The sequence below is a fragment of the Streptomyces flaveus genome, assembly GCF_014647675.1.
GTDB lineage: Bacteria > Actinomycetota > Actinomycetes > Streptomycetales > Streptomycetaceae > Streptomyces > Streptomyces flaveus.
Genome location: NZ_BMPQ01000003.1, coordinates 167,370 through 209,097, shown reverse-complemented (window position 1 = coordinate 209,097; position 41,728 = coordinate 167,370). Strand labels below are relative to the sequence as shown.

At 69.5% G+C, this 41,728-nt stretch carries 37 protein-coding genes (1 of these 37 running past the window's edge); 17 read left to right on the top strand and 20 right to left on the bottom strand.

The window, feature by feature from the left end:
• Positions 1-46: 46 nt before the first annotated feature.
• The 3 genes from IEZ21_RS07685 to IEZ21_RS07675 form a co-directional block, all read right to left on the bottom strand.
• Positions 47-955, bottom strand: coding sequence for a sugar ABC transporter permease (locus IEZ21_RS07685; protein WP_189321395.1), 909 nt, complete (start codon positions 953-955; stop codon positions 47-49).
• A gap of 25 nt (positions 956-980) precedes the next feature.
• Entirely contained in the window at positions 981-1,985 is a 1,005-nt protein-coding gene (locus IEZ21_RS07680; protein WP_189321118.1) for a carbohydrate ABC transporter permease, read from the bottom strand.
• A 97-nt stretch (positions 1,986-2,082) separates the two neighbouring features.
• The gene (locus IEZ21_RS07675; protein WP_189321117.1) at positions 2,083-3,357 is read right to left on the bottom strand and encodes an extracellular solute-binding protein; all 1,275 of its coding nucleotides are present in this window, start codon (positions 3,355-3,357) and stop codon (positions 2,083-2,085) included.
• Positions 3,358-3,736: 379 nt separating this feature from the next.
• Between IEZ21_RS07675 and IEZ21_RS07670 the strand changes: the two genes are divergently transcribed.
• Both IEZ21_RS07670 and IEZ21_RS07665 read left to right on the top strand, forming a co-directional pair.
• The gene (locus IEZ21_RS07670) at positions 3,737-4,771 is read left to right on the top strand and encodes a LacI family DNA-binding transcriptional regulator (RefSeq protein WP_281399397.1); all 1,035 of its coding nucleotides are present in this window, start codon (positions 3,737-3,739) and stop codon (positions 4,769-4,771) included.
• Between the two features lie 108 nt (positions 4,772-4,879).
• Complete coding sequence (locus tag IEZ21_RS07665; RefSeq protein ID WP_189321115.1) at positions 4,880-5,758, top strand: phosphatase PAP2 family protein; 879 nt, start codon at positions 4,880-4,882, stop codon at positions 5,756-5,758.
• Positions 5,759-5,943: 185 nt separating this feature from the next.
• On the opposite strand, the gene IEZ21_RS07660 is transcribed toward IEZ21_RS07665, so the two are convergent.
• Entirely contained in the window at positions 5,944-7,452 is a 1,509-nt protein-coding gene (locus IEZ21_RS07660) for an MFS transporter (RefSeq protein ID WP_189321114.1), read from the bottom strand.
• A 253-nt stretch (positions 7,453-7,705) separates the two neighbouring features.
• A complete protein-coding gene (locus IEZ21_RS07655) occupies positions 7,706-8,920 on the bottom strand; it encodes an oxygenase MpaB family protein (RefSeq protein WP_189321113.1) in 1,215 nt (404 codons plus the stop codon).
• Between the two features lie 345 nt (positions 8,921-9,265).
• Between IEZ21_RS07655 and IEZ21_RS07650 the strand changes: the two genes are divergently transcribed.
• Complete coding sequence (locus tag IEZ21_RS07650; protein WP_189321112.1) at positions 9,266-9,871, top strand: TetR/AcrR family transcriptional regulator; 606 nt, start codon at positions 9,266-9,268, stop codon at positions 9,869-9,871.
• 74 nt (positions 9,872-9,945) lie between these two features.
• On the opposite strand, the gene IEZ21_RS07645 is transcribed toward IEZ21_RS07650, so the two are convergent.
• On the bottom strand, positions 9,946-12,942 hold the full coding sequence (locus tag IEZ21_RS07645) for a bifunctional [glutamine synthetase] adenylyltransferase/[glutamine synthetase]-adenylyl-L-tyrosine phosphorylase (protein ID WP_189321111.1): 2,997 nt from the start codon (positions 12,940-12,942) through the stop codon (positions 9,946-9,948).
• A 144-nt stretch (positions 12,943-13,086) separates the two neighbouring features.
• Here IEZ21_RS07645 and IEZ21_RS07640 point away from each other — a divergent pair, with 144 nt between their 5' ends.
• Positions 13,087-13,599 (top strand): pyridoxamine 5'-phosphate oxidase family protein, encoded by a 513-nt coding sequence (locus IEZ21_RS07640; RefSeq protein ID WP_189321110.1) that lies wholly within the window; start codon positions 13,087-13,089, stop codon positions 13,597-13,599.
• Between the two features lie 32 nt (positions 13,600-13,631).
• On the top strand, positions 13,632-14,081 hold the full coding sequence (locus IEZ21_RS07635) for a VOC family protein (RefSeq protein ID WP_189321394.1): 450 nt from the start codon (positions 13,632-13,634) through the stop codon (positions 14,079-14,081).
• Positions 14,082-14,245: 164 nt separating this feature from the next.
• Here IEZ21_RS07635 and IEZ21_RS07630 read toward each other — a convergent pair whose 3' ends face one another.
• Together IEZ21_RS07630 and glnA2 are read right to left on the bottom strand one after the other, a co-directional pair.
• A complete protein-coding gene (locus IEZ21_RS07630; protein WP_189321109.1) occupies positions 14,246-14,650 on the bottom strand; it encodes a YunG family protein in 405 nt (134 codons plus the stop codon).
• Positions 14,651-14,775: 125 nt separating this feature from the next.
• Complete coding sequence (gene glnA2, locus IEZ21_RS07625) at positions 14,776-16,137, bottom strand: gamma-glutamylpolyamine synthetase GlnA2 (protein ID WP_033325549.1); 1,362 nt, start codon at positions 16,135-16,137, stop codon at positions 14,776-14,778.
• 318 nt (positions 16,138-16,455) lie between these two features.
• On the opposite strand from glnA2, the gene IEZ21_RS07620 reads away from it, so the two are divergent.
• The 3 genes from IEZ21_RS07620 (at position 16,456) to IEZ21_RS07610 (ending at position 19,610) form a co-directional block, all read left to right on the top strand.
• Positions 16,456-17,121 (top strand): thioredoxin-like domain-containing protein, encoded by a 666-nt coding sequence (locus tag IEZ21_RS07620; protein WP_189321108.1) that lies wholly within the window; start codon positions 16,456-16,458, stop codon positions 17,119-17,121.
• Between the two features lie 45 nt (positions 17,122-17,166).
• Entirely contained in the window at positions 17,167-17,790 is a 624-nt protein-coding gene (locus IEZ21_RS07615) for a DUF305 domain-containing protein (RefSeq protein WP_189321393.1), read from the top strand.
• 65 nt (positions 17,791-17,855) lie between these two features.
• Positions 17,856-19,610 (top strand): NAD+ synthase, encoded by a 1,755-nt coding sequence (locus IEZ21_RS07610; protein ID WP_189321107.1) that lies wholly within the window; start codon positions 17,856-17,858, stop codon positions 19,608-19,610.
• A 59-nt stretch (positions 19,611-19,669) separates the two neighbouring features.
• On the opposite strand, the gene IEZ21_RS07605 is transcribed toward IEZ21_RS07610, so the two are convergent.
• The 4 genes from IEZ21_RS07605 to IEZ21_RS07590 all read right to left on the bottom strand — a co-directional run bounded on the left by IEZ21_RS07605 (position 19,670) and on the right by IEZ21_RS07590 (position 24,508).
• Positions 19,670-20,893 (bottom strand): MFS transporter, encoded by a 1,224-nt coding sequence (locus IEZ21_RS07605; RefSeq protein WP_189321106.1) that lies wholly within the window; start codon positions 20,891-20,893, stop codon positions 19,670-19,672.
• A gap of 89 nt (positions 20,894-20,982) precedes the next feature.
• The gene (locus tag IEZ21_RS07600) at positions 20,983-22,020 is read right to left on the bottom strand and encodes an endonuclease/exonuclease/phosphatase family protein (protein WP_189321105.1); all 1,038 of its coding nucleotides are present in this window, start codon (positions 22,018-22,020) and stop codon (positions 20,983-20,985) included.
• 233 nt (positions 22,021-22,253) lie between these two features.
• Positions 22,254-22,874: a TetR/AcrR family transcriptional regulator gene (locus IEZ21_RS07595; protein ID WP_189321104.1), complete on the bottom strand. Its 621-nt coding sequence runs from the start codon at positions 22,872-22,874 to the stop codon at positions 22,254-22,256.
• A gap of 41 nt (positions 22,875-22,915) precedes the next feature.
• Complete coding sequence (locus tag IEZ21_RS07590) at positions 22,916-24,508, bottom strand: MFS transporter (RefSeq protein WP_189321103.1); 1,593 nt, start codon at positions 24,506-24,508, stop codon at positions 22,916-22,918.
• Between the two features lie 199 nt (positions 24,509-24,707).
• Here IEZ21_RS07590 and panB point away from each other — a divergent pair, with 199 nt between their 5' ends.
• Entirely contained in the window at positions 24,708-25,571 is an 864-nt protein-coding gene (panB, locus tag IEZ21_RS07585; RefSeq protein WP_189321102.1) for a 3-methyl-2-oxobutanoate hydroxymethyltransferase, read from the top strand.
• A gap of 519 nt (positions 25,572-26,090) precedes the next feature.
• On the opposite strand, the gene IEZ21_RS07580 is transcribed toward panB, so the two are convergent.
• A complete protein-coding gene (locus tag IEZ21_RS07580) occupies positions 26,091-26,570 on the bottom strand; it encodes a DUF6194 family protein (protein ID WP_189321392.1) in 480 nt (159 codons plus the stop codon).
• 47 nt (positions 26,571-26,617) lie between these two features.
• Between IEZ21_RS07580 and IEZ21_RS07575 the strand changes: the two genes are divergently transcribed.
• From IEZ21_RS07575 to IEZ21_RS07555, 5 genes are all read left to right on the top strand, one after another.
• A complete protein-coding gene (locus IEZ21_RS07575; RefSeq protein WP_189321101.1) occupies positions 26,618-27,367 on the top strand; it encodes a MerR family transcriptional regulator in 750 nt (249 codons plus the stop codon).
• An 82-nt stretch (positions 27,368-27,449) separates the two neighbouring features.
• On the top strand, positions 27,450-28,583 hold the full coding sequence (locus IEZ21_RS07570; protein WP_189321100.1) for an IS630 family transposase: 1,134 nt from the start codon (positions 27,450-27,452) through the stop codon (positions 28,581-28,583).
• 239 nt (positions 28,584-28,822) lie between these two features.
• Positions 28,823-29,896, top strand: coding sequence for a sialidase family protein (locus tag IEZ21_RS07565; protein ID WP_189321099.1), 1,074 nt, complete (start codon positions 28,823-28,825; stop codon positions 29,894-29,896).
• 37 nt (positions 29,897-29,933) lie between these two features.
• A complete protein-coding gene (gene npdG / locus IEZ21_RS07560) occupies positions 29,934-30,650 on the top strand; it encodes an NADPH-dependent F420 reductase (RefSeq protein ID WP_189321098.1) in 717 nt (238 codons plus the stop codon).
• Positions 30,651-30,708: 58 nt separating this feature from the next.
• A complete protein-coding gene (locus IEZ21_RS07555; RefSeq protein WP_189321097.1) occupies positions 30,709-30,891 on the top strand; it encodes a hypothetical protein in 183 nt (60 codons plus the stop codon).
• 17 nt (positions 30,892-30,908) lie between these two features.
• On the opposite strand, the gene IEZ21_RS07550 is transcribed toward IEZ21_RS07555, so the two are convergent.
• Entirely contained in the window at positions 30,909-31,709 is an 801-nt protein-coding gene (locus IEZ21_RS07550) for a site-2 protease family protein (protein ID WP_189321096.1), read from the bottom strand.
• Positions 31,710-31,871: 162 nt separating this feature from the next.
• Between IEZ21_RS07550 and IEZ21_RS07545 the strand changes: the two genes are divergently transcribed.
• Entirely contained in the window at positions 31,872-35,180 is a 3,309-nt protein-coding gene (locus tag IEZ21_RS07545) for an AfsR/SARP family transcriptional regulator (RefSeq protein WP_189321095.1), read from the top strand.
• Positions 35,181-35,212: 32 nt separating this feature from the next.
• Here IEZ21_RS07545 and IEZ21_RS07540 read toward each other — a convergent pair whose 3' ends face one another.
• The 3 genes from IEZ21_RS07540 to IEZ21_RS07530 all read right to left on the bottom strand — a co-directional run bounded on the left by IEZ21_RS07540 (position 35,213) and on the right by IEZ21_RS07530 (position 37,527).
• On the bottom strand, positions 35,213-36,043 hold the full coding sequence (locus tag IEZ21_RS07540) for an ABC transporter permease (RefSeq protein ID WP_189321094.1): 831 nt from the start codon (positions 36,041-36,043) through the stop codon (positions 35,213-35,215).
• Positions 36,040-37,068: an ATP-binding cassette domain-containing protein gene (locus tag IEZ21_RS07535; protein WP_189321093.1), complete on the bottom strand. Its 1,029-nt coding sequence runs from the start codon at positions 37,066-37,068 to the stop codon at positions 36,040-36,042. The genes IEZ21_RS07540 and IEZ21_RS07535 overlap by 4 nt, the downstream gene beginning before the upstream one ends.
• A gap of 228 nt (positions 37,069-37,296) precedes the next feature.
• A complete protein-coding gene (locus IEZ21_RS07530) occupies positions 37,297-37,527 on the bottom strand; it encodes a hypothetical protein (RefSeq protein WP_189321092.1) in 231 nt (76 codons plus the stop codon).
• Positions 37,528-37,588: 61 nt separating this feature from the next.
• Between IEZ21_RS07530 and map the strand changes: the two genes are divergently transcribed.
• Together map and IEZ21_RS07520 are read left to right on the top strand one after the other, a co-directional pair.
• On the top strand, positions 37,589-38,446 hold the full coding sequence (map, locus tag IEZ21_RS07525) for a type I methionyl aminopeptidase (protein ID WP_189321091.1): 858 nt from the start codon (positions 37,589-37,591) through the stop codon (positions 38,444-38,446).
• Positions 38,447-38,655: 209 nt separating this feature from the next.
• On the top strand, positions 38,656-39,315 hold the full coding sequence (locus tag IEZ21_RS07520; protein ID WP_189321090.1) for a biliverdin-producing heme oxygenase: 660 nt from the start codon (positions 38,656-38,658) through the stop codon (positions 39,313-39,315).
• 131 nt (positions 39,316-39,446) lie between these two features.
• Here the strand turns inward: IEZ21_RS07520 and IEZ21_RS07515 are convergent, their stop codons facing one another.
• The 3 genes in view from IEZ21_RS07515 to IEZ21_RS07505 are tightly spaced (at most 37 nt apart) and all read right to left on the bottom strand, a layout consistent with a single transcriptional unit that may run on beyond the window.
• Positions 39,447-40,091 carry a PhzF family phenazine biosynthesis protein gene (locus IEZ21_RS07515; protein ID WP_189321089.1) on the bottom strand — a complete coding sequence of 215 codons (645 nt, stop codon included), beginning with the start codon at positions 40,089-40,091 and terminating at the stop codon, positions 39,447-39,449.
• A 37-nt stretch (positions 40,092-40,128) separates the two neighbouring features.
• On the bottom strand, positions 40,129-41,622 hold the full coding sequence (locus IEZ21_RS07510) for an HtaA domain-containing protein (RefSeq protein ID WP_189321088.1): 1,494 nt from the start codon (positions 41,620-41,622) through the stop codon (positions 40,129-40,131).
• 14 nt (positions 41,623-41,636) lie between these two features.
• Positions 41,637-41,728 carry the end of an HtaA domain-containing protein gene (locus IEZ21_RS07505; RefSeq protein WP_189321087.1) on the bottom strand. It continues 1,339 nt past the right edge of the window, so only the last 92 of its 1,431 coding nucleotides appear in the window; its start codon lies off the right edge, out of view; its stop codon occupies positions 41,637-41,639.

The following is a 41,728-nucleotide window of genomic DNA, read 5'->3' as shown; positions in this document are numbered from 1 at the left end:
CCCCCACCCGCGCGGTGTGCGCGCGGGAGCCGTACGGCAGGGACGGTCAGCCCTTCGTGCCGCCCGCGGTGAGGCCCGTCACCAGGTTCTTCTGCACAAGGTAGAAGAACGCGGAGACCGGCACGGCGATCAGCACGGCCGTCGCGGCCATGTAGTGCCGCTGTGCGTCATGCTCGCTGATGAAGCTCTGCAGACCGACGGCGAAGGTGTACTTCGTGTCGGACAGCATGAACGTCGAGGCGAAGGCGACCTCTCCGAACGCGGTGATGAAGCTGTAGAACGCGGCGACCGCCAGGCCCGGTTTGGCCAGCGGCAGGATCAGCCGCGCGAACGTGCCGAAGGGGTTCAGCCCGTCGACGCGTCCCGCCTCGTCGATCTCGAACGGGATCGTGTCGAAGTAGCCCTTGAGCAGCCAGGCGCAGTACGGCACGGCCGTCGAGCAGTAGACGAGGACCAGGCCAAGGTAACTGTCGATCAGCTGGAGTTCCGACAGAATCTGGTACATGGGCACGATCAGTACGGCGATCGGGAACATCTGGGTGACCAGCAGCACCCACATGAACTTCCTGTAGCCCGGGAAGCGCATCCGCGAGACCGCGTAACCGGTCGTCGCGGCGACCAGCACGCCGATGAGTGTCGTACCGAGTGAGACGACGAGCGTGCTCGTCAGCCAGTCGAAGAACTTAGTCTCCTGGAGCACGAAGAGGTAGTTGTCGAAGGTCATCTTCCCGAAGATGCGCCCGGGGTGAAGGTAGTCGTCCTTGTCCGGGCCGAGGGACAGGAAGAACAGCCAGGCGATCGGGAAGAGCGCGATCAGGCTCGCGACGATCAGGATGCCGTGCGCGGCGAGGGAGGCGCCGGGGCCACGCTCGCCGCGGCGGCGGGCCTTGCGCGGCCGAACCGCGTCCGGGGTCTGATCCGCAGCGGAGGTGGTCGGAAGGGTCGAGGTGCTCATCGAGGTGCTCATGGGGACTCCTGCCTCAGATCGCGAGCTGCGGATCGTTGCGGTTCAGCCAGCGGCGGTAGCCGGAGGTGAAGACGATCAGGATGGAGAGGAGCAGGATGCCGTACGCCGCCGACTGCGCGTAGTCGCGCGGTTGCTGGCCGAAGCCCAGGTGGTACGCCCAGGTCACGAGGATGTCGACGTCCGGGGCGGTGTTGCCGAACAGCAGGAAGATGATGGCGAACTGGTTGAAGGTCCAGATGACGCCGAGGAGTACGACGGTGGAGCTGACGGACCGCAGGCCCGGCAGGGTGACGTACCGGAACCGCTGCCAGGCGCTCGCGCCGTCCATCTCGGCGGCCTCGTACAACGACGAGTCGATCGACTGCAGTCCGCCGAGCAGCGAGACCATCATGAACGGCACCCCGCACCAGGTGTTGACCATGATCGCGGCGAACCGCTGCCAGAAGGTGTCCTCCAGCCACAGCGGCGTCGGTAGGTGGAGCGCGTCGAGGGCCGAGTTGATGACGCCGCTGTCGGCGAGCATGAAGCGCCAGCCGAAGACGGTGACGAAGGTGGGCACGGCCCACGGCAGGACCAGGATGAGCCGGTAGAGCGTCCGTCCGCGCATCTTCTGGTTGAGGAGCAGCGCGAGGCCGAGGCCGATGGAGTAGTGCAGGGCGACGCAGGCGGCCGTCCAGACGATCGTCCAGACGAAGTGCGACCAGAAGCGGTCGTACGCGGTCTCGCCCCACAGGAGGTCGGCGTAGTTGTCGAGGCCGATGAACTTGTACGTCGCCTCGATCTCGTTGACGCCGATCGTGCGGGCCGTGTTGTCGCTGGTGGCGTCGGTGAGCGACAGGTAGAGGCCGTACCCCAGGGGGTAGAGCACGAGGACGCCGAGCACGATGACCACGGGCGTGATCATGGCGTACGCGTACCAGTACTTCTGGAAGCTGTGCCTGAGGCGCCTCAGTGGCCCGGGGCGCGGCGCTCGCTCACCGCGGCGCTTGCCGGTCGCGCGGTCGATGGCGACTGTCATGGTTTCGACACCTTTGGGAGATCAGGGGCAGGGCACGCAGGCCGGTGGCCGCCGGGTCCCTCCCCCGAGATCAGGAGGACCCGACGGCCACGCGGAGTCACTTGCTGAAGTCCGGGACCAGCTTCTCGATCGCGGTCTGAGCGCTGCTCAGGCCCTCGTCGAGGGACTTCTTGCCGCCGGCGACCTCGTTGAGCTCGGTGTCGAGCGGAGTCCACAGCGAGCTGTACTCGGGCAGCGCCGGGCGCGGCTGGGCGGCGGGGAGCACGGCCTGGTAGCCGGCGATGCCCGGGTCGGCCTTGACCTCGGCGGTGTAGGCGTCGTCGCGGGTCGGCAGCGTGGAGTTCTTGAGGGCGATCGTCTCCTGGGACTTCGCGGAGGTCATGAACTTCAGGAACTTCAGCGAGGCCTCCTGGTGCGCCTTGTCCGAGCCGGCGTACACGGAGAGGTTGTGGCCGCCGGTCGGGGCGCCCGCCTTGCCGGTGGAGCCGGCCGGGACGGTGGCGATGCCGAGGTTGGCCTTGTCCTTGAAGGCCGAGCCCTTGTAGAAGTTCGTGATCTCCCAGGGGCCCTGGACGATCGAGGCGACCTTGCCGCTGACGAACGCCTCCTGGATATGGGCGTACGCGTCGGCGGTGGTGTCGGCCTTGTGCAGGCCCTTGCCGTCGAAGAGGCTCTCCCAGGTCTCGTAGCCCTTGACCGCGGCGGGCGACTTCACGGTGATCTTCTTGGCGTCGGCGTCGACCGTGTCGGCGCCCTCGCCGTAGAGGAAGGACTGCGCGTAGTAGGCCTGGGTGGAGCCCCAGTAGCCGTCGACGCCGGTCTTGTCCTTGATGGTGGCGGCGGCCTTCTTCAGGTCGTCCCAGGTGGCGGGCGGCTTGCTGATGCCGGCCTGCTTGAAGAGGTCCTTGTTGTAGACCAGCGCGAGCGTGTCGGTGACCAGGGGGACGCCGTACGTCTTGCCGTCGTACTTGGCCTGCTCGATCAGGCTGGACTGGAACTTGTCCTGGTCCGCGAGGGCCTCGGTGCCGTCCAGCGGCAGGAAGAAGCCCTTCTTGGCGAAGGCGGGGGTCCAGCCGACCTCGGAGCGCAGGACGTCCGGGGCGCCCTTGGCTCCGGCGGCGGTGTCGAACTTGTTCTGCGCCTGGTCGAAGGGCACGTTGACGTAGTCGACCTTGATGTCAGGGTTGGCCTTCTCGAACTCCTTGACCAGGGCCTGGTACGTGGGTGCCTCATTGGTGGCGTTGGAGGTGTCCCACCAGGTGATGGTGACAGGGCCGTCCGACTCGTCGCTGCCGCTGTCACTGCCGCCGCAGGCCGTCGCCGTGAGGGCGAGGGACGCCGCCAGCGCGGTGGCCGCTATGCCACGCCGCATGAGTTCTCCTTGAGGGTGAAAGCCCGTTGGCCGGAGAGCGGCCCCGTCCGCCGCTCGCTGCCGGCCTGCGGACTGCGTCGCTGCCGCCGCCGGGCGACGCTGAACGTAACAGCGCTGCAAGAGTTGCGAAAGTCCTTGCAGCAAAAAACCGCAAGAGATCTTCGAAGTTATCCGGGCGTGACCCTGGAGCGACCGTCGTGAGACGCTTACTCACGGGCGTAGAGCAGCCAGGACTGCTTATGCAAGACTCTGCAAGCTCTTGCCACCACTTCCATGAGGGAGCGCGATGACCCAGCAGCCCGGACCGGGCCGGCCGGCAGGCCGCCCACCACGCCGGATCGGTGAGCAGGGCGACACCCGGCCGGTACAGTCCACCCCTGTGACCACACGGCTTGCCGACATCGCAGCCCAGGCGGGGGTGAGCGAAGCGACCGTCAGCCGCGTCCTGAACGGGAAGCCGGGCGTCGCCGCCACCACCCGCCAGTCCGTACTGGCCGCACTGGACGTCCTCGGCTACGAACGCCCGGTACGGCTGCGGCAGCGCAGCGAGGGACTGGTCGGCCTGATCACGCCGGAGCTGGAGAACCCGATATTCCCGGCGCTCGCCCAGGTCATCGGCCAGGCCCTGACCCGGCAGGGCTACACCCCGGTGCTCGCGACCCAGACTCCGGGCGGCTCCACCGAGGACGAGCTGACGGAGATGCTCGTCGACCGGAGCGTCGCCGGGATCATCTTCGTCTCGGGCCTGCACGCCGACACCTCCGCGGACATGCAGCGCTACGAGAAGCTGCGCGGCCAGGGCGTCCCCTTCGTGCTCGTCGACGGCTTCTCGCCGAAGGTCCAAGCCCCGTTCATCTCGCCGGACGACCGCGCGGCGATGACCCTCGCCGTCACCCACCTCGTCTCGCTGGGTCACACGAACATCGGGCTCGCCCTGGGCCCGAAGCGGTTCGTGCCCGTACAGCGGAAGATCGAGGGCTTCGTGCGTACGATGCAGGACCTGCTGGGCCTGAGTGCGGACGACGTCGAGCAGCGCCTGGTGCAGCACTCGCTCTACACCCTGGAGGGCGGCCAGGCCGCGGCCACCGCACTGATCGACCGCGGGTGCACGGCCGTCGTCTGCGCGAGCGACATGATGGCGCTCGGTGCGATCCGTGCGGCGCGCCAGCGTGGCCTGGAGGTTCCGCGGGACGTCTCGGTGGTCGGCTTCGACGACTCCCCGCTCGTTGCGTTCACCGACCCGCCGCTCACGACGATCCGCAAGCCGGTGCCTGCCATGGGGCAGGCGGCCGTGCGGACGCTGCTGGAGGAGATCGGCGGAACACCCGCTCCCCACAGTGAGTTCGTGTTCATGCCGGAGCTGGTTGTACGGGGTTCGACCGCTTCGTCCCCTGGGGATCGCAATCGTCCTTAGGCAGTAGAAAACGCCGCTTCCACAGGTCCCTCAGGCGTAGAACGTGCGACCAGGACCCGACCGGCGGATGATCGGTGGGAGACGGATTCTCTGGCAGACTCTTCCCCTATGGGTGAGACGACGGTGACGGCTACGGAAGGCCTTCAGCAGGCCGGTCCGGCGCCCGTCGCGGACGAGGTCGAGGGCCGCGCGGGCCAGGATTTCCTGCGCCGGTTGCGTAGGCCTCGTCGCCCTCGCCTCTGGTTCGAGATCCTTCTGATCGCGGTGAGTTACTGGACGTACTCGCTCGTCCGCAACGCCGTTCCGGAGCAGAAGGCTCAGGCGCTGCGGAACGCCGACTGGATCTGGAAGGCGGAGCACCACCTCGGGATCGCCGTCGAGGAGAGCGTCAACCACGCCGTGAATTCGGTGACTTGGCTGATCGTCGGCATGAACTACTACTACGCGACACTGCATTTCATCGTCACGCTCGGTGTCCTGGTGTGGCTTTTCCGTAGCCATCCCGGCCGTTACGCGGCGACCCGCATGGTGCTGTTCGCGACCACGGGTGTCGCCCTCGTCGGCTACTACCTGTATCCGCTCGCGCCGCCCCGCCTGATGAACGGCAACGACTTCATCGACACGGTCGTCGTCCACCAGACCTGGGGCTCCATGGCCTCCGGCGACCTGAAGAACATGTCGAACCAGTACGCGGCGATGCCCTCCATGCACATCGGCTGGTCCGTCTGGTGCGGCCTGACGATCTTCGCCCTCGCCTCCGTCCCCTGGGTACGGGTCCTCGGCCTCCTGTACCCCACGGCCACGCTGGTGGTCATCGTCGCCACGGCCAACCACTTCTGGCTGGACGCGGTGGGCGGCCTGCTCTGCCTGGCGTTCGGCTTCGCGGTGGCGTGGGTCTGGTACGGGTCGTTGCCGTACGCGCTGCCGCGACTGGTACCGGCGCCGCCCCGCAGGCAGGAGCGTCGGCTCCTGCCGACCAGAGCCTGAGGGGCAGAAGCCGGGGGTTGTGCGGCCTGGACAGTGGGCAGGACGGCAGCTTCGAACAGTGCTCCGCCATCGCCGCCGGTGCTGGCGGCGATGGCGGAGCGTGGCACCCGGGGTGCGTGGCATGAGAGTTCTCCGTGGAGGTCGAGTGCCGTCGAGGACTCGTTGAGGGAACTCCCTGCTGCGGATCACATGTGGACGACGGGCGCCGCATCGGGGTCCTCGGCGGGGACACCGCGTCGGTAGAAGAGCACGCTGGCGACCAGGCCGACGGCGAAGAAGACGGCCGACCACCAGTAGGCGGTGGAGTAGGCCTCCAGGCCGGCCTGGGCCTGGACGGCGGGGTCCCTGGGGTCCTTGCCCACGAGGTAGTCGGCGGCGGCGCTGGTGGCGAGGGTGTTGAGCAGGGCCGTGCCGATCGAGCCGCCGACCTGCTGCATGGCGTTGACGGTGGCGGAGGCGACACCGGAGTGCTCGGCGTCCACGCCGGCGACGGCCAGGCTCATGGCCGGGGCGATCACCAGGCCGAGGCCGAGTCCCGCCACCAGGATCGGCGGCAGGACGCCGGTGGTGTAGCTGCTGTTCAGGTCGAGGCCGGTCAGCCAGACCATGCCGGCGGCGGCCAGGCCCATGCCGAGCGGTACGACCGGCTTGGGGCCGAGGCGGGGGGTCAGCACGCTGGTGGCGAGGGTGGCGCCGATCATGAGCGTGGCGGTCATGGGCAGGAAGGCGAGCCCGGTCTCGACGGGGGTGTAGCCCAGGCTCTGCTGCAGGTAGTAGGTGAGGAAGAGGAAGACACCGAACATGCCGGCGCCGCTGATCAGTACGGAGAGGAAGGAGGCGCCGCGGTTGCGGTCGAGCAGGACCTTCAGGGGGAGCAGGGGGTGGGTGGAGCGGGTCTGCCACCAGGTGAACGCGGCGAGCAGGACGGCTCCGGCGACCAGCCAGCCCCAGGTCTGCGGGGAGCTCCAGTCGTGGCTCTCGGCGTTGGAGAAGCCGTAGACCAGACCGAACAGGCCGCCGCCGACGAGGAGGGCGCCGGGGATGTCGAGCGTTGCGCTCTTGTCGCGGGTGGTGCGCTGGAGCAGGAGCAGGCCGCCGATAAAGGCTACGACGGCGAAGACGAGGTTGACGTAGAGGGTCCAGCGCCAGTCGGCGTACTCGGTGAGCAGGCCGCCCAGGAGCAGGCCGATGGCGCCGCCGGCGCCGGCGATGGCGCCGTAGACGCCGAAGGCCCTGGCGCGTTCCTTGGCGTCGGTGAAGGTCGTGGTCAGCAGGGCCAGCGCGGCCGGGGCGAGCAGCGCGCCGAACACGCCCTGCCCGGCCCGCGCGACGATGAGCATCTCGAAGCTGGTGGCGGCGCCACCGAGGGCGGAGGCGCCGGCGAAGCCGACCAGCCCGACCAGGAAGGTCTTCTTGCGGCCGAACAGATCGCCTATACGACCGCCGAGCAGGAGCAGGCTGCCGAAGGCGAGGGCGTAGGCGGTGACGACCCACTGCCGGTCGCCGTCGGAGAAGCCCAGGTCCTTCTGCGCGGAGGGCAGGGCGATGTTCACGATCGTCGCGTCCAGGACGACCATGAGCTGGGCCACGCCGATGACGGCGAGGATCCACCAGCGATGGGGTGGCGGTGTGCCGGCGGACGGGAGGGTGGACACGGTGGCCGTGCCGGCCGTGTCCGCGGGGGTTTGGGACATGACGAGAACTCCAGAAGAAGTGGGACAAAGAGAGGGAACGTTCGGTGGTGCGGGGTCGGACGGCTGCGTCGTTGGAGCTCGTCAGGTGATGCGGTAGGCGACCGGGGCGCCGACCGTCACTGCTCGGCGAGGTCGAGGTGAGGCGGCGCGGAGGAAGCGGGACTTCCCTTCCCGGAGGCGGCCATCGTCGGTCGCGTGTCGCAGGAAGGACATCGCGGAAGGTCGCGGAAGGACGTCGCGTCAGGAAGGAGAGTCAGGCCGCCCAGGCGCCCGGGCGAACGGCTCCCGCGGTACGACGGCAAGAGGCGTCACAGGAATGTGCGGCTGTTCGCAGTTCCGGCCCTGATTCCTCCAGAGCCCGGCGGCGGGCTTCGGGGGCCGAGGCCGAGGAGTAGGTCTGCCAGTAGCGGGCCTGGCGATTGAGCTGGCCGATCAGCGGCATGAGATCGGTGGCGGCGGGGACATGGGGGATGCCCAGGCGGTCTCCCCACTCCTCGCCGAAGGCCCGCCGCAGCACGCTGTCGATGAGGTGGCGCAGCTGCTCCTCGGACAGCACGGCGCCCGGCGCGCCGGCCATCGCGCGGGCCTGTGCGTCGACCATGGCGGCGGTCAGTGCCGTCGAGTTCTCGTCGGGGGTGTCCGTCGTGGCGTCCAGCAGGTCCTGCAGTCGGCGGGCGCCGGCGTGGTCGACCACGTCCTTGTAAAGGCGTTCGTCGAGCCCCAGGAGATGAGCGACGTACGACCAGTACTGGTAGAGGCTGCGCTCCTCCTCGTCGGTGATGTCGATGCCGACGGCTGTGAGGGCCTGGAAGGCGATGAGGGTGAAGCCGAGCCAGGTGCGGGCCATGTCGAGCTGGCCGATCGGCAGGCCCCAGCTGCCCCTGTCCCAGTCCGTGAGGGTCGTGGCCCGCATACGGGCATGGGCCAGCCGGAGCTCGACCGTGGCCAGGTACCCCGGTCGTCCGCGCAGCAGCCCTCCCGGCCGTATGGTCTGGCGCGCCCACACCCCCATCTCCGCGAGCCGGAGCGCGGCAGCCATGTCCGCCGGCCTGTCTGTTGCGGCCAGCAGTCGTGCGGTGGCCGGGGAGGCGTAGCTGTGTGCGAGCGCGCCGGTGATCGAGCAGAGCCCGAACCACATGGGGGGCACGGACAGGCTCACGGCATCGCCCTTGTGGAGCAGCAGCGGGTCCACCCAGGTGGGGGTGGTCTCCAGGTGCTTCAGCAGCGCGCCGATGGCCGCGGAGGGCTGTCGGCCAAGGCTGGGCAGGCCGCGCCTGAGGCCCGCGTCGAGGGCACGCCGGGCCCGCGGGCCGTAGAAGTCCAGTTCGGCGATGACGGCATCGGCGAGCGGGTCCCCGGCGGTGAGCAGGGTCACCACATGGTCGGCCCTGGTGCCGTACCGACGGCGCGCCGCATCCAGGTCGACCACGCGCTCAGGGGCCTTGCGGGGCGTGTGCTTCGCATCCATGGGGTTCTCACTTTCGAGCAGGTACGGCGGTCCGGCCGCCGGGTGAGGGGGGAGACGTGCTCGGGTGTCGATCCGCGCGGATCAGTTCTGGGAAACGGCTGCTCAAGTCGCTTCCCTGCATCACAGGGTCGATTTCTGACACCTGTCAGGTTAGCCTGATTCTGACAGGTGTCAAGTAAGCTGTTCATGGGTTCACGAGAGGGCCGCGGAGCGCCTGTCGGGACGCAGGCAACGCAGGTCACGCGGACATGAGCAAAAAGTCAGCAACCAGTCTTGGAGGCAACGGTGGGAGCAAGAGCCGAATCCACTCGACGGCCGGGGCGCCCCGGTGCGGGCACCCCCGCGGTGCCCGAGGAGGAAAGCATCCTGCAGCGAGGCCTTGAGGCCTTCGCGGAGCTGGGCTACGAGCGTGCTTCCGCACGCGAGCTGGCCCGCCGCCTGGGTGTCAGCCACAACTTCATCAACGACCGCTACGGGTCCAAGGCGGCCTTCTGGCGCGCGGCGATGGACTCCGCTCTGGAGGCGCCACTGGCGCGTCTGGCACAGGTGGATCCCTCGCTCGACGACGCCGAGCAACTGCGGCAGCTCATCACCGGCTTCTACCGGACCGCCGCGGACACATCGCGGATCGAGCGGATCATGCTCGATGAACTGTCCCGGGACACCGAGCGGCTGGACTACCTGTACGAGCGCTACATCGCCCCCACCCTGCAGCTCATGATGCCGAGCATCGAGCGGCTCGTCGCCTCCGGACGCATGGCGCCCATCCCGATGGACATGCTGTTCTTCGTCGTCATCCCTCCCGTCTCGGGAATCCTGGAGGGGCCTTTGACGCGGCGGCTGGGCAGGCCCATGCCCGCCTCGCCGGAACAGCTCACGGCCACCGCGGAATCACTGGCGGCGATCGTGGTCAACGGGCTGCTCGCGACAGGCGCGGCGGGGAGCCCCTGAAGCTGGACTCGGGCCCGTTGGCTACCGCCGGGGGTGCCCAGAGGCGCCCCCGGACGGGCTGATTCTCAGCCCGTCTACCCCCCGTAGAACAGCTCCTCCACCACACCCCGAGCCCGCCGCGTCGTACGCCGGTACGCGTCCAGCATGTCGCCCACATGCCCCGGACCGAACCCCAGATACCGCCCCACCGCCGCCAGCTCACGCCCGTCCGACGGGAACGTGTCCCCGGCCCGCCCCCGCACCAGCATCACCGCGTTCCGCACCCGAGTGGCCAGCACCCACGCCTCGTCCAGTGTCGAAGCGTCCTCGGCGGAGATCAGTCCGGCGGCGCACGCGGCGGCCAGGGCCTCGCGCGTACGGGTCGTACGCAGGCCCGGCTCCGCCCAGCCGTGCTGGAGCTGGAGGAGCTGCACCGTCCACTCCACGTCGGACAGCCCGCCGCGCCCCAGCTTGGTGTGGAGGGTGGGATCGGCGGCGCGGGGCAGGCGCTCGGACTCCATCCGGGCCTTCAGCCGCCGGATCTCGCGTACGGCGTCGTCGCCGAGCCCCTCCGGGGGATACCGCAGGGGGTCGATCAGTTCGATGAACCGCTGCCCCAAGTCCGCGTCCCCGGCGACGGGTTCGGCCCGCAGCAGGGCCTGGGACTCCCACCCCAGGGACCACCTCCGGTAGTACGCCTCGTACGAGTTCAGGGTCCGCACCAGCGGCCCCGACTTCCCCTCCGGCCGCAGATCGGCGTCGATCAGCAGCGGCGGGTCGGAGCTCGGGATCTGCAGCAGCCGCCGCATCTCCGACACCACGGCATGGGCGGCCCGCGAGGCCTCCTGCTCGGCCACGCCCTCGCGCGGTTCGTGCACGAACAACACGTCCGCGTCAGAGCCGTAACCCAGCTCGTGTCCGCCGAACCGGCCCATCCCTATCACCGCGAACCGGGTCGGCAGCGTGTCCCCCCAGCCCTGTCGCACGACGGCACGCAGCGTCCCGGCGAGGGTCGCGGCCGTCAGGTCGGACACCGCACCGCCGACCAGATCGACGAGCGCGCCCTGATCGGCCGCGGCGGGCGACTCCTCCGTGCCGTACGAGCGGACGATGTCGGCGGCGGCCGTACGGAACAGCTCGCGTCGCCGCACCCCACGCGCGGCGGTGACCGCGGCCTCTCCCCCGTCGGCGCGCCCCACGGCGGCGAGGATCTCCTGCTCCAGGTGGGCACGGTCGCGGGGGCCGAGACCGCCCCCTTCGCCGTCGCCGAGCAGTGCCACCGCCTCCGGGGCCCGCATCAGCAGGTCGGGCGCGAGCCGTCCGGCGGACAGGACCCGGGCCAGGTTCTCGGCGGCGGCTCCCTCGTCCCGGAGCAGCCGCAGGTACCAGGGGGTTTTGCCCAGGGCGTCGGACACCTTGCGGAAGTTGAGCAGTCCCGCGTCGGGGTCGGCGGAGTCCGCGAACCAGCCAAGGAGCACGGGCAGCAACGTCCGCTGGATCGCGGCCTTGCGGCTGACCCCGGACGCCAGCGCCTCCAGGTGGCGCAGCGCGGACGCCGGGTCCTTGTAGCCGAGAGCGACCAGCCGCTCCCGGGCTGCGTTCGCGCTCAATCGGGCCTCGCCGGGGGCGAGTTGGGCCACGGCGTCGAGCAGCGGCCGGTAGAAGAGCTTCTCGTGCAGGCGTCGTACGACGGAGGTGTGCCGCCGCCACTCGCGGTTCAGCTCGGCGACGGGGTCGGTGCGCAGGCCGAGCGAGCGGCCGATACGGCGCAGATCGGCGTCGCTCTCCGGCACGAGATGCGTACGCCGCAGCCGGTAGAGCTGGATGCGGTGCTCCATCAGGCGCAGGAACTTGTACGCCTCGTCCAGCTGTACGGCGTCGGAGCGCCCCACGTAGCCGCCCGCGGCCAGTGCCTTCAGGGCTTCCAGCGTGGTCCGGCTCCGTAGCGACGTATCGGCCCGGCCGTGCACCAACTGCAGGAGCTGTACGGCGAATTCGACATCCCGCAGGCCACCGGGACCGAGCTTCAGCTCACGCTCGATCTCGGCCACGGGGATGTTCTCGACGACGCGGCGGCGCATCTTCTGGACGTCGGGGACGAAGTTCTCGCGTTCGGCTGCCTGCCAGACGAGGGGGGCGAGCGTGGCGACGTACTCCTCGCCGAGTTCGACGTCCCCCGCGACCGGCCGGGCCTTGAGCAGGGCCTGGAACTCCCAGGTCTTGGCCCAGCGCTGGTAGTAGGCGAGGTGGCTGGAGAGCGTACGGACCAGCGGGCCGTTTCTGCCCTCCGGCCGCAGATTGGCGTCGACGGGCCAGATGGAACCCTCGACGGTGGTCTCGGAGCAGATCCGCATCAGGTGGGAGGCGAGCCGGGTCGCGGCCCGCAGGGCCTTGCCCTCGTCGGCTCCCTCCACGGCCTCCGCCACGAAGATGACGTCGACGTCGGAGACGTAGTTCAGCTCCTGTCCCCCGCACTTGCCCATCGCGATGACCGCGAGACGGCACATGGCGGCGTCCTCGGGGGCGGCGGCCCGGGCGATGGCGAGCGCGGCGCGCAGGGTGGCGGTCGCCAGGTCCGCGAGTTCGGCGGCGGTCTCGGCGAGGTCGGTGGTTCCGCACACGTCGCGTGCGGCGATGGACAACAGGCAGCGGCGGTAGGCGACGCGCAGGGACACCGGGTCGGCGGCTTCGGCGAGGCCGAGCTCGAACTCCGCGATCCCGGGGTGCAGGTCCTGCGGCTCGTACATCACGAGCGCCTGCCAGTCGAGCGGGTGCCGGGCGAGATGGTCGCCGAGCGCGGCGGAGGCGCCGAGCACTCCGAGGAGCCGGTCGCGCAGCGGCTTCGCCGCGATCAGCGTGTCCAGCAGCTCGCTCCGGCCCGCGTGGTCCTTCTGCGCCTCCACGAGCCGTACGAGCCCGAGCAGCGCCAGGTCCGGATCGGCTGTCGCCCCGAGTGCGTCGAGCAGGACCGGGTCGTTCCTCACCGGCGTCAGCTCGCCGCTCTCCAGAAGCCGCTCGGCGGCCGACGGATCGGTGAAACCGTGCCGCAGCAGCCGCGAGAAGGTACTGCTCCTGCGCCCCGGCGTCGCCATCCCCGGCCTCCCCTCGGATCAAGGTCCTACGGCCTTGAGCCTAACCGGAGTACTTGAGGGAAGCGCCCGGGCGGAAGTGCATGCGATGCGAACGATGAGTTCGGGTGGGCGGCGGAGTCTGCTCTGGTGAGGAGGAGAATCCATATGGAACCACTGGAACCGCAAGCTGAACTCGACGCCCGATACAGCAGCGAAGACGCCACCGCACTCCCCTGGTCGGAGACCGAGGCGATGCTCTCCGAAGCCGAGCTGTTCTGGATCTCGACGGTACGGCCCGACGGGCGGCCCCATGTCACACCGCTGCCCGCGGTGTGGGCGGACGGCGCGCTGCACTTCTGCACCGGGCCCGAGGAGCGCAAGGCACGGAACCTGGAGCGGAACGCGAACGTCGTGCTGACCACCGGCACCAACACCTGGAACAAGGGCTACGACCTGGTGGTGGAGGGCGAGGCGGTCAGGGTCGCCGACGACGGCCGGCTGCGCGAACTGGCCGACGCCTGGGAGCGCAAGTACGGCAGCTTCTGGCACTTCGAGGTACGGAACGGCCGCTTCCACCACGGGCCGGGCGATGCCCTCGTCTTTTCGGTGGCGCCCCGGACCGTTTTCGGCTTCGGTAAGGGAGAGCCGTTCAGTCAGACCCGCTGGCGGTTCGAGTGACTCTTTCGTCGGGGCGAACTGGAGGACCAGTGATCGAGTACACGCTCGAAGTGATCCCACTGCCGGTCAGCGACATCGACCGGGCCCGGGACTTCTACCGGGACAAGGTCGGCTTCCATGTCGACATCGACCAGGAGGTCATGCCCGGCATGCGCATCGTCCAGCTGACGCCTCCGGGCTCCGGCTGCTCGATCGCCCTCGGTGACACCCTCTGGGAGACGATGGACGGCCCGACGCCGGCCCCCGGCTCGTACCAGGGCCTTCAGCTGTGCGTCACGGACATCAAGGCGGCCCACGCCGAACTGACCGAACGCGGCCTGGAGATCTCCGAACCGGTGCAGTACACCCCGGAGGACGGCGCCACCTTCATGCACTTCAAGGACCCGGACGGCAACAGCTGGTCCATCCAGGAGTACCGCCGCCGGGCCACGGAGCCCTTGCACGAACTGCTGGCCGAGCAGAGGCGGCAGCGGGAGAGCTGAGCGGGACGGGGAAGGGCAGGCGCGCTCTCGGAGATCCTTCCGAAGGATCTCCGAGAGCGCGCCTGTCGCCGCCGGAACCACCCGAACCGGAGCCCCGCGCCAGACCCGACGAACCGCTGAGAAGGAGGCGCGGCACTGAACCAGCCGGGCTGATCCCCGCCCTGTCAGCTGGGCTCCGGCAGACGGCCGAGGTGCTTGGTGACGCGGTCGCGCAGAAGGAGGTACTCCTTCCAGCGGCGGGGCAGAGGGCCCGGTGGGCGCTCCACATGCCGGGCGGCGGTGACGGTCTGGCCGTGCTGGAACTGCTCGCGTGTCAGGTCGAGCTCCACACCGCTGGGCAGCCGGTTCCACCAGTGGAAGCCGTGCTGGGTTCCGTCGAGATACACCTCGCCGACCACGAGGTCGCCGCCGAAGACGTCGTTGACTATCAGGGCAGTGATGTCGCAGTGACCCCAGGCCGGATTGCCTGGCTGCCAGTCGGCGCGAGCAAGGTCGTCCGGGGAACAGGTGTCGGCGGCCCAGCTGGATCTCAGGGCCTTGTCAAGATCGAGAAGGTTCCAAGGAGTCATGCCCTCCAGCATCACAGCCACCACTGACATCGGAGCGGAAGCCTGGCGAGACGCCGCAGGGGCGACGGTTCGCGAACCGCCGCCCCTGCGTGGGGTTCCAGCGAGACACCCCGACTGACCTGCGCCTACAGAACCGGCAGGTTCTTCCGCAGCTCGAAGGCCGTGACCTCGGAGCGGTACTCCTCCCACTCCTGGCGCTTGTTGCGCAGGAAGAAGTCGAAGACGTGCTCGCCCAGGGTCTCGGCGACCAGGTCGCTGCGTTCCATCAGGGAGAGGGCCTCGCCGAGGTTCTGCGGGAGGGGCTCGATGCCCATGGCGCGGCGTTCGGCGTCCGTGAGGGCCCAGACGTCGTCCTCGGCGCCCGGCGGGAGTTCGTAGCCCTCCTCTATGCCCTTGAGGCCGGCGGCCAGCAGGACCGCGTACGCCAGGTACGGGTTCGCGCCCGAGTCCAGGGAGCGGACCTCGACCCGCGCCGAGCCGGTCTTGCCGGGCTTGTACATCGGGACGCGGACCAGGGCGGAGCGGTTGTTGTGACCCCAGCAGATGTACGAGGGGGCCTCGCCGCCGGCGCCCGCGGTGCGCGCGGCACCGCCCCAGATGCGCTTGTACGAGTTCACGAACTGGTTGGTGACCGCCGTGATCTCGGCGGCGTGCTTCAGCAGGCCCGCGATGAAGGAGCGGCCCACCTTGGAGAGCTGGTACTCCGAGCCCGACTCGTAGAACGCGTTCCGGTCGCCCTCGAAGAGCGAGAGGTGCGTGTGCATGCCGCTGCCCGGGTGCTCGGAGAACGGCTTCGGCATGAAGGTCGCCTGGACGCCCTGCTCCAGCGCCACCTGCTTCATGACCAGGCGGAACGTCATGATGTTGTCGGCCGTGGACAGCGCGTCCGCGTACCTCAGGTCGATCTCCTGCTGGCCCGGCGCGCCCTCGTGGTGCGAGAACTCGACCGAGATGCCCATCGACTCCAGCATCGTGATCGCCTGACGGCGGAAGTCCATGCCCACGTTCTGCGGAGTGTGGTCGAAGTAGCCGGAGTTGTCGGCGGGCGTCGGCCGCGAGCCGTCCAGCGGACGGTCCTTGAGCAGGAAGAACTCGATCTCCGGGTGGGTGTAGAAGGTGAAGCCCAGGTCGGAGGTCTTGGCGAGGGCGCGCTTCAGCACGTAACGCGGGTCCGCGAAGGACGGGGAGCCGTCCGGCATGAGGATGTCGCAGAACATACGGGCCGTACCGGGGGCCTCCGCGCGCCACGGCAGGACCTGGAAGGTCGACGGGTCCGGCTTGGCGATCATGTCGGACTCGTAGACCCGGGCGAAGCCCTCGATCGCGGAGCCGTCGAAGCCGATGCCCTCGTCGAAGGCCTGCTCCAGCTCGGCCGGGGCCACGGCCACGGACTTGAGGAAGCCCAGCACGTCCGTGAACCACAGCCGTACGAACCGGATGTCGCGCTCCTCCAGCGTCCGGAGTACGAACTCCTGCTGCTTGTCCATCTTCCGCTTCCACCCATCCTTGCTGGTCAGACCGCCTGCTCCCGCGCCACGGGAGGCGGTCGGGCACCTGAGCATCCCACCACAACACCATTTCGTGCGCATTGCGGACCTTGATCGGGCGGCCGACCTCGGTCTGAACGTCTCACGTACGGCAGGTGTCCTGCTCTGCCGCCCATACTGCCTGCTCACCCGAGCCCTTGTAATGCCGGGGCGCGAAATGTATGGCCAACGACCAGGGGCCCTACGTACGCCGCTACCGGCCGGACTACGATCAACCTCACCCGACCGTCTGTCCCCCAAGGCCCCTAAGGACTCATCATGGGTTCCGCGAAGAACAAAGCGTCCGCGTCGCGCAAGGCGCGCATAGAGGAGATGCGCCGTGCCGAGCAGGCCCGCGAGCGCCGCAACCGGATACTCACGATCACCGCGAGCGTGGTCATAGTCGGCGGCCTCGTGGCCGGAGGTACGTACCTCATCAACTCGCAGTCCGAGGACGACAGCAGCAGCAGCGCGTCGGCCGGTCAGAAGGGGAAGTTCGTCACGGGCGAGGACGGCGTCAGGACCTGGAGCACGAAGCTGACCCAGACCCACGTCAACGGCGACGTCAAGTACGCGATGAACCCCCCGGTGGGCGGCGACCACAACCAGGTGTGGATGAACTGCGACGGCGATGTCTACACCGAGGAGATCAAGAAGGTGAACGCCGTGCACTCCCTGGAGCACGGCGCGGTCTGGGTGACGTACAACAGCAAGGCCTCGGACGCGGACGTGAAGGCGCTCGCGGACAAGGTCGAGAAGACCCCGTACTCGTTGATGAGCCCGGTCGAGGACCAGAAGGACCCGATCATGCTCTCCGCCTGGGGCGCGCAGCGCACGGTGACGAGCTCGAAGGACCCGAACGTGAACAAGTTCTTCGAGAAGTACGTACAGGGCGAGCAGACGCCGGAGAAGGGCGCCGCCTGCACCGGCGGCCTCGACAAGTAGCAGCAAGTACGTACGTACGACAGCGAACAGGAAGCCGTGGCAACGATGAAGCACGTCGGCTGGATCGCCGGGGCCGCCGGGGTCGTTTTCATGGCGGCCGTCGGCGGGATCACGTACACGGTCACCGACGGCGACTCGGGCGTGCGGGTCCCGGCGGCCGATTCCGCGGACGCGGGTTTCGCGCGCGACATGGCGGTCCACCACCAGCAGGCCGTCGAGATGTCGTACATCGTGCGGGACCGCACCGAGGACGAAGAGGTACGCCGTCTCGCGTACGACATCGCGCAGACGCAGGCCAACCAGCGCGGCATGATGATCGGCTGGCTGGACCTGTGGCAGCTGCCGAAGGTGTCCGCGGACCCGCCGATGACGTGGATGGGCATGGGCGACATGCCGTCCGGTGAGGACGGCGCGCTGATGCCGGGGATGGCGAGCGATGCCGAGATGGAGTCGCTTCAGAAGGCGAGCGGCAAGGCCGCCGAGGTCCGCTACCTCCAGCTGATGTACGCCCATCACGTGGGCGGTGTGCACATGGCCGAGGGATGCGTGGAGCGGTGCGAGGTCGGGGTGGAGCGGGATCTCGCGCGGGGCATGGTCGAGGCGCAGGAGTCGGAGATGAAGCTGATGACGGACCTGCTGAAGAAGCGCGGGGCAAAGCCCTCCGAGTAACGCCCAGCTGAGGGCGTGGGGCTTCCCACACCCCATTGCGTCGCTTTGACGATTACACTGGGCCCGTGCCTCAACTACGCCTCGCCCTGAATCAGATCGACTCGACCGTCGGCGATCTCGCCGGTAACGCCGAGGCGATCGTCCGCTGGACCCGGCACTCCGCCGAGCAGGGAGCGCATCTGGTGGCGTTCCCTGAGATGGTGCTGACCGGGTATCCCGTCGAGGACCTGGCCCTGCGGCCGTCCTTCGTCGAGGCCTCCCGCGCGGCCCTGCGCAGTCTCGCCGCGCGCCTTGCCGACGAGGGCTTCGGCCGGCTGCCGGTGGTCGTCGGCTATCTCGACCGGTCCGAGGCCGCCCAGCCGAAGTTCGGGCAGCCGGCCGGGGCGCCGAGGAACGCCGCCGCCGTGCTGCACGGCGGCGAGGTGGCGCTCACCTTCGCCAAGCACCACCTGCCGAACTACGGCGTCTTCGACGAGTTCCGCTACTTCGTGCCCGGCGACACCCTGCCGATCGTGCGGATCCACGGCATCGACGTCGCCCTCGCCATCTGCGAGGACCTCTGGCAGGACGGCGGGCGGGTGCCGGCCACCCGGACCGCCGGGGCCGGGCTGCTGCTCTCCGTCAACGCCTCCCCGTACGAGCGCGACAAGGACGACACCCGCCTCGAGCTGGTGCGCAAGCGGGCGCAGGAGGCCGGCTGCACGACCGCGTACCTCGCCATGATGGGCGGGCAGGACGAGCTGGTCTTCGACGGGGACTCGATCGTGGTCGACCGGGACGGTGAAGTCGTCGCGCGGGCCCCGCAGTTCGCCGAGGGGTGCGTCGTACTCGACCTCGATCTGCCGGCCGCTGCCGCCGAGCCGCCGTCCGGCATCGTCGACGACGGGATGCGGATCGAGCACCTCGTCATCTCCGAGGACCCGCTGCCCTCGTACGAGCCGGAGCTCACCGGTGGATACGCGGAGCGGCTGGACGACGACGAGGAGGTGTACTCGGCGCTGGTGGTGGGGCTTCGGGCGTACGTCGCGAAGAACGGTTTCCGTTCCGTGCTGATCGGGCTCTCCGGTGGCATCGACTCCGCGCTGGTGGCCGCGATCGCCTGCGACGCGCTCGGCGCGGAGAACGTGTACGGGGTCTCGATGCCGTCCAAGTACTCCTCGGACCACTCCAAGGGGGACGCGGCCGAGCTGGCGCGGCGGACCGGGCTCAACTTCCGGACCGTACCGATCGAGCCGATGTTCGACGCGTACATGGGGTCGCTGGGGCTCACGGGTCTCGCCGAGGAGAACCTCCAGTCGCGGCTGCGCGGCACGATGCTGATGGCGATCTCCAACCAGGAGGGGCACATCGTGCTGGCGCCGGGCAACAAGTCCGAGCTGGCGGTGGGCTATTCGACGCTCTACGGCGACTCGGTGGGGGCGTACGGTCCCATCAAGGACGTGTACAAGTCGTGGGTCTTCCGGCTCGCGCAGTGGCGCAACCGCGCGGCGGCCGAGCGCGGCGAAACGCCGCCGATCCCGGAGAACTCGATCACCAAGCCGCCGAGCGCGGAGCTGCGCCCGGGCCAGGTCGACACGGACTCGCTGCCCGACTACCCGGTCCTGGACGCGATCCTGGAGCTCTACGTCGACCGCGACACGGGCGCCGACGCGATCGTGACGGCAGGCTTCGACCGCGAGGTCGTCACGAAGACGCTCCGTATGGTCGACACGGCCGAGTACAAGCGCCGCCAGTACCCGCCAGGCACGAAGATCTCGGCGAAGGGCTTCGGCAAGGACCGGCGGCTGCCGATAACGAGCCGCTGGCGGGAGCAGGCGTAGCAGTACGAGGTGGGGGCGCCCGGTGCACACCGGACGCCCCCACCTCGTATCCAGTCAGGTCAGCGGCGAGCCGCTTCCTGCCGCTCCGGTACATGCGTGGCGACCAGACGGCTGACGTGCGTCGTCGGCACCGCCCGGCGGCGGTCCACCGTGTACGCAAACGCCGCGACCCCCAGGCCCAGCACCGCCAGCGCCGCGCCCGCCAGCGCCGGGGAGGTCGCCCCGAAGCCCGCCGCCAGGGCGAGGCCGCCGACAAGGGCGCCGCCGGCGTTGGCGAGGTTGAAGGCGGCCTGGTTGGCGGAGGAGGCGAGGGAGGGGGCCGCGGAGGCCTTCTCCATGACCATCAGCTGGAGCGGGGAGCCGGTGACGAAGGCGGCCGTGCCGAGCAGGAGCACCGCCAGGGCGGCGGTCCACTGCGTGGTCATCAGCAGCGGGAACAGGGCGAGGACCGCGGCCAGCGCCGTGAGGCCGCCGAAGAGGGTGCCCCGCAGGGAGTGGTCGGCCAGGCGCCCGCCGAGCAGGTTGCCGGCGGTGGCACCGACGCCGAACAGCGCCAGCAGCACGGTCACACGGGAGTCGGCGTATCCGGCGGAGTCCGTCAGCATCGGCGTGATGTAGCTGTACGCGGAGAACAGCGCGCCGAAGCCCGCGACCGTCGTCCCGAGGGCGAGCCAGACGGGGAGCGAGCGCAGGGCGGTCAGTTCGCCGCGCAGTCCGGCGGCGGGGGCGCGCGTGTGGTCGTGCGGCAGGAGCAGGGCGAGCGAGGCGATGGCGGCGAGGCCGATCGCGCTGACGCCGAGGAACGTGGCACGCCAGCCGAGGTGCTGGCCCATGAGGGTCGCCACGGGAACCCCCGCGATGTTCGCGACGGTCAGGCCCAGGAACATCAGCGAGACCGAGCGTGCCTTGCGCTCGGGGGCGACCAGGCCGGTGGCGACGACGGCGCCGACGCCGAAGAACGCGCCGTGCGGCAGACCGCTCAGCAGCCGGGCGGCCAGCAGCCAGTGGTAGTCGGGCGCGAACGCCGAGAGCGCGTTGCCCGCGACGAACAGCGCCATCAGGCCGATCAGTACCTTGCGGCGCGGCATCTTCGCCGTCACCGCGGCGAGCAGCGGGGCGCCGACGACGACACCGAGCGCGTACGCCGAGACGAGGTGCCCGGCGGTGGGGATGGATATGTGCAGGTCGTCGGCGACGTTGGGCAGCAAGCCCATCATCACGAATTCGGTGGTGCCGAGACCGAAGGCGCCCACGGCGAGCGAGAGCAGGGGTGCCAGGGGCATGGAGGGCCTTTCAGAGTTGCAGAGCGGAGTTCCGTACATCGTATGTTCAAGTACGGAACAAACTCTCTCAGGCCCAGTATTCCAAGGAGTTACGAGCCGGTGTCCGCAAGCTTCACGCGGGCGGCGATCGGGAGATGGTCGCTGCCCGTCTCCGGCAGCGACCAGGAGGTGACCGGCTCGACGCCCTTCACCAGGATCTGGTCGATCCGCGCCATCGGGAACGACGCCGGCCAGCTGAACCCGAAGCCGCTGCCCGCGGCGCCCTGTGTGGAGCGCATCTGCGCGGTGATGCCGTTGAGCGCACGGTCGTTCATCGTGCCGTTCAGATCGCCGAGCAGGACGGACATCGGCAGCTTCTCGGCGGAGATGGCATCACCCAGCGCGTTGGCGCTCTTGTCGCGCTGCCGCGCGGTGAACCCGGCCTCGATCTTCACCCGCACCGAGGGCAGGTGCGCCACGTACACCGCGAGTTGCCCGCCCGGCGCGGTGACGGTCGCCCGCATGGCGCGCGTCCAGCCCAGCTTGATGTCGACGGCCTTGACGTCGCTCAGCGGGTACTTGCTCCACAGGCCGACGGTGCCCTGCACGGAGTGGTACTTGTACGCCCCGGCCAGCGCCTTCTCGTACACCGGGACCACGGTCTCCGTCAGCTCCTCCAGGGCCACCACGTCGGCCCCGGAGGCGGCCACGGCGCGGGCGGTGCCGGACGGGTTCGCGTTGTCCGCGTTGACGTTGTGCTGGGCGACGGTGAGGTCGCCGCCGCTGCCGGTCTTGTCGAAGACCAGTGAGCCGAAGAGGCTGAACCAGACGATCGCGGGCAGCAGCACGGCGATCAGTGCGGTCGCGGACCGCCTCAGCAGCGCGAGGCCGAGCAGCACCGGGATGAAGACGCCCAGCCAGGGCAGGAACGTCTCGTTGAGGGAACCGAGGTTGCCGACCGTGTTCGGGATCTGCGCGTGCAGCACCATCAGGAAGGCGATGAGGACCGCACAGACGGCGAGGACGATGCCGCGACGCCAGATACGGCGGTCGCCCCGAAGGGTGTCGAGCAGGCGCTGAAACCGGGGCTCTCTGCGGTCGGGCTCCTGGCCGCCGCTGCCCGCCTCCGTCTTGTACGCCTGCGCCATACTCTCGACCTCACAACGTGCCGTTCACCCATCCCCCGCACCCAAGAACCCTAGGGGATGATCGCGTTCACTCCGGCCGCCCCGACGGACGGCGATACGGGCACGATGACGCCCTTGCCTGCGTACCCAGTTCCGATCGTCCACCCTGCGGGAGCGGTCTGTGACGAAACCCTCACATTCACTCAGGGGTCGGCCAGGCTTAAGCAACTTGGCGCCTTGACGGCCTGGCGCTCTCACCCCTTGCCGGGGCGCAGTCCCTCCAGGACGGTGTCGACGATCTCCTCGGCGAGGCCGTCGGGGAGTTCGGCGTCGGGGCGCATGACGGTGCGTACGAGCATGGGACCGGCGAACAGGTCACCGATCAGCTCGACATCGAGGTCGGAGCGGATCTCGCCGTTCTGCTGTCCGCGGCGCAGCACCTCGTGGGTGAGCCGGCGCCGTGGCTCGATCACGTTCGCGTCGTACGCCTTCCACAGCTTGGGGCTGCTCTTCATCTGGGCGAGGACGTTGTGCGCGAGCGACGAGGTGCGGTTGGCCAGGCCGCGCCTGCGTATCGACTCGAGGAGGGCGATCAGGTCGTCGCGCGTCGAGGTGCCGGGCAGCTTCAGGTCGACCTGCTCGGCGGCGCGCATGACGTCGCAGAAGAGCTCTTCGCGGTTGCTCCAGCGGCGGTAGATGGTGGCCTTGCCCACCCCCGCGGTGCGGGCGACGCGCTCGATGGAGATCTCCGCGAGCGGGACGCCGTCCTCCAGGAGTCCGATGACGCCCTCGATGATGGAACGCTCCACGCTCTCACTGCGCGGGCGCCCTCTCACGGCCCCACCACGTCCGGCCCCCTGCTCCGCGAGGTCCACGCCAACTCCCTTCGTCCGCCGCCCGGTTCGGGCCGATTCTCTCAGTGTTCGGCAGCCATCAGTTCGGATTCCTCTCCCCCGGGCTCCTTCGGGGCCGGGTCCCGGCCCGGCAGGAACAGCGCCACGACCAGGGCTCCGAAGAGGGCGACACCGGCTCCGCCCAGAGCGGTGAGATGCATGGCGTGCAGGAAGGCGTCGTGCGCCGGGGTGACCAGGGCCTCGCCCTGGGGCCCGAGCTTCGCGGCGGCACCGAGGGTGGCCTCGATGGATTCGCCCGCGTGGTGCCGGAGGTCGGCGGGCAGCAGGGTGAGCTTGTCCTCGATGCCCGAGCGGTACGACGCGGACAGGACCGAGCCGAGTACGGCGATGCCCAGGGCGCCGCCGACCTGACGGAAGGTGTTGCTGAGCGCGGAGGCGGAACCGGCCTTCTCGCGGGGCATGGTCTGCATGATCACGACGCTGGTGGGCGTCATGACGTGCGCCATCCCGGTGCCCATCAGGAAGAAGATGACCTCCAGGACCCAGATCGGCGTATCGGCGTCCAGGATGGTGAACGCGGCCAGCATCACGGCGATGAGCGACATGCCGCCGGTGGTCGTGATCCGGTAGCCGAAGCGGTCGACGACCAGCCGGGCCCGCGGTGCGAACACGAGTTGTGCCACGGCCAGCGGCAGCATCAACAGGCCTGTCTGGAAAGGCGAGTAGCCGCGCACGGTCTGCGTGTAGAAGACCGCGAAGAACGTCACGCCCATCAGCGCGAAGAAGACCAGCCCTATGGCGCCGATGGCCGACGAGAAGACCCGGTTCTTGAAGTACGTGACGTCGACGGACGGGTGGTCGATGCGCTTCTCGTACCAGACGAATCCGGCGAGTACGGCGAGTCCGGCACCCATGGTCGCCAGCACCTCGACGTCGGTGAAGTCGGCGAGCTGGCCGCCCTTGATGATGCCGTACACGAGCAGGACGAGCCCGACGACGGACAGCAGCACGCCCACCGGGTCGATCCGGCCGGGCTTCGGATCGCGGGAGTCGGGAACCAGCACCGTCATGAGCCCGATCGCCAGGATCACGATCGGCACGTTGATGAGGAACACGGACCCCCACCAGAAGTGATCGAGGAGCACCCCTCCGGTGATGGGCCCGATGGCGATGGCGAGTCCGACGCCGCCCGCCCAGATGCCGATGGCCTTCGGCTGCTCGTCCCGCTCGAAGACGTTCATGAGGACGGCGAGGGTGGCGGGCATCACGAAGGCGGCACCGAGCCCCATCAGGGCACGGAAGCCGATGAGCTGCTCGGGTGAGCCGGAGAACGCGGCGAGCGCCGAGGCGCCACCGAAGACGGCGAGCCCGCCGAGCAGCACCTTCTTGCGCCCGAGCCGGTCGCCGAGGAGGCCGGCCGTGAACAGCAGCCCCGCGAAGACGAGCGTGTACGCGTTGATGGCCCACTCGAGCTCACTCTGGGTGGCCCCCAGGCCGGTCGGGGCGGGCGTCGAGATGGTCTTGATCGCGACGTTCAGGATCGAGTTGTCGAGTACGACGATCAGCAGGCTCAGCATCAGCACGCCGAGGATCACCCAGCGACGCCGATGCACGGCCTCCGGTACACGGGAGCCGGTGGCGGCGGGAGTAGTCATGCCGTCGAGGTTAGCGAATAACGATACGAGACGGTCTCGTATCTGAATTCCTTTACCGAGAACTTACGCGGAAAGAGTTGCCGCGGTCACAACGGGAGGCCATGAGAGCCCCTAGCCGTTCCATGGCACGAGGTGCCACCATGGAGGGGATCCGGGGACGCCGTCAGGGCGCCTCGAGATGACAGAAGGAGCCGTTGCGATGACGCAGCTCTCGGCTGCCCAGAAGACCCCCGACAGCAGCAGGACGCTGTACGGCGGAAAGGGCACTCGCCGCATCACTGTCCGCGACCTCAACGCCGCCAAAGAGCGCGGCGAGAAGTGGCCCATGCTCACCGCGTACGACGCGATGACCGCGTCCGTCTTCGACGAGGCCGGCATCCCGGTCATGCTCGTCGGCGACTCGGCGGGCAACTGCCACCTCGGGTACGAGACGACCGTGCCCGTCACGCTCGACGAGATGACCATGCTCTCCGCCGCGGTCGTACGGGGCACCTCGCGCGCCCTGATCGTCGGCGACCTGCCCTTCGGGTCGTACCAGGAGGGCCCCGTGCAGGCCCTGCGCTCGGCCACACGCCTGGTGAAGGAGGCGGGGGTCGGCGCCGTCAAGCTGGAGGGCGGCGAACGCTCGCACCGCCAGATCGAGTTGCTCGTCGAGTCCGGGATCCCGGTCATGGCACACATCGGTCTGACCCCCCAGTCCGTGAACACCATGGGCTACCGCGTCCAGGGCCGCGGCGAGGAGGCCGCCCAGCAGCTCCTCCGCGACGCCAAGGCCGTCCAGGACGCCGGGGCCTTCGCGGTCGTCCTCGAACTCGTACCGGCCGAGCTGGCCGCCGAGGTCACACGTGTCCTGCACATCCCGACGATCGGCATCGGGGCCGGTCCTGACACCGACGCGCAGGTCCTCGTCTGGACGGACATGCTCGGGCTGACGAGCGGCAAGATGCCCCGCTTCGTCAAGCAGTACGCCGACCTTCGGTCGGTCATGACGCAGGCCGCGCAGGCATTCGCCGAGGACGTGGTCGGCGGGGCGTTCCCGACGGAGGAACACTCCGTTCACTGAGCGGGTTGCCTCCGGCGGTTGGGCGGGTGGGTTCGTTTTTGGGTGCGGGTGTGTGGGTGGCTGGTCGCGCAGTTCCCCGCGGGGTGCCTCCGGTGGTTGGGCGGGTGCGGGTGCGTCGTGGCTGGTCGCGCAGTTCCCCGCGCCCCTGGGTGGGTGGTGGGTCGGGGTCGTGGGCCGGTGCGTCAGCCCGTCGCAGGCCGGGCATACAACCCTGGCCTGGTACACGGTGCGGGTTCTCCGAGACCGAAGCTAAGCGACGGGCATACGACGCACCGACCCACGCCCCCTCCCGCCGGAGGGAGAGTGCCGGTTCGTTGTGGTGCGGGCTTTCCCGAGGCCCGGGCTTGTCCGGGGCGCGGGCAGCCGCAGGCTTTTGCTTTTCAGGGGCGCGGGGAACTGCGCGACCAGCCACGACGCACCCGCAGCCGCGACACAACGTGTCACCCCCACCCCCCCCCTTGGGTTCTAGTGCCGCATCAGGCAACGTTCGCCCTCAAGTCCACCTGATCTGGAACCGTGTCAGTCATCCTCCAGAGACTTTCCCGGTTCGTGTCGCCGCGCGAACCTGGCACGAGCGGCGTCGTGGGCGCTGCGCAGAAGCTGCACGACCGTGTCCGTTGTCCTCTCACCAGGATTGACGACACAGATCCAGCCGAGCGCCCCGTACACCGGGTGCGGCATCGCGCTGTCGGCGGCTGCGTAGTCGCGAGGTCGGGTGAGGCTGCGCGGTTCCTCCCCCGTGAGTTCTCGGAACGTCGCACGGTCGGCGTGGATGTTCACGCGCCAGCGGCCCGGAGGGTCAAGGTCACAAGCGGCATCGTCGGGGTAGTTCTTGGTGACGATCGTTCCGTAAGGCTGGACGTTCTGAGGCATCTGGCCGTCGGGGGCGTAGTAGAAGAACGCATCCCCCCACGCGATCTCGGGGAAGTCGCCGCCCGGCTCCGGGACAACCACGAGCGCCCCGGCGAAGCCTCGCACGGTCGCGATGATCTGTTCCATACTCATGGTTCAAGCATCACCTTCAAGTGCTTATGTGGGGTTGGCCGATGGGCGAGGCGGTGAGCGGTTCGCAACAGGTACCGCTCCGAACCGCCGATGTCGCCAAGGAGTCGGGGTACTCGGTGCAACAGGTTCGCGACCTGGAGCGGCTGGGAGTCATTCCCCCAGCCTCTCGATCGAGCAACGGTTACCGGTCCTACACGCCGCTGCACGTGCACGCCCTGCGCGCCTATCGAGGACTCGCAGGTGCTGTTGGGCCTGTCACAGCCCGGCAGATGCTCGCGGAACTGCGAACCGAGACGATCACGGAGGCAGCCTCAGCGATCAGCACGGTCCATGTTCGGCTCGCGCGGGAACGCGAGGAGGCCCTGCGTGCTCAACAAGCGTTGCGTGCGATCCAGGCCGAAGCGAACACACCCGAGTTCGAGCAGGAGAGCGACGCGATGACGATCACGGAGCTCGCCAGAGCGCTTGATGTACGCCCCTCGACCCTGCGGTTCTGGGAGCAGGAAGGGCTTGTCACCCCCGACCGGGTGACGTCACTGCGAGCGCGCCGCTACGACCTGTCAGCCATCAGAGCGGCCCGAATCGTTGCGGCCCTGCGCAGCACCGGTTACGGCATTCCCGCGGTGCGCGAGATCATGGGCTCCCTGCATCAACTCGAGGGCCTGGGAGAGATCCGACGCATCCTGCAACAGCGTCTTGACCAGATCGCCATGCGGACCGTGGCGCTCCTCCGGGCGGGCGCAGACCTGGCAGCCGTCGTCACGGCCGCCCAGGAACCGACGACCACTTAGTGCCGCATCAGCAACGTTCGCCCTGTCATGAGGCAGCGCTCGGTTGCTGCGCCGGGCTGCACCGGACGGCCAGAATGATCACGTGACTGAACGTGTGCGGGTCCGGGAAATCGACGACGACGAGGGCAGGCGGTTGCTGCGGATCATCCGCAGAGACACCGGTTCGGTGGTGACCTGGCGGCGGGCCCAGATGATCCTGCTGTCCGCGCAGGGCCTGCCGGTGGCGAAGATCGCCGAAGTGACGTTCACCAGCGACGACCGGGTCCGCGACGTGATCCACAACTTCAACACCGACGGCTTCGACTCCCTGTATCCGAAGTACAAGGGCGGTCGGCCGAAGACCTTCACCCTGCCCGAGCGGCGCGAGATCAAGAAGATCGCGAAGTCCAGGCCGGCCGAACACGACCTGCCGTTCTCGACCTGGAGCCTGACCAAACTGGCGGACTTCCTGGTCGCCGAGGGGGTGGTCGACGACATCAGCCACGAGGGCCTGCGCATCCTGCTCCGCGAGGAAGGCGTCTCCTTTCAACGCCTGAAGACCTGGAAGACCTCCCGCGATCCGGACTACGCGGCCAGGAAGGCCCGCGTCGAGCACCTCTACGCGATCGCCGACGGCGAGGTCATACCCGAGGACGGCGAGCCCGAAGTCGTCTTCTGCATGGATGAGTTCGGCCCGCTCAACCTGATGCCCCACCCGGGCCGGCAGTGGGCCGAACGCGGCGGCAGGCACAAGGACCCCGACCGCGAACCCCGCCGCAGGCGGCGGGCGACCTACAACCGCTACGGCGGAGTACGGCACCTGTTCGCCGCCCTGGACCTGACCCGGGACCGGCTCTACGGCCACATCAAGCCGGTCAAGAAGCGCACCCAGTTCCTGGAGTTCTGCCGCTACCTGCGCACCCTCTACCCGCCCGGGGTCAGGATCGCGATCGTCTGTGACAACTTCTCCCCGCACCTGACCACGAAGAAGTGCCAGCGGGTCGGCACCTGGGCCACTACGAACAACGTCGAGATCGCCTACACCCCCACCAACAGCTCCTGGCTCAACCGCATCGAGGCCCAGTTCACCGCCCTGCGTTACTTCACCCTCGACGGCACCGACCACGCCAGCCATAAGGAACAGGGCAGCATGATCCGCCGCTACATCATCTGGCGAAACCACCATGCCGATGACCGGCGCCTACGAGCCCTCGTCGACAGGGCAAACGTTGCCTGATGCGGCACTAGCCAGCTGACCAGCAGTGTTGCAACGACCCCTCGAATTCGCCCCCTGGCGGGGGGCCTGGGGGCACAGCCCCCTCACGCGGCGGAGCCGCAAATTGATACAGCCGGGAAGGGGCGGGGCTGGGGAAAAGAACCCCTCCCACCCCAATCGCCCACTCGTAACGCCGCGTTCACCCCGAATTGGCCCCCAGCGGGCAAGGGGGCCCAACACCCCCACCCGTGGAGGCCCCGATGGCAGAATCGTCCGTACCCTTCCGCGCAGGCCAGGAAGGCTACGCAAGCTTCCGTATCCCGGCCGTCGTCACCACGGCGGCCGGAACCCTGCTCGCAATGTGCGAGGGCCGCGTCGGCTCCCACGACGACTTCGGCAACATCGACATCGTGCTGAAGCGGTCCACGGACGGCGGCCGGACCTGGGGCCCCCTGGAGGTCGCCGCCAAGCACGGCGACAACCTGGCCGGCAACCCCGCGCCCGTCGTGCTGGACACCGGCCGCCTCCTCCTCGTCCACGTACGCAACGCGGCCCTCGCCACCGAGGACGCCATCCGAAGGGGCAAGGTGAGCGCTGCCGACGGACGCCGCGTCTGGGTCCAGCACAGCGACGACGACGGGGTCACCTGGTCGACGCCACGCGACATCACCGCGCAGACGAAGCAGGCGAGTTGGCGGTGGTACGCCACCACACCGGGCCACGCGATCCAGCTCGCCGGCGGCCGCGTGGTCGTGCCCGCCAACCACTCCCTCCCGCCGGCCGGCCGGGACAACGGCACCGAGGGAAAGTACAACGGCGGCCACTGCCTGCTCAGCGACGACCGCGGCAAGACCTGGCGCATCGGCTACCTCGACGACAACACCGACGGCTACATCAACGTGAACGAGACGACCGCCGCCGAACTCCCCGACGGCCGCGTCTACTTCAACACCCGTAACGACGCGACAGCACCCGGCACCCGCGCCGACGCCTACTCCACGGACGGCGGCCAGACGCTCGTGAAGCCCTTCCGGCCGCAGGCGGGGCTGGTCGCGCCGGTCTGTGAGGGCAGCGTTCTCCAGCTCCGTGACCCGGACGTGCTGCTCTTCTCCGGCCCCGCCGTCCCCGGCTACCGCGCCCTCATGACGATCCGCGCCAGCACCGACGCCGGCGTCACCTGGCGGCCCGTGCACACGGTGGACGGACTGCCCGCCGCGTACTCCGATCTCGTACGTCTCGACGCCTCGACCGTCGGCCTCCTCTACGAGACGGGCGACTTCAGCGCGTACGAGACGATCACCTTCCGCAGAGTGCCTGTAGCAGACCTCACCTGAGCGCCGGGGCGGATCGGTACGGACGTAAAGTCGGCCCATGACCTCTACCGACAACAGTGCACAGCAAGCCGCCAAGGCCCCGGCCAAGGACCCCTGGGACCTGCCCGACGTGTCCGGGCTCGTCGTGGGCGTGCTCGGCGGCACCGGCCCGCAGGGCAAGGGCCTCGCCTACCGGCTGGCCCGGGCAGGGCAGAAGGTGATCATCGGCTCGCGGGCCGCGGAGCGGGCGCAGTCCGCCGCTGACGAACTCGGGCACGGCGTCGAGGGCGCCGACAACGCCGAGTGCGCGCGGCGCAGCGACATCGTGATCGTCGCGGTGCCGTGGGACGGGCACGGCAAGACGCTGGAGTCGCTCAGGGAGGAGCTGAGCGGGAAGCTCGTCGTCGACTGCGTCAACCCGCTCGGTTTCGACAAGAAGGGTGCGTACGCGCTGAAGCCGGAGGAGGGCAGCGCCGCCGAGCAGGCCGCCGCGCTGCTCCCCGACTCGCGCGTCACCGCGGCCTTCCACCATCTGTCCGCCGTACTGCTCCAGGACCCGGAGGTCGAGGAGATCGACACCGATGTGATGGTGCTCGGCGAGGTACGGGCGGACGTCGAGATCGTGCAGGCGCTGGCCGGCCGTATCCCCGGCATGCGCGGCATCTTCTCCGGGCGGCTGCGCAACGCCCACCAGGTCGAGTCGCTGGTCGCGAACCTGATCTCGGTGAACCGCCGCTACAAGGCCCATGCGGGCCTGCGCGTCACCGACGTATGAGTGGGTGGGGGACACTGGTGAACAGGAAAGCAGTGTCCCCCCGACAGGAGTCCGTCCGATGCCCCGCCTCGCCCTCTACGCCCTCGTCGTCTGCGTCCTCTCCGTCGCCGCGGCCGTCGTCTCCTTCGCCAAGGGCTACTGGCTGGGCATCGTGTGGGTACTGCTCGCGGGCCTGTCGTCCAACATGGCCTGGTACTACCTGCGGCGCGGCAAGGCGCGGAACGGCTCCGTCACGAACTGACGGTCAGGCGCTGACGGTCACGAACCGACGGTGCAGAACTGGTCGGTGTCCGTCCAGAAGCGGTAGAGGTTCTGGCCGCAGTACGTGCTGATCTCGTCGATTCCCAGGCCGCGCAGGAGCGTGTCGATCACGTCGAAGAACACACCGTTCACCGCCGGGATCCACAGGATGGCGATCACGAGGAGCAGCCCGAAGGGCGCGAGCGGCTCCACCTGTTGGCGGATCTTGTACGACAGCCAGGGCTCGATCATGCCGTAGCCGTCCAGGCCCGGCACCGGCAGGAAGTTCAGCAGCGCGGCCGTGACCTGGAGCAGCGCCAGGAACGCCAGGGCGAACCGGAAGTCGGCCGGTACGCCGTCGAGCGCGTCCAGCCAGAACGGGGCCGTGCAGACGACCGCGAACAGCACGTTCGTCAGCGGGCCCGCCGCCGAGATCAGGCTGTGCTTCCAGCGGCCCTGGATGCGGTTCCGCTCGATCCAGACCGCACCGCCGGGCAGACCGATACCACCCATGATCACGAAGATGACGGGCAGCACGATGCTCAGCAGGGCGTGGGTGTAGGCGAGTGGGTTGAGGGTCAAGTAGCCCTTCGCGCCTATGGAGATGTCGCCGCTGTGCAGGGCCGTACGCGCGTGTGCGTACTCGTGCAGACAGAGCGAGACGATCCACGCGGCCGTCACGAACAGGAAGACGGCGACACCGGGCTGTTCCGCGAAACCGGTCCAGGTGGCCCAGCCCGTGACCGCCATGACGGCCACGATCCCGAGAAAGACCGGGCTGATCCGCCGGTCGCTGTGGCGGTTGGTAGCGGTGGTCATGGGGTCGGGCTCCCTGGGTTCGTACAAACGGGCGTGCCCGACCGTACCGGGCGTATGCGGAAAACGTCTCGCGGTCGGCTGTGAGTTCCGTACAGGGTGGGGCATGCCTTAGCTCGCCGCGCCGCCCCAGCCCTGTGACCTCTCCTCAATTCACCAGAGACAATGGACCCCGTGCGCTATCGCATCCTCGGTACCACCCAGGCACTTCGCCCCGACGGCAGCCCCGTTCCTGTCGGCGGGGCGCGGTTGCGTGCTCTGCTGACCGTGCTCGCGTTGCGGGGTGGCCGTACCGTGCCCGCGGGGCTGCTGGTCGACGAGGTGTGGGACGGGGATCCGCCCGCCGATGCCACGGGGGCGTTGCAGGCCCTGGTCGGGCGGTTGCGGCGGGTGCTCGGGGCGGCTGCGGTCGTGTCGGAGGAGGGCGGGTACCGGCTCGCCGCCTCGGCCGACGACATCGATCTGCACCGGTTCGAGCGTCTCGTCGGCGAGGGCACGCGCGCGCTCGCCGACCGCGACCCCGCCAAGGCGGCCGTCGTCCTCGACGACGCCCTCGGCCTGTGGCGCGGCCCCGCCCTCGCCGACCTCCCCGACCGCACCGTCGAGTCCGCCCGCTGGGAGGCCCGGCGGCTCGACGCCCTCCGCGCCCGCCACACCGCCGCCCTCGCCCTCGGCCACGCCGCGCAGTCCCTGCCCGAGCTGACCGCCCTGTGCGACACCCACCCCCTGGACGAACCCCTCCAGGCCCTGCGCCTGCGCGCCCTGCGCGACGCGGGGCGCACGGCTCAGGCGCTGGCCGCCTATGAGGACGTACGAAGGCTGCTGGCAGAGCAGCTCGGGACGGATCCGGGGCCGGAACTGCGGGCGCTGCACGGGGAGTTGTTGAGCGTGGGAGACAGTCCCGCCGTGGCCGCACCCGCTCCTGCCGTTACGGTCGCCGACGACGCCCGTACCTCCGAGCCCCGCGCCCGCGGCAACCTCCGCGCCCGGCTCACCTCCTTCGTCGGCCGGGAGTCCGACATCGAGGCCATCCGTGGCGACCTCGTGACCGCCCGGCTCGTCACCTTGCTCGGCCCCGGTGGGGCCGGGAAGACGCGGTTGTCGCAGGAGGCCGCCGAGAGTGTGCGGGACGTCGTCCGGGACGGGGTGTGGCTGGCCGAACTCGCGCCCGTCGACGACCCGGACGCCGTGCCGGAGACCGTGCTCACCGCCGTCGGTGCCCGCGAGACCGTGCTGTACGGCGCCGGGGCCGAGGCCATGCGGGCCGGATCCGACCGGCATGACGACCCCGTCGAGCGGCTCGCCGAGCACTGCGGCAAGCGGCGCATGCTGCTGATCCTCGACAACTGCGAGCACGTCGTCGACGCCACCGCCCGGCTCGTCGAGGAGCTGCTGGAACGCTGCCCGGAGCTGACGGTACTGGCCACCAGCCGCGAACCCCTCGGCGTACCGGGGGAGTTGCTGCGGCCCGTGGAGCCGCTGCCGGAGCCGTACGCGCTTCGGCTGCTCGCCGACCGGGGCGCCGCCGCCCGGCCCGGATTCCGGATCGAGGACGATCCGGAGGCGGCGGCCGAGATCTGCCGACGCCTCGACGGTCTCCCCCTCGCCATCGAACTCGCCGCCGCCCGGCTGCGGATGCTCACGCCCCGGCAGATCGCCGACCGGCTGGACGACCGTTTTCTGCTCCTCACCTCCGGCAGCCGTACCGTCCTGCCCCGCCAGCAGACGCTCCGGGCGGTCGTCGACTGGTCCTGGGAGCTGCTGGACGAGGGCGAACGGGACGTGCTGCGCCGGCTGTCCGTCTTCGCCGGCGGCTGTGACCTCGCCGCCGCGGAGGCGGTCTGCGGGCCGGGCACGCTCGAAGCGCTCGGCTCGCTCGTCGACAAGTCCCTTGTCGTGGCGGCCCCTTCGGGCGACGGCGACATGCGTTACCGGCTCCTGGAGACCGTCGCCGAGTACGCGCGCGATCGGCTCGACGAGTCCGGGCGGCGGGCGGCGGCCGAACGCGCGCATCTGACGTACTTCCGCGAACTCGCCCGCACCACCGACCCGTTACTGCGCGGCCACGGTCAACTCGCCGCCATCGAACGCCTGGAACGCGAGAGCGAGAACATCCGCGCCGCCCTGCACCACGCCGTCGCCGTGGGTGAGGAGCAGGAGGCGCTGTGCCTCGTACTGTCGATGGCCTGGTACTGGCTGATGCGTGACCTGCGGATTGTCGCCCGCAACTGGTGCCGCGAGGTCCAGGGCCTCGGCCCCGACCCGTTCAGCGAGCCCGTGCGGCCCGTCGTCCCGCTGTGGGAGCGCTGCACGGCCACCCCGCCGCCGTGGACCGGCGAGGTTCTCGACGAGGCCCGGCGCCAGATGCACCTGGTCCATCTCGCGTGCATGGACACCGAGTTGGATGCCTGGCAGACACCCGAGGCGCAGGCGAAACTGCGGGCCGTCGCCGGGACGTACGAGCCCCGGCTGCCGCAGGCGTGCCGTTTCCCCGGCTCGCTGTGGTTCTACGCCGTCATGCTCACCGGTGACATGGAGCGGGTGCGGACGATCATCAACGCCGCCGTCGACACCTCCCGTGGAGTTCCCGGATACGAGTGGGACCTCGCCGCCAACCTGCAGATGCGGGCCAATCTGCTCGCCAACCGCACCGAATGGGAGGGCGACGCCACCCACGACGCCGACGAGTCGCTGGAGATCTACCGCCGCCTCGGCGACCTGTGGGGCACCGCCGAGGCGCTCTCGGCGCGCGGTGAGGCGCATGAGCGCAGGGGCGAGTACGGCAGGGCCGCCGCCGACTACCAGGCGGCCATCGAAAGCGCCGAACGCCTCGGTGCCCACGCCCAGATGGCCGTGCTCACCGCCCGGCTCGGTGGCGCGCTGATCGAGGCGGGTGAGGCCGAGCGCGGCGAGCGCCTGGTGCGCGAGGTGATCGACCAGAGCATGGGCGGCGGGTCCGGGCAGGCAGGGCCCTTCGCCCGGCTCATCCTCGCGGGCGTGCTCAGCATGACCGACCGGATCCCCGAGGCGCGCGAGCAACTCCGGCTGCTGCGCGAGGAGTTCAAGATCGCCAACTTCATCATCTTCGACGCGTTCATCCTCGGCTCCGAGGCCTGGCTGGACGCTGTCGACGGCCGCTACCCGGAGTCCCTGGACACGATCAGGCGCGCACTGGAACGCGCAGAGGACCCGCTGTCCGAGGCCATCGCCCCGCAGATGCGCTCCGCGTATCTGACCACCGCCGCGTACGCCCTCGCCCACGTCGACGGCGGCTCCCGCGCCCGTGACGCCGCCCGCTGCCTCGGCGCCGCCGACGCGCTGCAGCCGCCCCGGCACGTCTCGTCCTCCCAGGAGCGCGAGGTGTACCGGAGGGCGGTGGAGCGCACGCGCGCCGTCCTCGGCGACGAGGCGTACGCGGCGGCGTACGCGGAGGGCGGCGGCCTCTCCTCCGTGGAGGCCGCCGCCCTGATCTGACGCCCGCCGGCGCGGGGCCGGGTGCGTCGACGTCAGCTCTTCGTACGGAACTTGTGGATGGCGACCGGTGCCATGACCGCCGTGAGACCGGCCGACCAGGCCAGGGTCATCCACACGTCGTGCGCGGCCGGGCCGCCCACCATCAGTCCGCGTGCCGCGTCCGCGAGCGAGGACAGCGGGTTGTAGTCGGTGAAGTTCTGCAGCCAGCCCGGCATCGACTGGGTCGGCGCGAAGATCGACGAGCCGAACTGCAGCGGCATCAGCACCAGGAAACCCATGGCCTGCACGGACTGCGCGTTCTTCATGATCACGCCGAGCGTCAGGAACACCCACATCAGGGCCGAGCCGAAGACGGCGGACAGTCCCACGGAGGCGAGCAGACCGGCCCAGTTGGTGATGTCGAAGCCCACCAGAACACCGACGATCATCAGGACCACGGTCGCGAACAGCATCCGCATCAGTTCCACCGCGATCTTGGCGAACAGCACCGAGCCGCGCCCGATCGGCAGGGACCGGAAGCGGTCCATGACACCGGTGTTGAAGTCCTGGTTGAAGCCGGTGCCGACCCCCTGGGCCATGTTCATGCCCATCATGGCCATCAGGCCGGGCACGACGTACTGCACGTACGCCTCCTGGCCGCCGCCGAGCGACTGCCCGATGGAGCCGCCGAAGACGTACACGAACAGCAGCGTGAAGATGACCGGGAACAGGACGGCGTCGAACATCGACTCGGGGTCCTGCCTGATCCACAGCAGGTTGCGGCGGATCAGGGCACCGGTGTGCCGCACATGGGCACGTGGGCTGATCCGCGCATCGCCCTTTACGTCCTTTACGGCATCGGTGGTGATCGTGGCGGCACTCATACGGGGACCTCTTCGCGGGCGTCGGTGGGCACGGCGTCCTGCGGGGCGCTCGCGCGGTGGCCGGTGAGGGACAGGAACACCTCGTCCAGGCTGGGCAGTTCGGTGGTGATGGAGGCGAGCGTGATGCCCCGCGCGGTGACGGCGCCGACGATGGCGGTGAGCTGCTCGTCGCTGAGGACCGGGACGAGGAGGGTTCCTGTCTCGGTGTCCACGGTGGTGGTCGCGAGCCCGGTGATGCCCAGCTCGTCCAGCGCGGCGGCGAGCGGGCGCAGCTCGAGCGGGTCGGCCGGGCGGATCCGCAGGGAGCGGCCGCCGACCTTCGCCTTCAGGTCGTCGATGGCGCCGTTCGCGATGACCTTGCCGCGGTCCACGACGGTCAGCTCGGAGGCGAGCTGCTCGGCCTCCTCCATGTACTGGGTGGTGAGCAGCACGGTCACGCCGTCACCGACCATGCGCTTGACCTCCGTCCACACCTCGTTGCGGGTGCGGGGGTCGAGGCCGGTGGTCGGTTCGTCGAGATACAGCACGGTCGGCCGGCCCATCATCGACGCGGCCAGGTCCAGCCGGCGGCGCATCCCTCCGGAGTACGTGGCTGCCGGGCGCTTCGCCGCCTCGGTGAGCGAGAACCGCTCCAACAGCTCGTCCGCGCGGGTCCTTGCCTCTTTGCGGGACAGGTCGAGCAGGCGGCCGATCATGTAGAGGTTCTCCCAGCCGGGGAGCTTCTCGTCGACGGAGGCGTACTGGCCGGTGAGCCCTATCACTCGGCGCAGCTGGCGGGGCTGGCGTACGACGTCGTAGCCGGCGACGGTCGCCTGGCCGGAGTCGGGCTGGATCAGGGTGGACAGGATCCGTACGAGGGTGGTCTTGCCGGCGCCGTTCGGCCCGAGCACGCCCATGACGGTGCCCTCGCGTACGTCCAGGTCCACGCCGTCCAGTGCCTTGGTCTCGCCGTAGTGCTTGACCAGCCCCCGCACGGTGACCGCACTGCGTGCGCGGCCGTCGGGGTTGTTGTCGATTCGCGTCATGCCGCCACGGTGTCAGGGGGCACTGACAAACCGCCGACAGCCCGCCTACAGGGGGCTGTCGGTGGTTTGTCGACTACGGGGGAGGTGGGTTGAGGTGCGTATCTCGACTGCGGGTGCGTCGTGGGTGGGGTTTCTTTCCCCAGGCCCGCCCCTTCCCGGCTGTATCAATTTGCGGCTCCGCCGCGTGGGGGGCTGCGCAGGTGACGGACACGCAGGCCACCGCCTGCTTCAGTCGTCCTCCCCGCCGCGCGGAGCGCCGTCGTGCCAGCGGGGGTCCGTTTCCCATTCCAGGTTGCGTTCGCGGGCGATCTCCAGCGCGTGCTCCGCCTCACCCCGGGACGCGTACGGGCCGATGCGGTCCTTCGCGGGGCACTCGGGGCCCTCTTCGACCTTCTTGTGCTCCAGGCAGTAGTACCACTCGCCCGGTTTGCCGACCGTGCGCTTCTTGAACAGGGCCATGGCTACGGCTCCTTTCGCCAGGGTCATCGTCCCCCAGCGGGCGCTGGTTAGACTCGCTGGCATGTCTGGCCAGTCGCTGCTCGTACCAGGGGAGCTCTCTCCCACCCGTCCCGTCCCGGGAAACATCAGGCGTCCCGAGTACGTGGGCAAGCCCGCCCCCACGCCGTACAAGGGTCCGGAAGTGCAGACCCCCGAGACGGTCGAGGCCATGCGGATCGCCGGGCGGATCGCCGCGCGGGCGCTGGCCGAGGCCGCGAAGAAGATCGCGCCGGGGGTGACGACGGACGAGCTGGACCGGGTCGCCCACGAGTACATGTGCGACCACGGGGCCTACCCGTCCACGCTCGGCTACCGCGGCTTTCCCAAGTCCTTGTGCACCTCGGTCAACGAGGTCATCTGTCACGGCATTCCGGACTCCACGGTGCTGCGGGACGGCGACATCATCAACCTCGACGTGACGGCGTACATCGGCGGGGTGCACGGCGACAACAACGCCACGTATCTCGTGGGCGAGGTGGACGAGGAGTCGCGGCTGCTCGTCGAGCGCACCCGTGAGTCCCTGACCCGTGCCATCAAGGCCGTCAAGCCCGGCCGGCAGATCAACATCATCGGGCGGGTCATCGAGTCGTACGCGAAGAGGTTCGGCTACGGGGTCGTACGGGACTTCACGGGGCACGGGATCAACTCGTCGTTCCACTCCGGGCTGATCGTTCCGCACTACGACAACCCGAACGCGACCACCGTCATCCAGCCCGGAATGACCTTCACCATCGAGCCGATGCTCACGCTGGGCTCGTACGAGTACGACATGTGGGACGACGGGTGGACGGTCGTGACGAAGGACCGCAAACGGACGGCTCAGTTCGAGCACACGCTGGTCGTCACCGACAGCGGGGCCGAGGTCCTTACGCTGCCGTAGCCCGTTGCCCAGCCGCGCACGGCGTGAGAGCCGCCCGCTCCCTCCCCTTGGGAGCGGGCGGCTTTTTCATGCGGGTCTGACATGTGGGTGTGATGGTGATTCGGGGTAGGGTTTTACCGACAGGGCGTCGGGAAATCTGTTGACTTAGGTAAGCCTAACCATAGAAGATGAGCCCGGCTCTCGTCTCCCCTTCGGCCTCGGAGGTCCACATGAACTCGTCGAGTACACCGTTCTCGACGCTCATCCGTACCGCGTCGCACGAGCTGCACGGGGAAGCGCACGACTCGACGTTCATGAGCGACCTGCTGGCCGGCACGCTCGGCGTGGATGCGTACACGCGCTACACCGAGCAGCTGTGGTTCGTCTACCGGGCGATCGAGGAGAGCGGGCGCGAGCTGGCCGACAACCCGGTGGCGGGACCGTTCCTCCGGCCCGAGCTGATGCGACAGGCCGCCCTGGAGCGGGATCTCGCGCATCTGCGGGGCGCGGGGTGGCGCGAGAGCATCACAGCACTGCCCGCCACGGAGGAGTACACGACCCGCATCAAGGAGTGCGCGCGTACGTGGCCCGGTGGGTACGTCGCGCATCACTACACCCGCTACCTCGGCGACCTCTCCGGTGGGCAGGTCCTCAGGAGCAGGGCGGAGACGACGTGGGGCTTCGCGCGCAAGGGGGACGGGGTGCGCTTCTATGTCTTCGAGGACATCAGCAACCCCGCCGCCTTCAAGCGGACTTATCGCGAACTGCTCGACCAGGTCCTCGCCGATGACCTGGAGAAGCAGCGGATCATCGCGGAGTGCAAGCGGGCGTTCACGTTGAACATCGGGGTGCTTCGTGCACTGAGTGAGGAGTTCCGAGTGAGTGCGTGAGCGCTCCGCTGGGGGCGCGGTTTTAAGCTGCGGGTCGGTGGGGGCTGGTCGCGCAGTTCCCCGCGCCCCTGACGGGGCGCCCGTTCCGGGCAGCCCCGCACGAGACGCTCCCGTACGGCCACCCACAGCCCTCAGTGCTCCAGGAACACCCGGCCCCCTACCTCGACCCACCCCTCCGGCTGCGGTGCCGTAAGGATCTGTGAACCCGCGCCCTGGGTGATGTTCAGGGCGCGGCCCAGTTGATGGGTGAGCAGTAGGGCCGCCGCGCCCGTCGCCTCGTCTTCCTCTATGCCGTCGCCACGTCCCGGGAAGGCACGAGCGCGGACACGGCCCGCGGCCTCGTCCTGCCAGGCCCAGGCGTAGAGCCACTCCCCCGGTGAAGGCACCTTCAGGGCGTCGACCTCGGCAGCCGACCCGTACTGGCGCAACGTACGCGCCGGAGCCCACTCCGGACGCGCCTCGATCCAGCTGAACTCGCCGTCGAGACGTGCGCCCACCACGCCCGCCGGAGTGACGAGTTCGGGTACGTCGAGGAGCCAGGCCGTGCCGACGCAGGGGTAGCCGGCGAAGGGCAGTCGCGCGCCGGGTGTGTAGATGTCGATGACCCCGCGCTCGGGGTCATCGACGAACACCGTCTCGCTGAAGCCGAGCTGGGCCGCGAAGGCCTGGCGGTCGTCGCGTTCCGGCATCCGGGTGCCGTCGCGTACGACCGCCAGGGTGTTGCCGTGTCCTCCGCGGGGTCCGCAGAAGACACGTAGCACGTCGTAGTCAGTCACGCGGGCATTCAAGCACCCACCCGCGGCCGGCTGTCGATCAGCCCTGCTCACCGGCCCTGCGGCGACGTACCGCGAAGACCACGCCCGCGCCCGCCGCGACCGTCACGGCGGCCACCGCGCCGAGGGCGCCGGCCGGGACGGAGGAGCCGGTGGCGGCCAGGCCGCCCGTCACCCCGCCGCCGGTGGTGCCGCCCGTGGTGGAGCCCGTCGTGCCCGCGCCCGTGCCGCCGCTCGTGCCCGCGCCGGTGTCGGAGGTCGGGGTGGCGGAAGCGCCCGGGTCGTCGGTCGGCGGAAGTCCGGCGTCCGCCGACAGGGCCACCGAGAGGTCCAGCGGGTCGAGTTCCTCGCCGGCATCGTAGAAGCCGCCAAAAGCGTCCGATCCCGCCGCCGTGATCTTGGCGGTGACGTCCGACAGCGTGATGACGTCGTCCTCGGCTACCAGGTCCGCCGACCCCGGCTGAAGGTCGGCGAGGACCACGTCGTCGGACTTCTCGCCGAGGCTGTTCACGTCGGCGGTCAGCGTGCCGGAGTCGCCGTCGATCTTCGCCTTGAGGTCGCTGAGGGTGAGGTCGAGTCCGTACGTCCCGTTCTCCTCATGGCCCTTGAAGTTCACGGACCCCTTGAAGGCGGCGGAGAGAGCGTCGGCCTCGGTGTCGTACGTGCCGGAGCCGTCGACGAAGGTGAAGGCCCCGTTGCCGGAGGCCTGCGTCGCGCCGCCGGAGACGGTGACCTCGCCCTTGGCGATGCTGCCCACGACGTACTCACGGAAGGACTGCTTCACGCCCCAGCCGAGGGTGCCGTCGGCGATGTCACCCTTCGTGGGGGCGGTGGAGGGCGGGGTGTCCGCGGGCGGCGTGGTCGACGGCGACGTGGGGTTGCCGGCCGTGGGAGGCGTGGTCGGGTCCTCCGTGGGCGCCGTGGTCGGGTCCTCGGTGGGAGGCGTGGTCGGGTCGTCCGTGGGAGGCGTCGTCGTGCCCTTGTCCTCGACCGTCAGCGGGTCTCCGGCCGCCCCCGTGTAGCTCGCGCTGCCGAAGGTGTCCGCGGCCTCCTTCGTGAGCTTGGTCGCCATGTTCTTCATGTCGCGGGTGACGGTGACGTCGGCGAGCGGTACGTCCTGCGTCGTCGCGGCGCCCTTTGTCACGTCCGCGGTGATCACGGCGTCTTTGCTGTCGAACTTCACGTCGGACAGGGTGAGTTCGAAGCCGTGCGCCGTGGACTGGATCTTCAGGCTGCCCTTGAAGCCCAGGTCGACCGTGTGGGCCTGGTCGTCATAGGTGCCGGTGCCCTCCACGAAGGTGAACGCCCCGTTGCCCGCCGCCTGCTTCGCGCCGTCCGCGGGCGTGAAGGTGCCTTGCGCCATCCCGGTTACGTAGGTGCGGTACGACTCCTTGATGCCCCACGTCAACTCGTAGTCCTTGAGCGGGACTTCGGCGGCGGACGCGGTCGTCGCGACGAGTGCGGTGGCGCCGAAGGCGAGCACGGTCGCTACGGCGCCCGCGAGGGCTATGGGGCGGCGGCGGTTGGCTGCCATGGGCTCGGGTCTCCTCATGAGTATTCTCCTGTGTCGGCGTCGGACGCCGGTCGCGTACGACGCCCTCGTACGACCATGAAGGCGGCGCCCACCGCGAGCAGCGAAC

Bases quoted from the DNA above. Each gene is read 5' to 3' on its own strand.
- IEZ21_RS07675 (WP_189321117.1), bottom strand. From the start codon at position 3,357: ATGCGGCGTGGCATAGCGGCCACCGCGCTGGCGGCGTCCCTCGCCCTC.
- IEZ21_RS07660 (WP_189321114.1), bottom strand. From the start codon at position 7,452: ATGTCCCAAACCCCCGCGGACACGGCCGGCACGGCCACCGTGTCCACC.
- panB (WP_189321102.1), top strand. From the start codon at position 24,708: ATGACGCAGCTCTCGGCTGCCCAGAAGACCCCCGACAGCAGCAGGACG.
- IEZ21_RS07540 (WP_189321094.1), bottom strand. From the start codon at position 36,043: ATGAGTGCCGCCACGATCACCACCGATGCCGTAAAGGACGTAAAGGGC.
- IEZ21_RS07680 (WP_189321118.1), bottom strand. From the start codon at position 1,985: ATGACAGTCGCCATCGACCGCGCGACCGGCAAGCGCCGCGGTGAGCGA.
- IEZ21_RS07535 (WP_189321093.1), bottom strand. From the start codon at position 37,068: ATGACGCGAATCGACAACAACCCCGACGGCCGCGCACGCAGTGCGGTC.
- IEZ21_RS07685 (WP_189321395.1), bottom strand. From the start codon at position 955: ATGAGCACCTCGACCCTTCCGACCACCTCCGCTGCGGATCAGACCCCG.
- IEZ21_RS07620 (WP_189321108.1), top strand. From the start codon at position 16,456: ATGGGTTCCGCGAAGAACAAAGCGTCCGCGTCGCGCAAGGCGCGCATA.
- IEZ21_RS07565 (WP_189321099.1), top strand. From the start codon at position 28,823: ATGGCAGAATCGTCCGTACCCTTCCGCGCAGGCCAGGAAGGCTACGCA.
- IEZ21_RS07605 (WP_189321106.1), bottom strand. From the start codon at position 20,893: ATGCCCCTGGCACCCCTGCTCTCGCTCGCCGTGGGCGCCTTCGGTCTC.
- IEZ21_RS07530 (WP_189321092.1), bottom strand. From the start codon at position 37,527: ATGGCCCTGTTCAAGAAGCGCACGGTCGGCAAACCGGGCGAGTGGTAC.
- IEZ21_RS07615 (WP_189321393.1), top strand. From the start codon at position 17,167: ATGAAGCACGTCGGCTGGATCGCCGGGGCCGCCGGGGTCGTTTTCATG.
- IEZ21_RS07575 (WP_189321101.1), top strand. From the start codon at position 26,618: ATGGGCGAGGCGGTGAGCGGTTCGCAACAGGTACCGCTCCGAACCGCC.
- IEZ21_RS07630 (WP_189321109.1), bottom strand. From the start codon at position 14,650: ATGACTCCTTGGAACCTTCTCGATCTTGACAAGGCCCTGAGATCCAGC.
- IEZ21_RS07665 (WP_189321115.1), top strand. From the start codon at position 4,880: ATGGGTGAGACGACGGTGACGGCTACGGAAGGCCTTCAGCAGGCCGGT.
- IEZ21_RS07550 (WP_189321096.1), bottom strand. From the start codon at position 31,709: ATGACCACCGCTACCAACCGCCACAGCGACCGGCGGATCAGCCCGGTC.
- IEZ21_RS07520 (WP_189321090.1), top strand. From the start codon at position 38,656: ATGAACTCGTCGAGTACACCGTTCTCGACGCTCATCCGTACCGCGTCG.
- IEZ21_RS07580 (WP_189321392.1), bottom strand. From the start codon at position 26,570: ATGGAACAGATCATCGCGACCGTGCGAGGCTTCGCCGGGGCGCTCGTG.
- IEZ21_RS07600 (WP_189321105.1), bottom strand. From the start codon at position 22,020: ATGGCGCAGGCGTACAAGACGGAGGCGGGCAGCGGCGGCCAGGAGCCC.
- IEZ21_RS07640 (WP_189321110.1), top strand. From the start codon at position 13,087: ATGGAACCACTGGAACCGCAAGCTGAACTCGACGCCCGATACAGCAGC.
- glnA2 (WP_033325549.1), bottom strand. From the start codon at position 16,137: ATGGACAAGCAGCAGGAGTTCGTACTCCGGACGCTGGAGGAGCGCGAC.
- IEZ21_RS07655 (WP_189321113.1), bottom strand. From the start codon at position 8,920: ATGGATGCGAAGCACACGCCCCGCAAGGCCCCTGAGCGCGTGGTCGAC.
- IEZ21_RS07510 (WP_189321088.1), bottom strand. From the start codon at position 41,622: ATGGCAGCCAACCGCCGCCGCCCCATAGCCCTCGCGGGCGCCGTAGCG.
- IEZ21_RS07545 (WP_189321095.1), top strand. From the start codon at position 31,872: ATGGACCCCGTGCGCTATCGCATCCTCGGTACCACCCAGGCACTTCGC.
- npdG (WP_189321098.1), top strand. From the start codon at position 29,934: ATGACCTCTACCGACAACAGTGCACAGCAAGCCGCCAAGGCCCCGGCC.
- IEZ21_RS07645 (WP_189321111.1), bottom strand. From the start codon at position 12,942: ATGGCGACGCCGGGGCGCAGGAGCAGTACCTTCTCGCGGCTGCTGCGG.
- map (WP_189321091.1), top strand. From the start codon at position 37,589: ATGTCTGGCCAGTCGCTGCTCGTACCAGGGGAGCTCTCTCCCACCCGT.
- IEZ21_RS07590 (WP_189321103.1), bottom strand. From the start codon at position 24,508: ATGACTACTCCCGCCGCCACCGGCTCCCGTGTACCGGAGGCCGTGCAT.
- IEZ21_RS07555 (WP_189321097.1), top strand. From the start codon at position 30,709: ATGCCCCGCCTCGCCCTCTACGCCCTCGTCGTCTGCGTCCTCTCCGTC.